Genomic DNA, 57671 nt, shown 5'->3' with positions numbered 1-57671 from the left:
GGATGCGCCGCCTAACGCTTTGCCCAGCGTACCGGTAATAATATCTACGCGGCCCATTACGTCGCAGTATTCATGGGAACCACGACCGTTTTCGCCGACAAAGCCTACCGCGTGAGAATCATCAACCATCACCAGCGCATCGTATTTATCGGCCAGATCACAGACGCCTTTCAGATTGGCGATGACGCCATCCATTGAGAACACGCCGTCGGTGGCGATCAGGACATGACGCGCGCCGGCCTCACGCGCCTCTTTCAGCCGCGCTTCCAGCTCAGCCATATCGTTGTTGGCATAGCGATAACGCTTCGCTTTACACAAACGCACGCCGTCAATGATAGACGCGTGGTTCAGCGCGTCGGAGATAATGGCGTCTTCCGCGCCCAGCAACGTCTCAAACAAGCCGCCGTTAGCGTCGAAACAGGAGGAATACAGAATCGCATCTTCCATGCCGAGGAAGCTTGCCAGCTTTTGCTCCAGCGCTTTGTGGCTATCCTGGGTGCCGCAGATAAAACGCACGGACGCCATACCGAAACCGTGGCTGTCCATACCCGCTTTTGCGGCATTAATCAGCTCAGGGTGATTCGCCAGCCCGAGATAGTTATTGGCGCAAAAGTTAATAACGTGGCTTCCATCCGCCACGGTGATATCCGCCTGCTGCGCAGACGTAATAATGCGCTCTTCTTTAAACAATCCTTCCGCCCGGGCGGTTTCCAGATCGTTGGTTAACTGTTTGTAAAAATCCCCACGCATTGCGATTCTCCAGACTGGGCAAATTTCAGCACATATTACCCAAAGCGATACGTTGATACGAGATGACGCGTCATCACTTCTTTAAAATGCAGCATAAATCACGCGTATCCTCACGGGTTATCAGTGAATGGATGAATAGTGTTATGATAAGAGCATTCATGTCTGAGACAGTCTCTGACACCATAATTCAAAGGTTACAGTTATGATCATCGTTACCGGCGGCGCGGGCTTTATCGGCAGCAATATCGTTAAGGCCCTGAATGATAAAGGTATCACCGATATTCTGGTGGTGGATAACCTGAAAGACGGCACCAAGTTTGTAAACCTGGTGGATCTGAACATTGCTGACTATATGGATAAGGAAGATTTCCTGATCCAGATTATGTCCGGAGAAGAGCTCGGCGATATCGAAGCTATTTTCCATGAAGGCGCCTGCTCTTCCACCACCGAGTGGGACGGCAAGTATATGATGGATAATAACTATCAATACTCCAAAGAGCTGCTGCACTATTGTCTTGAGCGCGAAATCCCGTTCCTCTACGCCTCTTCTGCCGCCACCTATGGCGGTCGCACGTCTGATTTCATCGAATCGCGCGAATACGAAAAACCGCTTAACGTTTACGGCTATTCTAAATTCCTGTTTGATGAATATGTGCGCCAGATCCTGCCAGAAGCGAACTCGCAGATTGTCGGTTTCCGCTATTTCAACGTCTATGGACCACGTGAAGGCCATAAAGGCAGCATGGCAAGCGTGGCATTTCATCTGAATACACAGTTAAACAACGGCGAAAGCCCGAAACTGTTTGAAGGCAGCGAAAACTTCAAACGCGACTTCGTTTACGTGGGCGATGTGGCCGCCGTTAACCTGTGGTTCCTGGAAAGCGGTAAGTCCGGCATCTTTAACCTGGGCACAGGCCGTGCGGAATCTTTCCAGGCCGTCGCCGACGCGACGCTGGCATACCATAAAAAAGGCAGCATTGAATACATTCCGTTCCCGGATAAGCTGAAAGGTCGCTATCAGGCGTTTACGCAGGCGGATTTAACCAATCTACGCAACGCGGGCTATGACAAACCCTTTAAGACCGTCGCCGAAGGCGTCACGGAGTATATGGCCTGGCTGAACCGCGACGCGTAAGTATGAAAATTTTGGTCATTGGCCCCTCCTGGGTGGGCGACATGATGATGTCGCAAAGTCTCTATCGCACGCTTAAAGCGCGCTATCCCCAGGCGATAATCGACGTGATGGCGCCAGCCTGGTGCCGTCCGTTGTTATCGCGTATGCCGGAAGTTAACGAGGCGATACCCATGCCGCTGGGCCACGGCGCGCTGGAAATCGGCGAGCGCCGCAGATTGGGCCATAGCCTGCGAGAGAAGCGCTACGATCGCGCCTGGGTGCTGCCAAATTCGTTTAAATCGGCGCTGATTCCTTTCTTTGCCAATATCCCGCACCGTACCGGCTGGCGCGGCGAAATGCGCTATGGCCTGCTGAACGATGCGCGCGTCCTTGATAAAGACGCCTGGCCACTGATGGTGGAGCGCTACGTGGCGCTGGCCTATGACAAGGGCGTGATGCGCACGGCGAAAGATCTGCCGCAGCCGCTACTCTGGCCACAGCTCCAGGTTAGCGAGGGTGAAAAGTCGTTGATGTGCAGCGACTTTTCACTATCTTCTGAACGTCCTCTGATCGGCTTTTGCCCCGGCGCAGAATTTGGCCCGGCAAAACGTTGGCCGCACTATCACTACGCCGAACTGGCAAAACAGCTCATTAACGAAGGGTATCAGGTCGTACTGTTTGGCTCGGCAAAAGACCATGAAGCCGGAAATGAGATCCTGGCGGCGCTGAATAGCGAGCAGCAGGCATGGTGTCGCAACCTGGCGGGGGAAACCCAGCTGGAACAGGCCGTCATTCTGATAGCCGCCTGTAAAGCCATCGTCACCAACGATTCCGGGCTGATGCACGTCGCGGCGGCGCTCGACCGTCCGCTGGTCGCCTTGTATGGCCCAAGTAGCCCGGATTTCACGCCGCCGCTGTCTCATAAGGCCCGGGTGATTCGTCTCATTACGGGTTATCACAAAGTGCGTAAAGGTGATACGGCGCAAGGCTATCACCAGAGCCTGATCGATATCACGCCGCAGCGGGTTCTGGAAGAGCTTCATTCGCTGTTGTCGGAAGAGGGCGTTTAATGCGGGTTTTGATCGTTAAAACATCATCGATGGGCGACGTATTACATACCCTGCCTGCGCTTACCGACGCGCAACAGGCGATTCCGGGGATTCAATTTGATTGGGTTGTCGAAGAAGGGTTTGCACAAATTCCGTCCTGGCACAGTGCTGTCGATCGCGTGATTCCCGTCGCTATTCGCCGTTGGCGCAAAGCCTGGTTTTCCGCGCCCATTAAAGCGGAACGCACAGCCTTTCATCGGGCGGTATGCGCATACCAATACGACGCTGTGATTGATGCGCAGGGGCTGGTGAAAAGCGCGGCGCTGGTGACGCGTCTGGCGCATGGGATAAAGCACGGTATGGACTGGAGTACCGCCCGCGAACCGCTGGCCAGCCTGTTCTATAACCGTAAACACCATATCGCAAAGCAACAACATGCGGTTGAACGGACGCGCGAGCTGTTCGCCAAAAGCCTGGGATACGATAAACCGCAGTCGCAGGGCGATTATGCCATCGCAAAACATTTTCTGCATTGCCAGCAGGCGGTTAGCGATCCGTATGCGGTGTTTTTACATGCCACGACCCGCGATGATAAACACTGGCCGGAAGCAAACTGGCGCGAGCTTATCGGTATGGTGGGCAACACCGGATTACGGATAAAACTTCCCTGGGGCGCGCCTCATGAGGAGGCCCGGGCTAAACGACTGGCCGAAGGCTTTGACTATGTGGATGTGTTACCGCGCATGAGCCTGGAGGAGGTCGCCAGAGTGCTGGCTGGCGCAAAATTTGTCGTATCGGTTGATACCGGCCTGAGCCATCTCACCGCCGCGCTCGACAGACCGAATATTACGCTATATGGCCCAACGGACCCTGGGTTAATTGGAGGTTATGGGAAGAACCAAATGGCATGCTGCTCACCAGAACAGAACCTGGCGAATTTAGATGCCACAAGCGTATTTGGAAAGATTCATTAAAGAGACTCTGTCTCATCCCAAACCTATTGTGGAGAAAAGATGCTAACCACATCATTAACGTTAAATAAAGAGAAATGGAAACCGATCTGGAATAAAGCGCTGGTTTTTCTTTTTGTTGCCACGTATTTTCTGGATGGTATTACGCGTTATAAACATTTGATAATCATACTTATGGTTATCACCGCGATTTATCAGGTCTCACGCTCACCGAAAAGTTTCCCCCCTCTTTTCAAAAATAGCGTATTTTATAGCGTAGCAGTATTATCATTAATCCTTGTTTATTCCATACTCATATCGCCAGATATGAAAGAAAGTTTCAAGGAATTTGAAAATACGGTACTGGAGGGTTTCTTATTATATACTTTATTAATTCCCGTACTATTAAAAGATGAAACAAAAGAAACGGTTGCGAAAATAGTACTTTTCTCCTTTTTAACAAGTTTAGGGCTTCGCTGCCTTGCAGAGAGTATTCTATATATCGAGGACTATAATAAAGGGATTATGCCATTCATAAGCTATGCGCATCGACATATGTCCGATTCCATGGTTTTCTTATTTCCAGCATTATTGAATATTTGGCTGTTTAGAAAAAATGCAATTAAGTTGGTTTTTTTGGTGCTTAGCGCTATCTACCTTTTCTTTATCCTGGGAACCCTATCGCGAGGGGCATGGTTGGCGGTGCTCATAGTAGGTGTTCTGTGGGCAATACTGAACCGCCAATGGAAGTTAATAGGAGTTGGTGCCATTTTATTAGCCATTATCGGCGCTTTGGTTATCACTCAACATAATAACAAACCAGACCCAGAACATTTACTTTATAAATTACAGCAGACAGATAGCTCATATCGTTATACTAACGGAACCCAGGGCACCGCGTGGATACTAATTCAGGAAAACCCGATCAAGGGCTACGGCTATGGTAATGATGTGTATGATAGTGTTTATAATAAACGCGTTGTCGATTATCCAACGTGGACCTTTAAAGAATCTATCGGTCCGCATAATACCATCCTGTACATCTGGTTTAGTGCTGGCATATTAGGTCTGGCGAGCCTGGTCTATTTATATGGTGCTATCATCAGAGAAACAGCCAGCTCTACCTTCAGGAAAGTAGAGATAAGCCCCTACAATGCTCATCTCTTGCTATTTTTATCTTTCGTCGGTTTTTATATCGTTCGTGGCAATTTTGAACAGGTCGATATTGCTCAAATTGGTATCATTACTGGTTTTCTACTGGCGCTAAGAAATAGATAAAAAACGCGCTGATACTTATTACGGTATCAGCGCGTTTTTCATCATCCGGGCTCAATCACTTATCAAACCAGCTTTTCATTTGTTCCTCGAAACGCTGCGCTACATTTTCCCAACTGTATTTTGAAAACACCAGGGATTTTGCTTTTTCGGCAATCTGGTGGCGTTCCTTATCAGCAAGCGCACGGTTAATATCATTAATTATACTGTCGCTCGACATAGGCTCTGCGAGGTGATAGCCCGTTATGCCATCTAACACAAATTCGCTAATCCCCCCTTTTTTGCTGGCAAGAACCGCTTTTCCTGCTGCCATCGCTTCTACAGCCACCATGCAAAATGCTTCTTCAACCTGAGACGGCACAATAACCAGATCGGCTATATGATAGAAGTTATGCATCTGGTCGGGAGATTGCCCCCCAGCCATAATACAATCCGTTCCAATCTCTTTTGCGGCGTCCAGTACTTTCTTTTGATACTCTGCTTTTTCACCCTTGCGGCTTGCATAAGGATCGCCAACAACGACAAGTTTAATATTACTTCTTAAGGTACGTAATTTTTTGAACGCCTGCAAAAGCAACAAGATGCCTTTATCAGGCGAAATTCTCCCGGCATATAAGAGAACGGTGGCATCTTCCGCAATATTTAATTGCGGACGGAGGTTATTTTGTGGGTTTCTTTTATAAGTCTCAGCACAAAAACCATTAGGCACAATACTAACAGCAGCGGCGGGCAATCTTTCTTCATAAAACGCTTTAAGAAACTGACTGGGCACGATAATTTTTGCATCATTATCAGGAAGTTCTGGTTCAAATGCGTTATGCATGTGCATAACCAGTTTTGCATTCGGATTGCGCTCTCTGATCTGCCGATACAGTTTCATACTATTATGAATAACAATGACGCTATCTTCCTGGGTAGTCACTTTATCTCTAATATTAAGGACGCGCTGGGAATAGGGTAGTGGGTCGAGACGAGTCCATTTCTGAAAAAGACGCTTATAAACTTTACTAAACCCAATGTAATGAATATCACAGTTATCGTTTATTTTATTATATTCAGGATAGCCAGCATTTTTTATACAAGCAATAGCACTCGGTATTGATAGTCGTTTTGCAACCTGGTAAATCCAGGTTTCTACCGCAGCCGCGCCACGAGGAGGAATTGAAAATATAGGAGTAACAGTAAATATGATTTTTTTAATCATAATAGCTATAATCCAGAATAGTTAACTTTATAGAAAAAGAAATGTTATACAAAAAGAAATGCGTGCCGAAGCAACGCAAAATAATGATTTATCTAGTATCTAGACAATTTTATCGTAATATATTTCATCCTCAAGTTCCGAGGCTGTAATATATGGAATAATATCGTAATGAATTGCAGTATCATCTGATAAATTAAAGATATTTAAATCACTCACATTTTTTCTCATAAAAGTAAAAAATGGCAGTATTTTAAACAGATCTTTACTAAGCTCAGATGGCATAGGGCTGGTAGATTCGTCATAGAAACGTGGGCAACTTCCTGTTAAGTCAAGCCCAGAACATATAATACGGCCATACTTGAGGGAATAGGCAACCTGAATAGCGGTATAAGCAATAGTATGGCAAGAGCAATACCCGATGCTGATATCCTTGCAAAATCCAGCCAGTCGCCCTCTTTTCGAAAGAGGAACTGAAATAAGTAATGCTTTATGAACCCGCTTGAGGATATTAAATTTAATTTTCTTTAAAAAGCCCCCTTTTTCTCGGCGATAAAAGGAGCGAATAATTAAACAGTTTTCTTCAATATATTTTTGATCATCCACTGAAGCCTGTTCGTACACATCAAGATTGACGATAGTAAACTGACTGTTACGGCTAAAGTTATAAAAATCTTCGCGCCGACGATGGAGGAAGCGAACATCCGTCAGAAGGTACAAAAATGGCTTGACGTTATTGTTTAGCAAATATTGAACAGAACCATTGACTGCAATGACATCTTTCATTCGTAACAAGGACAGCGGCGTCTTTCTGGACGTAGGACCAGAAAGAAAAATAATACAATCTTCAGCCGTTCTTTTCGCAATAAGTTGCAGAACATCGGCGTGAGTTATGAAGTAAACGCTGCCCATAAAAAACTCGTATGTTTATCATGCAACCTATAAATAAATGTTATATTCAACAACTAATATTACATCTCAAATTCTCTCAAGTATGTCATAACGCTGCAGCAAATAAAAGTCAGTCAGCCCCTTAAATTAAACCAAACGTGCTACATTGATCAGCGCTTTTCCTTACCCTTAATACGACGCAAGAAATTTCGAAGTTTTTTCTTATAAATCAATAAGTAAAATCCGATATCTCTCACATTATTTTTGATACCATAATGTCTTTCTAAATCAATACGATCCTTTGCTTTTCGTTGTCTGGAAGGTCTTTTTCCGGACAAATCGATAATTCTGATCTCATTGCCTTGCAGGATAAAGTTACCTTTATGGGGATCGCCCGAAACCATACCATGCTGATGCAGAGAATATATCGACTGTTTGATTTTCCCTCTCACCTCGTCAGAAATTTCTGGCATATCAACAAGTTCAATACCTTCAATATACTCAATTATCATCACGTATGTTTTTACATAGCGTAATGTTTTAATTTCCGCCAGCAGGTAAAAATCATTAAGCGCCGCAAACCCTTCACGCCGCACACGATCTGTCTGATGAAAAAGCTTTTCGTAGTAATCTCCTTTTACTAACGATTTGAAAAAGCGTTCAGTATTTTTTACTTTTGGACTAAATACTTTGAGAATATATTTTCCGTAGTCTGTATTAATCAATACAACTTTTGTATCTTCTATATTACGAAAGACTTTAATAACCTGATGATTATAAGATAGAAAATCTTTGAATATCTCAATGTATTTTTCACCGTCTTTTTTGACAAAGACGGTATAGTTTTTAATCTTTTTTTCAATAATCATAATGGAGATTTGGGGAGGGGAATTATTTGTGGAAAAGTTTACGATAAAGATATGCGCTTCCAGCCATAAGGCCTTTAAAATAATGACCCTGCACGAGAAGATGTTTATATCGCTTCTTAAATTCGACTATGGTACGCGCATCTTTTGCGGGAAAATCCTTCCAGGGCGAGTTAAGTCGTGCATTTTTATAATAGATAACTGAAGGATAATTTGCCCAGGCATGCCATGGTTTTGTAGCACCCGTATAATGAATTAAAATAGTATTATCATTAATTATATTGCTATATTTTTTATGTGACTTATCTTTCAACTCACTTTTAATAGTATAAATGGTATTATACGGTCGCGGTAGAAAAATGACTTTATCCTGTAGGAGAATATTCAAAACATCCTGATCGGGATATTTAAAAGAGTCAGCCTCTTTACCTGCCAAAAGTAAAAATGCCTTTTTGGTTAAGGCATTCTCTTGCCATAATTTCAGGTTAACAAAAACCACGCCGGAGTTAAAATAACCACCTTGTAAATTAAAAGCGCTTAATCTCTCATTTACCTTATTCTGGATGGAATCAACATCTTTTACGACCGCAGCAATCTTCTCTGTCAGATCAAGCTGTAGAAGATCTTGCAAAGATCCTTTGCATACAACATCGGCATCCAAATAAAGTAAGGTGTTTACCTTCTTGCTGAGATAATCGAAAGCAAATAAACGAAAATACATTGCTCTCGACCATACTTTAGTTTGAGGCAATACCTCAAGGCTTTCTACTTTAATAAGATAAAGAGAAATTTTTATGTGATGCTGTACGGCTAAACGCTCTATATATTTTACAAAACACGGGGAGTATGAATCACAAATAATGTGAAAAGCGAGCGGGATATTATTGTTTAATACAACTGAAGCGATTGATACCCCCACACCATCAAGATAGTTTTCATCAACGCCATAAGAAATGTTTAATACGTTATCATCATTATTATTACTTTCATCAAAAACTTTATATTCAGCTATTTCTATCTCAGGAAATGAATCCATTACATCACCTATGGGTTTTATTCAAGAAGTTTACGTTTAAAGTAGGCTATATAATAATTTACACCCGAAGTATAATGCTTCTGATTAAACATATGCTTTGCCGCATAACGTAACTGATGGCTAGTCACTGGATTTAAAAGTGCACAATGAGACCATGGTGAGTTGCTCTTAGCCTGTAAAAAATATTGTGACACAGGGTAAGCCCCCCAACTATGCCAGGGCTTCGTTGGTCCGATATAATGAACAAATACAGTCTCAGCATCGACTGGATTAATAACTGAATCTTTTAATTCATAGTTAAGACTAAATTGTGTATTAAATTTTTTATCAACAAAACGCGCTTTATTCACTAACAATATATTTAATACATCCTGATCAAGGTGCGTTATGCGCTGTACTACCTCCGGATCTTTTAGCATTTCAATCGCTTTCTTAGAGATATTTTCTGCGGTCCAAAGAGGTATGTTAATTAAAATAAAACCGGCATTAAAATAGCCAGAAACCAGCCCAGGCGTTGCCAGGCTAACCGAGCGCTTAGTCCACCATTCCAACTCGCCTTCAGCAACGACAGCAGCAATCTCATTTTCAGCGAAATTAAGATCAATAAGTTCCTGAATACTCCCCTTACATGCAATATCTGCATCCAGATAAAGTACTCTATCTGTTTTATCTGAAAAATAATCGGCGATAATGAATCTAAAGTATGTTGCATAGGTCCAGTTTTTGGTACTGGGTAGCGATTTTAAGCGCTCACAGTCGATTAGGTAAACAACAATCTGCGTAGCGTACTGTTTTGCTAATGCCTCAAATCGCTGCTGGTCTTCAGAGTCAAAGAAATCGGTAAAAACATGGAAAGCTAACGCCTTCTCTGGGTTAGCAAGGAGAACCGATGCAATAGAGACACCACAGCCAAAAAGAAAGTTTTTATCAATCCCATAAGCTATATTAAATTTATTAGCATCACTATGTTGTGCATAGTTATAATCTAAAGTCTGTTGAATGACTTCTTCTTCAAAATATTTTCTGCTCATAGTGATCACTTTTGTAATTTCGAGAATATCGCATTATTAAAATTTTTAAAATATAGCACATCGTAAAATCTCTCAATCGTGCCGGGAATAATATCATGCTGATATTTTATTTCACCAGAAATAACGCGATTAAGATGCCCTACAAAATCATCTATAGCCCCCGGGGTGTAAAGCTCACCATTCAAGCCGGGTTTAATCATATCGCGCGGACCAGACATACAATCAGAACTAATACACGGAATTCCATATGACATTGCTTCCAGCAGGGTCATAGGAAATCCCTCAAATGCAGAGGTAAGTAGTAACGCGGTGACATTTTTTATTTTTTGCTGTACGACTTGCCACGGCGTGCTTTGCCAACCATACCAGATCACACGCTGCTCAATACCAAGCTCCCGACTATAGGCCTGGCACTTTTCAAAATCTGAGCCATCACCAATAATATGTAGCTGCCATTCCCCTGTCGTACGAGCTAAGCCATCAAATAAATCTTTAACTCTTTTCTGTCCTTCAAATTTAAGACGCCCTACATAGAGAAATACAGCGGGTTTATCGCGCTCAGGCGGCGGCACAATGATTGTTTTAATAGAGACAGGATTATAAACGACGCTAATATTTTGCGCTGAGATACCCCGTGCCATCATCTGTTCTTTAATACCACTACTGATGGCCAGATGATAATCCGCGTACGTTATACATTCTGCATGTTTTTTATGGTCGAGCGAAAAATGCGGCCACGAGAAAATAGTAAACTGTTTACCACTTTTCTTTCGTGCTTTATTGGCATAAAGACATGAGATGACATCAATACATATCACAATATCTGGTGACGTTTCTTTCAACCATTGACTAAAATTATAAACATGCTTAGCTCGACGAAGAAAACTTAATTTTATATTTGAGAATGATTGCGCATATTTAATCTCTTTTAGCCATGCTTTATCCATTTTGTCATTACGACAAAAGAAAAACATTTCACAGTTGATTTTCGGAGAGCTATTTTCAAACGTATGGATAACGTTGCTAATAACGGTTTCCATCCCTCCAAAACCGGATACCGCTTCGCCAATAAAAGCTATTTTCATATATACCCCAGAGTTAAAACCTTAATCTAAAGACTTTAGATATTAAATAGCAAAAATAGTAATATAACCCTATAGAGTAATTTTTACCTGACATCTCTCTTTTGCTTTAAGGCGTAGTCAATATCTTTATTATTTTCGATAATGGAATATATTGCCACACCTGCTGCCATTATAAAACCATGATCAAAGCAAAGAGCAATGTCCAGTCTTCTTCCAAAAAAATCATCATGTTGAATTATGTTTTTTTGGTTTGAAATATAACTTTTAATGTCAGACATTCTGTCTATCCTTGTCTCACTCATAAATTACTCACTGAGTGCATAATTATTATAATTACAGATTTTTTCTTATTGTCCTTTCTTTAATTCGAGCGGCTTTAACATCCGCCTGATGAATCAACCCCGATTCTTTTTGCAAAATCTCTCGTAGGGGGAGAGAGAAATACTCACGCATAAACCGGAATATATCTCGCTGAGTCAGGCCAATATTCATTGAAGAAAAATAAAGCCCAATTAAATCTTTGTCACGCCAGCGAAGGGGAACGTGCTGACGTATCTGCGCGCGATGCAGGTCGATTACGGAGATTTTTAAATCCTCTTCGCGACCAGTGAAAGGTAAATGCAGAAGAAAGTGGCAAATATAACAGTCGCGATGATTAATTCCCCCGGCGTGCATTTTACGTACCATAGTCGCAACACGCTTAATGATCATCCACTTCACCTGCGCGTCCGGTGGATTAACAGCCCAGTCAGCACAGTAGTCTTCAAGGCTAATGGTGGGCGTTAAATCTTCGGTGATAATAAATGATGTTCTGGTTAGCGGGTTTACGCCTTTTTCACCAAAACCAACGCCGTGCATCGTATCAACGCCCAGCTCATGTAGACGATGAATGGCGTGCCATTCTCTGTCAGCGCCCAGAACAGGCATACGTAACGAAATCAGGTTCTTCACAATTTCTTTCAGCGAAGTACCTTTATGCCACTTCAGGAAGTAGCTTTTACCGTCCAGCTCAAACCGCAATGTTCGACGCGTCTCCAGCTCTCTGAACACTTCGCCCTGTAACGTTTTTACTTCCTCAAAAGCATCTTTACCGCGCCATAGTGAGGTTAACGGCGCTTTCAGCTCAACCATTTAAATCACCTGTAATAATATCTGCGGCCTTCTCCGGTAAGCTGTATAAATCCTGGGTATCAGCATAATACCGCGCATTTTCAGCCCAGGCGTTGCGTAAGGAAGGCTGTGTCAGCGCTTTGAGTAAAACCTCATTTAGCGCATCCTGGCGGAATGGTTCAGTCATCGCTTCGCCACAGTTTGCATCCACAATATAATGTGCATAACCGCACACCGCGGTTGTCAGCACCGGCAAACCAGCAGTAATGGCTTCCAGCAAAACAATACCTGCAGCTTCCTGATAGGCTGGATGCAGTAAAAGGTCGGCTGCCGCCATTAACTCCGCGATATCATTACGTCCGGAGAAAAAATGCACATTCGTGCCGACGCCGCTTCTTTCAGCCAGTGCTGCAAACCTCTTCGGCTTATCCTGCCCGACAACATAGAGCACCGTATTTTGCCGTAAAGATTCGGGTAGCGATGCCAGCGCTTCAATAGAGCGATCCACACCTTTACGGGTAAAGTCAGACCCTACTTGCAACAGTAATTTTTGCTGTTCTGAGATACCATTTTTCTGACGATAAATTTGACGACTGTTCGGGATCTGTTGGCTATATTTTCTGTCCGGGTAAATCCCCGGAGGAAGAATATGGAAACGCTCCGCTTCAGTCTGATAATGTTTTTGGAAGTCAGCAATCTGCTTATTCGTCAGCATTAATAGTTGTGTCTGCTTGCCGTGTTCAAACGTGGCGCGTTCAAAAGCAGCATAATGCCGATAGCGTGATGTCAGGCGATAGAAAAATCCTTTTTCCTGGGCGACTTTTTCGGCATAACACACGTCTGCGGCGTAATACACATCAAGGCCCGGCATCTTATTGAATCCAACCACCCGATCGACAGGGTGGTCGCGCAAATGGTGTTGCACCCAGGCATAATATTCTGCGTTACGACCGTGGTTCGTCCGGGATTTAACCGGCACGCGGATTAATTCAAAGTTATCCGGGCATTCCCCTTCCCATGACTGAGTATAAACACGAACCTGATGACCTCGCGCCGCCACGGTTTGGGCAATGCGCATAAAATCACGCTGCAGACCGCCAAAAGGAAAATATTTATATAAGCAAAAGGCAACTCTCATAGCAGGCTGTCCAAATCTATGGTGCGTGCCTCATGCGGCAGCATTTTTTCCGTCGCGGCGATAACATCTTCAGCCGGAATCACAGAAAGGTATTTTTTATTACGATCAAGCTCATGCCGTTCAGGCATCGGCTGATAATTGCCTGCCCAAAACTGAATGATGTCGTCGGTCCAGGGACGCCAGAACACATGATCCGTCGCGCCGAAAAGGCAAATGACCGGCGTTTTGACTGCTGCGGCAATATGACCAGGGGCCGAATCAACGCCGATAAAGAGATCCGCATGGTCAATCAACGCGCCCAATTCAGGAAAGCGAGTTTTACCCGCCAGACCAGTAACCGGTTTTGTCTCACAGCCGCGTGCAATAGCATCCACGCAGGCCATCTCGTCTGCGGCCGGGCCTGACGTCAGTACAACTTGATAACCGCGGCGCTGCACGGCATCAATAACCTGCGAGAATTTATCATTATCCCAGCACTTAAATAGCTGCCGTGCCGTAGGCTGAATAACAACATATTGTCGGGTCACACCAAGTTGTTTGAGCTGTTGTCGCATGTTTTCCCAATGTTCCGGGCGATAGCTCATGGTGGTTTCCGTGACATACTGTTTTAGCGCTAACGGCTTTAGCGCGGATAATGTGCGCTCAACAGCATGTTCTCCCGCATAAGGTACTAAATGCGTAAAGCTTTTTTTCCATAAAGCAGACTGACGATTACCGAAATCCTGCGAGATTTTTATTTTTGCGTTTAAAAAACGCACAATAAGCGCCACGCTCCACTGATCGGTGAGATTGACGACCAGATCATACGAGTTAGCACGCAATTTTTTGATTAACGATAGCGCGTTTTTGATCTTCTCTTTTGTTCCTGCGCCTTTGTTACTGATGCCGTAGAGTGCATTAATCTCCGGATTTTCCGACAATATCGGTATGGTGTTCTGGTAAAGAAGCACATCGATTTTTGCATCGGGATAATTCTGCTTCAGCGTGCTGATGACAGGAGTGGTAAGTAACATGTCTCCATGAAAACGCATTTTTATAATCAGAATTCTTCGAAATGGCTTTTCCACAAGCGACTCTTTGGTTGAAATTGTCCGGATAAATAAGCAGAAAAAAGCACGCTACCGCCCCAGGCTTCACAGCAACCCGATGGCTAATACCGCACTCATTTTAGATGCGCTAGTGTAACACTTCTTTCGCAGCAATCCGATACGAATAATTTTTATACACAATCATTTTTTTAATCATAAATTCAAAGAGATATTAATTTATCCCTCTCTTGTGAATGGTCATTCCCATTGTCTGGGGCGACAAGGGCGGCAAATTTCAATGGATTGCGTAAAAATGCAAAAATAATGGGGTTCAGCGCCTGGAATCCTCGCTTCTGAGCCAATTTGGCGCAAAAATGGGAAAAGTAATGGTAAAGCCCAGGCTAAATACATAGAATCCCCAGCACATCCATAAGTCAGCTATTTACTATGCTCGAATTGCTTTACACCGCTCTTCTCTACCTTATTCAGCCTCTGATCTGGATACGGCTTTGGGTGCGTGGACGTAAAGCGCCAGCCTATCGTAAGCGCTGGGGTGAACGCTACGGATTCTACCGCCGTCCGTTGAAACCGGGCGGAATCATGCTGCATTCCGTCTCGGTGGGCGAAACTCTGGCGGCCATCCCATTGGTCCGCGCTCTACGTCATCGCTATCCCGATCTGCCTATTACCGTAACGACCATGACGCCGACCGGCTCGGAGCGCGTCCAGTCCGCCTTTGGCAACGATGTTCAGCACGTTTACTTGCCTTATGATTTGCCCGATGCGCTCAATCGTTTCCTCAATAAGATTGATCCTAAGCTGGTATTGATCATGGAGACTGAGCTCTGGCCAAATCTGATTGCTGCGCTACACAAACGTCATATTCCGCTGGTTATCGCTAATGCGCGGCTTTCCGCCCGCTCCGCCGCGGGTTATGCGAAGCTTGGCAAGTTTGTCCGTACGCTCCTGCGCCGTATCACTCTGATTGCCGCGCAAAACGAAGAAGATGGCGAACGCTTTGTGGCATTGGGCGCGAAGAACAATCAGGTCACGGTCACCGGCAGTCTGAAATTTGATATTTCAGTTACGCCGCAGTTGGCGGCTAAAGCCGTTACGCTACGCCGCCAGTGGGCGCCGCACCGTCCGGTCTGGATTGCCACCAGCACCCACGATGGCGAAGAGAGTATCGTTATCGCCGCTCACCAGGCGTTATTACATCAATTCCCGAATTTATTACTGATTCTGGTGCCCCGCCATCCGGAGCGTTTCCCGGATGCTATCAATCTTGTGCGTCAGGCAGGGTTAAGCTACATCACTCGCTCTTCGGGCGAAGTGCCGTCCGCCAGCACCCAAGTCGTGGTAGGCGATACCATGGGCGAATTAATGTTGCTCTATGGCATTGCCGATCTCGCCTTTGTTGGTGGTTCGCTGGTTGAACGCGGCGGTCATAACCCGCTGGAGGCCGCCGCTCATGCGATTCCGGTACTGATGGGTCCGCATACCTTTAACTTTAAAGATATTTGCGCCCGTCTGGATCAGGCGAGCGGACTTATCACGATTACCGATGCGGCTACGCTGGCAAAAGAAGTTTCCTCTTTACTGACCGACGCTGATTATCGTAATTTCTACGGACGTCACGCAGTTGAAGTGCTGTATCAAAATCAGGGCGCGCTCCAGCGTCTGCTGCAACTGCTGGAACCTTATCTGCCACCGAAAACGCATTGAGGACTGTCATGCAAAAACGGGCGATTTATCCAGGCACGTTTGATCCGATTACTAACGGTCATCTCGATATTGTGACGCGCGCAACGCAGATGTTCGACCATGTCATTCTGGCCATCGCCGCTAGCCCCGGCAAGAAACCCATGTTCACCCTGGAGGAGCGTGTGGCGCTGGCGCAAAAAGCGACCGCACACCTGGGTAACGTAGAGGTGGTGGGCTTTAGCGACCTGATGGCCAATTTCGCCCGCGACAGACAGGCGAATATCCTGATTCGTGGTCTGCGCGCGGTGGCGGATTTTGAATATGAAATGCAGTTGGCGCATATGAATCGCCATCTGATGCCGCAACTGGAAAGCGTTTTCCTGATGCCGTCCAAAGAGTGGTCGTTTATTTCATCGTCGCTGGTCAAAGAAGTGGCACGCCATCAGGGCGATGTGACCCACTTTCTGCCGGACAATGTGCATCAGGCGCTAATGGATAAGTTGAAATAAGTTTCCTTCCCTGCCGGGCCTGGCGTTTTACTTCTGACAGTGACGGCAATAGAACGTCGCACGCTGTGCGTGTTTCGTTGCGACTATCGGCGTACCGCATACCCGACACGGCTCGCCTTTGCGCCCGTACACCTGCAACTCCTGCGCAAAATAGCCCGGTTTCCCATCGCTTTGCAGAAAATCCTTCAGCGTTGTCCCGCCTTGTTCAATAGAGCGCAGCAAAACGGCTTTAATCACCCGTGCCAGCAGGTCGCACTCCTCTGTCGAGAGTGACGACGCCAGGCGGTCAGGGTGAATACCAGCGGCAAACAGCGACTCGCTGGCGTAGATATTCCCCACGCCGACCACCAGCTTGTTATCCATCAGCCAGGGTTTAATCGCCGTCTTCTTCTTCGCGCATTTCTGCCGCAAATATTCGCCATTAAACTCATCGCTTAGCGGCTCCGGTCCCAGATGCGCCAGTACGTTATGCCCTTCCAGCTCTTTGGTCCATAACCAGGCGCCAAAGCGGCGAGGATCGGTATAACGTAGAATTTTGCCATTGCTCATCACCAAATCGACATGGTCGTGCTTTTCCGCCGGCAGCGCTTCCGACAGTATCCGCAAGCTTCCCGACATCCCCAGGTGAATAATTATCCAGCCGTCAGGCAGCTCCAGCAGTAAATATTTAGCACGACGCTGAACGCTAAGGACGGGTGTATCGCTCAGACGATAAATTTCGTCTGAAACCGGCCAGCGCAGACGGCCGTTACGGATATGGGCGTGCAGGATAGTAGCGCCAACTAAATGGGGTTCAATACCCCGGCGGCTGGTTTCAACTTCGGGTAATTCAGGCATAACGTCTCCGGCTGTGTGGCAGGTCTCATTAATATGGGGACGGCCAGAAAACAAAAAACCCCGCCGAAGCGAGGTTTTTGTTACATCAAAGCGAGAATTATTTGATTTTCGCTTCTTTGTAGATCACGTGCTGACGGACAACTGGATCGAATTTTTTCAGTTCCAGTTTTTCCGGTTTAGTACGTTTGTTCTTCGTAGTGGTATAGAAGTGACCAGTACCAGCAGAAGAAACCAGCTTGATTTTCTCACGAATACCTTTAGCCATGATTTATTTCCTCTTAGTACTTAGTACTTTTCGCCACGGGCACGCAGTTCAGACAGAACTGTTTCGATGCCTTTTTTATCGATGATACGCATACCTTTAGCAGATACACGCAGGGTGACAAAACGCTTCTCGCTCTCAACCCAGAAACGGTGAGAGTGCAGGTTAGGCAGGAAACGGCGTTTAGTCGCGTTCAGTGCGTGGGAACGGTTGTTACCGGTCACCGGACGCTTGCCAGTAACTTGGCAGACTCGGGACATGTCTATTCTCCAAAAATCAAATTAGCTCGAGCTTCGTATGGGGTATCGGCGCCTCGTCAGGCTTTACAGCCTGGTCATCGCGCAGTTCTATTGAACTCTCGATTGCCAGGCCCAAATGCCAAACCCGAGATTCTCAAAGGTGGCGTAGTATACGCTGACCCGGCGATATGCTCAAGTCCCGAACAGACAAAGATCCCGATGGATCGCGCAAAGAATCTTAAATCCAGCCGCGTTCGGCAAAAGAAACGTACTCTCCGCGCCCAATTATCAGGTGATCGAGCACCCGGATATCCATAAACTGGCAACACTTTATCACGCGCTCAGTGATAAGTTTATCTGCTTTACTTGGCTCTGCGCAGCCTGAAGGGTGGTTATGCGCCAGAATGACCGCTGAAGCATTGAGTTTAATCGCTTCCCGAACAATCTCACGCGGATGCACCTCTACGTGGTTAAGCGTGCCGGAAAACAGGCGGCTGTGCTGAAGCACCCGGTGCTGGGCATCGAGGAAGATCACCAGAAAGATCTCACGCTCTTCGCCCGTCAGTTGGCTTTGCAGAAATTCCCGCGTCATTTCCGGACTCAGCAACGCACTTTCCTCATTCATGCGCACGCTGTAATAGCGCCTTGCCAGCTCAGCAATGCCTTTCAACTGCGCGAATTTCGCCAGGCCGATGCCGTTTACGCCGCGAAACTGCGCAAAGTCCGCCGACAGCAGGCCATACAGCGACCCAAAGTGCTGCAATATCTCTTTTGCCAACGTCATAACATCTTTTCCCGGCGTGCCGGTACGTAAAAAAAGCGCCAGCAGTTCCACGTCGCTGAGGGAAGCAATGCCGGATCTGAGCATTTTTTCACGCGGTAATAACTCGTCCAACGTATCCATACGCGCACCTCCTTTTTTAAGGAAGCGGCATAGTGGCACAGCCTTTGGGAGAGATCGACGCCCCGATTTTGTTCTTGCGTAGCGCCTCGCAAAGTGGAGCGCAGGCAAAGACACGACGCCGTAGAGATTGTGATAAAATAGCCGCCTTTCAAAGTCACCCAACAGGAAAGACATGATGAGCCTGGCCGGTAAAAAAATTGTTCTCGGCGTTAGCGGCGGTATCGCTGCGTATAAAACGCCGGAGCTGGTGCGCCGTTTACGTGAGCGCGGCGCTGACGTGCGCGTGGCAATGACCGAGGCGGCAAAAGCCTTTATTACCCCCCTGAGCTTACAGGCAGTGTCGGGCTATCCCGTATCCGACAGTCTGCTTGACCCTGCCGCCGAAGCCGCGATGGGGCATATCGAGTTGGGGAAATGGGCCGACCTGGTGATTCTTGCCCCCGCGACCGCCGATCTGATCGCCCGTGTAGCATCGGGTATGGCTAATGATTTAGTCTCCACCATCTGCCTGGCGACGCCAGCCCCGGTGGCCGTTCTTCCGGCCATGAACCAACAGATGTACCGCGCTGCCGCCACGCAACATAATCTGGAGGTGCTCGCCTCTCGCGGCCTGTTCATTTGGGGGCCGGATAGCGGCAGTCAGGCGTGCGGCGATGTAGGCCCAGGCCGAATGCTGGACCCATTAGTTATCGTTGATAAGGCCGCCGCGCATTTCGCTGCCGTCAACGATCTGCGACATCTTAATATCATGATTACGGCAGGCCCGACGCGCGAACCGCTCGACCCGGTGCGTTATATTTCCAACCACAGCTCAGGTAAAATGGGCTTCGCTATTGCGGCGGCCGCAGCGCGTCGCGGCGCAAATGTCACGCTGGTCTCCGGTCCCGTTTCGTTACCAACGCCGCCTTTTGTAAAACGGGTTGATGTCATAACCGCGCTGGACATGGAAGCCGCTGTTCAGGCCGCCGTTCAACAGCAGCATATTTTCATTAGCTGCGCCGCCGTGGCTGACTATCGCGCAGAGACTATCGCCAGTGAAAAAATCAAAAAACAGGCGGCGCAAGGTGATGAATTACTAATAAAAATGGTCAAAAACCCGGACATTGTCGCCGGGGTGGCCGCACTCAGTGACAATCGACCCTATGTTGTTGGGTTTGCCGCGGAAACGAATAATGTGGAAGAATACGCCCGGCAAAAACGTATCCGTAAAAACCTTGACCTGATTTGTGCAAATGATGTTTCTCTTTCAAATCAGGGATTTAATAGCGATAAAAACGCTTTACACCTTTTCTGGCAGGATGGAGATAAAGTCTTACCGCTTGAGCGGAAAGAACTCCTGGGCCAATTATTACTCGACGAGATCGTGACCCGTTATGATGAAAAAAATCGACGTTAAGATTCTGGACCCGCGTGTTGGTCAGCAGTTTCCGCTGCCGACTTATGCTACTTCTGGTTCTGCCGGGCTTGACCTGCGCGCCTGTCTCGACGACGCCGTAGAACTGGCGCCTGGCGCAACGACGTTGGTGCCTACCGGACTGGCCATTCATATCGCCGATCCATCACTGGCGGCAGTCATGTTGCCGCGTTCTGGCCTGGGCCATAAACATGGTATCGTGCTGGGCAACCTGGTCGGGCTGATTGATTCCGATTATCAGGGGCAACTGATGGTTTCGATCTGGAACCGTGGTCAGGACAGTTTTACCATTGAACCGGGCGAACGTATCGCGCAAATGGTGTTTGTTCCGGTCGTTCAGGCCGAATTTAATCTGGTGGAAGCATTTGACGCCACCGAACGTGGCGAGGGCGGCTTCGGTCATTCTGGCCGTAAGTAAATTTTACGCATCCCCATAACGTCATAATACTGCCGCAAGCGCTGAGTTTGCGGTTATAGCGTGGGTGCTCGCCTGGCAAGTGCTTATTTTCAGGGGTATTTTGTAACATGGCAGAAAAACAAACTGCGAAAAGGAATCGTCGCGAAGAAATACTTCAGTCACTGGCGCTGATGCTTGAATCCAGCGATGGAAGCCAACGCATCACGACGGCAAAACTGGCGGCCTCGGTCGGCGTTTCCGAAGCGGCGCTATACCGCCATTTTCCCAGCAAGACCCGCATGTTCGATAGCCTGATTGAGTTTATCGAAGATAGTCTGATTACCCGTATCAATCTGATTTTAAAAGATGAAAAAAACACCAGCACGCGTTTGCGCCTGATTGTGTTGCTGATTCTGGGTTTTGGCGAACGCAACCCTGGCCTGACGCGCATTCTTACCGGGCACGCGCTGATGTTTGAACAGGATCGCCTGCAGGGGCGCATTAATCAGCTTTTTGAACGCATCGAAGCGCAGCTCCGCCAGGTGCTACGAGAAAAAAGAATGCGTGAAGGCGAAGGCTACACGACGGATGAAAATCTGCTGGCAAGCCAACTGTTAGCCTTCTGTGAAGGTATGCTTTCACGGTTCGTGCGTAGCGAATTTAAATACCGCCCAACGGACGATTTCGACGCCCGCTGGCCGCTCATTGCCGCTCAGCTACAGTAACGCTGACTGGATAGTGGCTCACGCCTTATCCAGGCGACAGAAACATAAGCCCGGTAAAGCGCCACCGGGCAATTCGCTTACACGCCAAATTCTTCCCGGTATGCTCGCACAGCCGCCAGATGCTCAGCCATATCAGGTTTTTCTTCCAGATAGGCAATCAGGTCTTTCAGCGTAATGATGGAGATAACCTTACAACCATAGTCGCGCTCCACTTCCTGAATCGCGGAAATCTCGCCGCGGCCACGTTCCTGACGATCCAGCGAAATCAGTACGCCAGCCAGCGTAGCCCCGTGCGCCTGAATAATCTCCATCGACTCGCGAATCGCCGTACCTGCGGTAATCACGTCATCCACCAGCATCACGCGGCCCTGTAGCGCGCTGCCCACCAGACACCCGCCTTCGCCATGATCTTTTGCCTCTTTGCGGTTAAAGCAGTACGGCAGGTCTTTATCGTGATGTTCCGCCAGCGCAACCGCCGTCGTCGTCGCGATCGGAATACCTTTGTACGCGGGGCCAAACAGCAGATCAAATTCAATACCGGAATCCACCAGCGCTTCGGCATAAAAACGGCCTAACAACGCCAGGTCGCGCCCGGTATTAAACAGCCCGGCGTTGAAGAAATAGGGGCTTTTGCGCCCGGATTTCAGCGTAAACTCGCCAAACTTTAGTACCTGCTTGTTAAGCGCAAACTCAATAAACTGGCGCTGATACGGTTTCATGGATTCGCTCCTTTTCTTACTTTCATCATTTACGAAATTTACGGACAAAAAAAAGGCGACTTTTCAGTCGCCTTAAAATCAATTTTCTAACGCCGCCTTCTGCGTCGCCACAATGGATTCAATTCCCCCTCGGGCCAGCGCCAACAAAGTGAGAAGTTCTTCATGGCTGAACGGCTCGCCTTCCGCGGTACCCTGAACTTCAATAATGCGGCCATCTTCAGTCATCACGACGTTCATGTCGGTTTCTGCGGCGGAATCTTCAACATATTCCAGATCGCAGATCGCTTCGCCGTTAACGATGCCTACGGAAACCGCCGCCACCATGCCTTTCATCGGGTTGGTTTTCAGCTTACCGTTGGCAACCAATTTATTCAGCGCATCCGCCAACGCCACGCAGGCACCGGTAATAGACGCTGTACGCGTACCGCCATCGGCCTGGATTACATCGCAGTCCAGCGTAATGGTAAATTCGCCGAGCGTTTTCAGATCGACCGCCGCACGCAGCGCACGCGCGATCAAACGCTGAATTTCCATAGTACGGCCGCCCTGCTTACCCTTTGCCGCTTCGCGCGCGTTACGGGTATGGGTAGCGCGAGGCAACATGCCATACTCTGCGGTGATCCACCCCTGGCCTTGCCCTTTCAGAAAACGTGGAACGCCTTCTTCAATGGAGGCGGTGCACAACACTTTGGTATCTCCAAATTCGACCAGTACCGAGCCTTCAGCGTGTTTTGTATAGTTACGGGTCAGGGTTACGGGACGCACCTGATTAGCGCTACGGCCTGCTGGACGCATATTGAGATCTCCGGCTTAAAACGAATGTGGCTGCGCATTATACGGACTTCCGATGGTTATTCCTATCCTGACAAGGCCTGGATAGCTATAATCCCCTCATCTCTCCTTTAAAAACGGGAACATCTATGATCCGCAGTATGACCGCCTACGCCCGGCGTGAAATCAAGGGTGAATGGGGTAGCGCGACCTGGGAAATGCGCTCGGTAAACCAGCGTTATCTGGAAACTTACTTTCGTCTGCCGGAACAGTTCCGTAGTCTTGAACCCGTCGTGCGCGAACGCATTCGTACACGCCTGACGCGCGGCAAAGTCGAATGTATGCTGCGTTTTGAACCCGATGCCAGCGCGCAAGGCGAGCTTATTCTGAATGAAAAGCTCGCGAAACAATTAGTTAGCGCCGCAAACTGGGTCAAAATGCAGAGCGACGAAGGGGAAATCAATCCGGTTGATATTTTGCGCTGGCCAGGTGTCATGGCGGCGCAAGAGCAGGATCTGGACGCGATTGCCGCAGAAATTTTAGCCGCGCTGGACGGTACGCTGGATGACTTTATCGTCGCGCGCGAAACGGAAGGCCAGGCGCTGAAAGCGCTGATTGAACAACGGCTGGAAGGCGTCAGCGCCGAAGTAGCGAAAGTCCGCGCGCATATGCCGGAAATCCTGCAATGGCAACGTGAACGTCTGGTCGCGAAGCTGGAAGATGCTCAGGTTCAGTTGGAAAACAACCGTCTGGAGCAAGAGCTGGTGATGATGGCGCAACGCATTGATGTGGCGGAAGAGCTGGATCGTCTGGAAGCGCACGTCAAAGAGACTTACAACATTCTGAAGAAAAAAGAGGCGGTAGGTCGCCGTCTGGACTTCATGATGCAAGAATTTAACCGTGAGTCGAACACCCTGGCCTCCAAATCCATCAACGCTGATGTAACTAACTCCGCTATTGAATTAAAAGTGTTGATCGAGCAAATGCGCGAGCAAATCCAGAATATTGAATAATTCTGGCGCTCAATATGTCACAGAGCCCGCCTTATGCGGGCTCTCGCGTTTATCGGTAGTACGTTTTTAATTTCCGGCGAATAGCGTCGATAAGGCGCCGCTTCCACTCTACCGTTGAAGCCCGATACTGCATAAAAATAGCGCCTTCCGCCTGCTCCCCGGCAAGCGGCAGGACAAAAAGACCGCGCTTATCGGATAAATTTTCATACCAGGGGCGCGGTACAATCGCCATTAGCGGCGCCGACTGGACAGCAGGCGCCAGTTGACTGTAATCATGACAAACAAACGCCAGCGGACGTTCAAACCCGGCACGAGCCTGCTGCCTGTCCAGTTCGTTGTTCTCTTTTGTCCACGGCAAACAGTAAATGTGTTGATAATGCTGTAGATCAGCAAAATTCAACGCTGTGGCATTCTCCAGACGTGAACGCAATGGCGCGCCATAAACCGCGATCAAACGCGTAGTCCCCACCCGCTCGTAATGCAGAGCGCTGACCTGCTTTTGATGGTCGCCAATTGCCAGCACCAAATCAACCGAGCTATCCAACAGTTCATCACGCCAGGGTCGGCGGGCAAAAGGAAGGCACTCGATCACCGCCTGATGAAGATGACCTTTCTCTGCGAGAACGGGCGTAAGCAGCGCGTTCAATGCGGGAGGAAGTACCACCCGAAAACAACGGGAGCCGTTCTCTTTATCGCCAAATAGCTCCTCATTAAGCGAAACAAACACAGGCGCCAATTTGTCACGCAGCGCCTGCGCATAAGGCGTAGCAATCTGGCGGTTCCCTTCCCGTCGAAACAACGGATCGTTTAGCGCATCGCGCAATCTCATTAGCGCATGACTTACCGCAGAAGGCGACAAAGCCAGCTTTTGCGCCGTTTTCCCCGTAGAGCTCGTCTCCAGCAGCACATACAGTACTTTTAACAGGTTCATATCCATTTGCAGCAAGTTCATTAAACGTCTCTCTTATTGAACCTGGCTAAATTACTGCCAGGTATACTGCGGGCGCTTCAATCAGGAGAACATTATGAATCGCTATGCATTATTCATTGTATGTATATTTTCAACATCAGCACTTCCTGCCATGGCGGCATTAGATCCTTCACAACCGTTATCACCCGCGCCTCCGTTATCACTGTTTAAAGCGTGGGCTAAGCCTATAAAGCCGTTTCAAATCACAGAAGGCGTGTGGTATGTCGGCACGGAAAATCTCTCTTCTATTCTGCTGACCACTCCGGCAGGGCATATTCTTATTGATGCGGGGTTGGATGAAAGCGCACCGCAAATTAAAGCGAATATTGAAGCGGCAGGATTCCGCCTCACAGACGTGCGCTATCTGTTGAATAGCCATGCGCGGCTGGATCAAGCGGGGGGCATGGCACGTTTGAAAGCGTGGAGCGGCGCACAATTGGTCGCCAGCCAACCCAACGCCGATCAGATGGCGAGGGGTGGACGAGAGGATTTTGCGCTTGGCGATGCGCTCCCCTTCCCGCCCGTCACCACTGATAAAATTATCCACAACCAGGAAAGCATCAGCCTCGGAGGGATAACCGTGACAGCACTATTCACGCCTGGACATCTGCCCGGCTCAACTTCCTGGCGCGTAACGCTCCGCAACGGCAAGACGCTAATTTACGCTGACAGTCTCGCCACGCCCGACTATCTGCTGATTAACAACAAAAATTACCCTGACCTGGTTACTGATATTCAGGGTAGCTTTAAGACACTGGCCGCCCAGCATGTTGATATCTTTATTGCCAATAAAGGTGACCGCTTCGGGCTACTGGAGAAACGACAGCAACTTCGCAACGGCGATACACAGGCATTCTTTGATTCCAATGGCTTGCAACAGTATGTAGAACGCTCGCGTCAGCGCTTCATCACACAACTTACCGCACAGCAGCCATAATGAAATGATTCACCGGCGGCGCGTCCGGGGCGCCGTTCTTTTAAATTATCTAAGTCAAAACAGAAAAACCTCGCATACAATAAACCACAAAAATGATACTCAATTTATTGATATTTATAATAAATAATTATTAATCATAAATTTAAAATCATTACTAAAATTTATTAATCACGTAATGCCTTAGAAAATCTCAATCGTGATACAGCGCACAAATCGTTAATCTTCGCCCCCAGTAAATTAGGGGGAAATCATGCTGTTGCACGTTCTTTATTTAATTGGCATCACTGCCGAGGCCATGACGGGCGCACTCGCTGCGGGTCGTCGTCGCATGGATACATTCGGCGTAATTATTATTGCTACCGCCACCGCCATTGGTGGAGGCTCGGTTCGCGACATTCTGCTCGGTCACTATCCGCTGGGTTGGGTGAAGCATCCCGAATATGTCATTATTGTGGCGACTGCCGCTGTATTGACCACCATTGTTGCCCCCGTCATGCCCTATTTACGCAAGCTTTTCCTGGTACTTGACGCGCTGGGGTTGGTGGTTTTCTCTATTATTGGCGCTCAGATAGCCCTTGATATGGGCGAAGGGCCAATTATCGCCGTGGTAGCCGCCGTCACTACCGGCGTCTTTGGCGGCGTGCTCCGCGATATGTTCTGCAAACGCATTCCACTGGTGTTTCAAAAAGAGCTATATGCCGGCATTTCGTTCGCCTCGGCGGTGCTCTATATTGCGCTGCAACATTACGTCATGAATCCGGATGTCGTCGTTATCTCTACGTTACTGTTTGGCTTTACAGCAAGGTTATTAGCGCTACGTCTTAAACTTGGCCTGCCGGTATTTTATTACCGCCATGAAGGGCACTAAGACCCAAATCCGGGAATATGCTGAGCAGCCAGCCATCTGCTCAGCGTTTTGATCTGCGGATTATTCCGCCAGTCGATGACTCTCCCGGCACGACGCTCGCCCGTCGCTGGTAACTGCCGCCAGTGTTGCTCTGTTCGCATTAATAACTGCTCCCATGAACGATCGCCGCTGGCCTGTAATGCAGCCTGCGTTAAGGGGATATCCATCGCCATGATCCAGCGGGTAAACGACTGCCGGCGCGCCAGGTTAAATTGCCGCCATATCTGCTCGCTTTTTCCTTTAGCAAAGCCTGGCGTGTTGGCTATTTGCGCTGACGTCAGGGTAAGCCAGGAGAAGATATGCTCAAAGCGATGCGTCTGATGCAAGGCCCGCCAGCTGGCTTCGCCCATTCCGTCCAGACCCAACGCCGACCGTGACCCCAGCCATACCAGCCTGGAGATAAACTGTTCCTGACACGTTGCCGACGCGTAAAAGCAGGTCAGCGAGTTGAAATGGCTATCAGGCGGTACAGGTTTACTCCGCTCACGACTCCGCCAGACGACCTCATCAAGCCGGGGAATGCCTTGCCCGGCCAGACTCACCAGGATCTGATCGCCCGGCGCGATATCCCACGCTTCCCAACGTTTCACAGAGCCGATATTGACCCGCTGAACCCGCTTATCATCCAATATAACGGGGACAAGCGACGCTACTACGGTAATTTTGCCGCTTTTCCCCACCGAGAACTGAATAGCGCTCACTTGCGCGACCTGCGCTACTGGCGGATATTTCCATGCTGCCAGCCAGTCGCCCTGCCCGGGTCGCCAGTATTGTGACGCGGGCTCTTTAGCCATGCGTATCACTACGCCATCCGTCACAAAGGGCAACGCTGACGTCAGCCATGACTGGCGCGCCCGCTCGACCTCGCTGGCATCTTTTACCACCAGGGAATATTTCTTCGTCAGACTGAATCCAGCCTTAGCAAGTTGGCTTAATCTTTCGGGCATATTTGCCGGACCGTCCGGCCACGCCCAAATAAAAATACCCAACGAATTTAGCGCGGAGGCGTTATCCTGGCGCATTAACATTCCTGCGACTTTCGAGCGCGCATTCATCCCGCCCATCCGTTGCTGGATATGCCCCTCGCGCTGTAGAAAGATTTCGCCCTGCAACACCGCGTTAGCTAGCGCGCCTTGTGTTGTCTGCGGTATAGAGGGGATCAGGCGAATTTTTGGCGTCCAGTCCTCGCCTTGTAGTCCGTTACCCCGGCTAATAGCCCTGGTCAGTTTACCGTTTTGATAAACCAGCGTTACCGCTACGCCATCCACTTTTGGCTGTACCCAAAGCTCGCTGCGCCCGCGCATCCACTGTTCTACCGCCTGTCGGTCCGCGAGTTTGCGTACGCCCGTATGCGCAACAGGATGCATTGTTGTACCGTTTAACGGCGGTGAAACCGGAGTAGATGAAACATCCTGACCAACACAGCGTTGCCACTGAACCAGTCTTGCGCTGAGTTGGTCGTACACACTATCGTCAACCGCGCTAACCCCTTGTTTCCAGTAGATGTCATTCCAGTCAGCGAGCTGTTGCTGTAAACGGGCGATTTCTTCAGCGGCCCTTGCTGGCGGCCAGGCCGGGCAAAGCGCCCCACTCTGCGAATGCCACAATAAAATTCCCCACGCCATACTTTTCCATAATCTCATCACGACCTCCTGCGCACATTGCCCGGCAGGTATAGCGCTTTAGTGAATAAAAACCGACAGGTAAAAATGCATCATCCGAGCCGCTTTCCAGATTTTTTGGTGGGTTGCTGCAACGACGCGATAAAAGCGGAAAAAGGGACGCAAAATGCAATAATCTGGCGCAAAAAGTGTGACAAAGACTACGTCGCATAACGGCGATGTGTATAATAAGCCCGTATCAAGGCTCTATTTCGATAATCACAGACGTAAGATACTCATGGCTCAAGGTACGCTTTATATTGTTTCTGCCCCCAGTGGCGCGGGTAAATCCAGCCTGATTCAGGCTTTATTAAAAACCCAACCGTTGTATGACACTCAGGTTTCCGTTTCACATACCACGCGCGCGCCGCGTCCTGGTGAAGTGCACGGTGAGCACTATTTCTTTGTAAATCATGATGAGTTTAAAACCATGATTGGCAGGGAGGCGTTTCTGGAGCACGCGGAAGTGTTTGGCAATTACTACGGCACTTCGCGCGAAACCATTGAGCAAGTGCTGGCAACCGGCGTTGATGTTTTTCTCGATATCGACTGGCAGGGCGCCCAGCAAATTCGCGAAAAGATGCCGCAAGCACGCAGCATTTTTATTTTGCCGCCGTCAAAGATCGAATTGGATCGCCGTTTACGCGGCCGCGGGCAAGATAGCGAAGAAGTCATTGCCAAACGAATGGCGCAAGCGGTTGCAGAAATGAGCCATTACGCCGAATATGATTATCTTATTGTGAATGACGACTTTGATACCGCGTTAAGCGACTTGAAAACCATCATTCGCGCTGAACGTCTGCGTATGAGCCGCCAAAAGCAGCGTCATGACGCTTTAATCAGCAAATTGTTGGCAGACTGAACCCACTTTCAGTATCATGCCCAGTCATTTCTTCACCTGTGGAGCATTTTAAGTATGGCACGCGTAACTGTTCAGGACGCTGTAGAGAAAATTGGTAACCGTTTTGACCTGGTACTGGTCGCCGCGCGTCGCGCTCGTCAGATGCAGGTAGGCGGAAAGGATCCGCTGGTACCGGAAGAAAACGATAAAACTACCGTTATCGCGCTGCGCGAAATCGAAGAAGGTCTGATTAACAACCAGATCCTTGACGTCCGCGAGCGCCAGGAACAGCAAGAGCAGGAAGCCGCTGAATTACAAGCCGTTACCGCTATTGCTGAAGGTCGTCGTTAATCACAAAGCGGGTCGCCCTTGTATCTGTTTGAAAGCCTGAATCAACTGATTCAAACCTACCTGCCGGAAGACCAGATTAAGCGTCTTCGGCAGGCGTATCTCGTTGCACGTGACGCTCACGAGGGCCAGACACGTTCAAGCGGTGAACCCTATATCACGCACCCGGTAGCGGTGGCCTGTATTCTGGCCGAGATGAAACTCGACTACGAAACGCTGATGGCCGCTCTGCTGCATGACGTGATTGAAGATACCCCCGCCACCTATCAGGACATGGAACAGCTTTTCGGTAAAAGCGTTGCCGAGCTGGTAGAGGGGGTGTCGAAACTTGATAAGCTCAAGTTCCGCGATAAGAAAGAGGCGCAGGCCGAAAACTTTCGCAAAATGATTATGGCGATGGTGCAGGATATCCGCGTCATTCTCATTAAGCTTGCTGACCGTACCCATAACATGCGCACGCTGGGCTCGTTACGCCCGGATAAACGTCGTCGTATTGCCCGTGAAACGCTGGAAATCTACAGTCCTCTGGCGCACCGTTTAGGTATTCATCACATCAAAACCGAGCTGGAAGAGCTGGGCTTTGAAGCGCTGTATCCCAATCGTTACCGCGTCATCAAAGAAGTGGTAAAAGCGGCGCGCGGCAACCGTAAAGAGATGATCCAAAAAATCCTCTCTGAAATCGAAGGACGTTTGCAAGAGGCGGGAATTCCGTGTCGCGTTAGCGGTCGCGAAAAACATCTTTACTCGATCTACTGCAAAATGGTGCTCAAAGAGCAGCGTTTTCACTCGATCATGGACATTTACGCTTTCCGCGTCATCGTTCATGACTCCGATACCTGCTATCGCGTACTCGGCCAGATGCACAGTCTCTATAAGCCGCGTCCGGGACGGGTGAAAGACTATATTGCCATTCCCAAAGCGAACGGCTATCAGTCTTTGCACACCTCAATGATCGGCCCGCACGGCGTTCCTGTTGAAGTCCAGATCCGTACCGAAGATATGGATCAGATGGCGGAAATGGGGGTCGCGGCGCACTGGGCGTATAAAGAACACGGTGAGACCAGCACCACGGCGCAGATCCGCGCCCAGCGCTGGATGCAGAGCCTGCTGGAGCTACAACAGAGCGCCGGTAGTTCGTTTGAATTTATCGAAAGCGTAAAATCCGATCTCTTCCCGGATGAGATTTACGTTTTCACCCCGGAAGGGCGCATTGTCGAACTGCCCGCTGGCGCTACGCCGGTGGATTTTGCCTATGCAGTGCATACCGACATCGGCCACGCCTGCGTCGGCGCGCGTGTTGACCGGCAGCCTTATCCGCTGTCGCAGCCGCTTAGTAGCGGTCAGACCGTCGAAATTATTACCGCGCCGGGCGCGCGTCCCAACGCCGCCTGGCTGAACTTTGTCGTCAGCTCTAAAGCGCGCGCTAAAATTCGTCAGTTGCTGAAAAACCTCAAACGTGATGACTCCGTAAGCCTGGGCCGTCGTCTGCTTAACCATGCTTTAGGCGGCAGTCGTAAGCTGGCGGAAATTCCGCAGGAAAATATTCAGCGCGAATTGGATCGTATGAAGCTGGCAACGCTTGACGATCTGCTGGCGGAAATCGGTCTCGGCAACGCGATGAGCGTAGTGGTCGCGAAAAATCTGCAGCAAGGCGAAGCCGTGGTGCCGACCGTTGCGCAATCGAATCACGGCCACCTGCCGATTAAAGGCGCGGATGGCGTGCTTATCACCTTTGCGAAGTGTTGTCGTCCGATCCCAGGCGACCCGATCATCGCTCACGTAAGCCCAGGTAAAGGACTGGTGATCCACCATGAATCCTGCCGTAATATCCGTGGATACCAGAAAGAGCCAGAGAAATTTATGGCGGTCGAATGGGACAAAGAGACGGAGCAGGAATTCATTACCGAAATCAAGGTGGAAATGTTTAACCATCAGGGCGCGCTGGCTAACCTGACGGCGGCGATTAATACCACCACCTCCAATATTCAAAGCCTGAATACTGAAGAGAAAGATGGTCGCGTCTATAGTACCTTTATTCGCCTTACCGCACGCGATCGCGTACATCTGGCGAATATCATGCGCAAAATCCGCGTGATGCCAGACGTTATTAAAGTCACCCGTAACCGAAACTAGCGCTATGAATCCAAAACGTTATGCGCGTATATGCGAAATGCTCGCCAGGCGTCAGCCTGATCTCACGGTCTGCATGGAGCAAGTCCACAAACCTCATAACGTTTCTGCAATCATTCGTACCGCAGATGCCGTTGGCGTCCATGAAGTCCATGCCATCTGGCCTGGTAGCCGGATGCGCACCATGGCTTCCGCGGCGGCGGGCAGCAACAGTTGGGTACAGGTGAAAACTCACCGTACCATTGGCGATGCGGTAGCCCATTTGAAAGGACGGGGAATGCAGATTCTGGCAACCCATCTTTCTGATAAAGCCGTAGACTTTCGCGAGATTGATTACACGCGCCCGACCTGTATTCTGATGGGTCAGGAGAAAACCGGTATTACTCAGGAAGCATTAGCCCTGGCGGATCGGGACATCATCATTCCGATGATCGGCATGGTACAGTCGCTGAACGTTTCCGTCGCCTCCGCGCTCATTCTTTATGAAGCCCAGCGCCAGCGTCAGAACGCGGGCATGTATCTGCGTGAAAATAGCATGTTGCCGGAAGATGAACAGCAGCGCCTGCTGTTTGAGGGTGGTTATCCGGTGCTGGCGAAAGTCGCTAAACGTAAAGGTCTGCCTTATCCTCGCGTCAATCAGCAGGGCGAAATAGACGCCGATGCTGACTGGTGGGCGACGATGCAGGCGGCAGGGTAATCACCATGTCAGGCCGCTTGTTAGACACTGTTCCGCTCAATTCCCTGACAGGCGTCGGCGCAGCGCAAAGCAGTAAACTGGCGAAAATTGGCCTGCATACCGTGCAGGACCTCCTGCTCCACCTCCCTCTGCGTTACGAAGACCGTACCCATCTCTACCCCATTGGCGAACTGCTGCCTGGCATCTACGCCACCGTTGAAGGTGAAGTGCTGAACTGCAATATCACTTTCGGCGGTCGTCGGATGATGACCTGCCAGATTAGCGACGGTTCCGGCATTCTTACCATGCGCTTTTTCAATTTTAACGCGGCGATGAAAAACAGCCTGGCGACGGGACGACGTGTGCTGGCCTACGGGGAAGCGAAGCGCGGCAAGTATGGCGCAGAGATGATCCATCCGGAATATCGCCTGCAGGGCGATCTCAGCACGCCGGAACTTCAGGAAACGCTCACCCCCGTCTATCCGACCACCGAGGGCGTGAAGCAAGCGACACTGCGCAAGCTTACCGATCAGGCACTGGAGTTGCTCGACACCTGCGCCATTGCCGAACTACTGCCGCCGGAACTGGCGCAGGGTATGATGAGCCTGCCGGAGGCGCTACGTACCTTGCATCGCCCGCCGCCGACGCTCCAGCTCGCCGATTTAGAAACCGGCAAACACCCGGCACAGCGGCGGCTTATTCTTGAAGAGCTACTGGCGCATAATCTCAGTATGCTGGCGCTTCGCGCAGGCGCGCAGCGCTATCACGCTCAGCCGCTAAGTACCAACAACATATTGAAAGACAAGCTGCTGGCGTCGTTGCCGTTTACACCCACCAGCGCGCAGGCGCGGGTGGTGGCAGAGATCGAACGTGATATGGCGCTGGATGTGCCGATGATGCGTCTGGTTCAGGGCGACGTCGGTTCAGGGAAAACGCTGGTTGCCGCCCTGGCGGCGCTACGCGCCATCGCTCATGGTAAGCAGGTGGCGCTGATGGCGCCGACCGAATTGCTGGCTGAACAGCACGCAAATAATTTCCGCAACTGGTTCGAACCGTTGGGCGTTGAAGTGGGTTGGCTGGCAGGTAAGCAAAAAGGTAAAGCGCGTCAGGCGCAGCAAGAGGCTATTGCCAGCGGTCAGGTGCAGATGATTGTCGGCACCCACGCTATCTTTCAGGAACAGGTGCAGTTTAACGGGCTGGCGCTGGTCATTATCGATGAGCAGCACCGCTTTGGCGTCCACCAGCGGCTGGCATTGTGGGAAAAAGGCCAGCAGCAGGGCTTTCATCCGCATCAGTTGATTATGACCGCAACGCCCATTCCGCGCACCCTGGCGATGACTGCCTACGCCGATCTCGATACCTCGGTGATTGACGAGCTACCACCGGGCCGTACCCCTGTCACTACCGTTGCGATTCCGGATACCCGTCGCCATGAAATCATTGATCGTGTGCGCAACGCCTGCACAACCGAAGGCCGTCAGGCCTACTGGGTCTGTACGCTGATTGAAGAGTCCGACCTGCTGGAAGCGCAGGCGGCGGAAGCCACCTGGGAGGAGCTCAAGCTGGCGTTACCGGAGTTGAATATCGGCCTGGTACACGGCCGCATGAAGCCCGCCGAAAAACAGGCGGTGATGCAGGCCTTTAAGCAGGGTGAACTGCATCTGCTGGTCGCCACTACGGTGATTGAGGTGGGGGTCGATGTTCCTAACTCCAGCCTGATGATTATTGAAAACCCGGAGCGACTGGGCCTGGCGCAATTACACCAGCTCAGAGGACGCGTTGGCCGTGGCGCGGTCGCGTCGCACTGCGTGCTGCTCTATAAATCGCCGTTGTCGAAAACGGCGCAGAAGCGTTTACAGGTATTGCGCGACAGCAACGACGGCTTTGTGATTGCACAAAAAGATTTAGAGATTCGCGGCCCGGGGGAATTACTGGGCACGCGCCAGACGGGTAACGCCGAATTTAAAGTAGCTGATTTGCTGCGCGATCAAGCCATGATCCCCGAAGTTCAGCGTATTGCCCGTCATATTCACGAACGTTATCCACAGCAGGCACAAGCGCTGATTGAGCGCTGGATGCCGGAAACCGAACGTTATTCCAACGCCTAATCCTATTCGCCGCGCGACAGAGCCGACAGAAGATCCTCAATCTGGATAGCGATAACGTCCTGGGCTGCCAGGGCATCGCGCGAGATACGCGTTGCCATCGCACTCTCCGGCTCGTCCCGCAGCATTGCCGCCGCCTTCTGCACCCCGTCGAGGATCATCTCCGACGTTAACTGCCGGGTTAAAAACGCCAGATTATTTTCCAACCACGGTTCTTTCGTCGCACCTAATGGCGGTTGCCACTGCCACGAGCCCTCTGGCCAAAGCGGGTTAACCTCTACCGGATAAATTAAATGTGCGGCGTACTGCAACGCGCATACCGCTTTACCCGGCGTATCCAGTAACCACCACTGATTCCAGAGCGAACGGATAAACGGCGCAATGCCGCCGAGAGCATTGAAGGTATCCAGCCAGGTCAGCGGAGAGTTGAAACCGCGCTCGTGATTGATTCGCACCAGCATGGTCTCCAGCAAAAAATGCCGTACCTGCTGACGCTGAACGGCATCCATCATTTCCCGCCAGAGATAAGGCCGCCGTAACGCGCGCAGGAAAGACTCCTCGAAGTGATCGCCATAGCCATGGGTTAACAGCGTTTCGCGCCAACAGGCAAGGCACAGCGGAAACAGATAACGAAACAATTCCGGCTGCATCGGCTCGTGATAAACCAGATTCAGCACATAATAAACGCTCAGATGCCAATCGGTAATCTGCCGCCAGTCCGTCGCCGCCAGCGCCTGCAACTCAGCATCGGCATAGTCAAACTCCGCTTCCCACACGTTAAGAACCGGCGGCTCATCGCCAAAAATATGACGGCAGCGTTTTTTCATCTTTATCCGGCAAACATTGGCAGCATCAGGTACAGCTTGATCACTAACGCATTGACGATATCGATAAAGAACGCGCCGACCATCGGCACCACCAGGAACGCCATATGCGAGGGGCCAAAACGGTCGGTAATCGCCTGCATATTAGCAATGGCGGTCGGCGTTGCGCCAAGGCCAAAACCGCAGTGACCCGCCGCCAGCACCGCCGCATCATAGTTTTTCCCCATCATGCGCCAGGTGACGAAGATCGCGTACAGCGCCATGAAGATGGTCTGTACCACCAGAATCGCCAGCATCGGCAGCGCCAGCGACGCCAGTTCCCACAGCTTCAGGCTCATCAGCGCCATTGCCAGGAACAGTGACAAACTCACGTTCCCCAGCACCGAAACAGCACGCTCAAATACGCGATAAAAACCCACCAGCGCCAGGCCATTGCTGAGGATCACCCCAACAAATAGCACACAAACGAAGACCGGCAGTTCAAGCACCGTTCCCGCCAGTAGCTGCGCTACGATTTTGCCCACGGTCAGACAGATAGCAATCAGGGCGATAGTTTCGATTAGCACCAGAGAGGTGATCATACGACCCACATCCGGCTTTTCAAAGGCTGTCGGCACGGCCTGATCGTCAGGCATTCCATCCGGCGTGGTGGAGTGTTTCACCAGATAACGCGCTACCGGGCCGCCAATCAACCCGCCCAGCACCAGGCCAAAGGTTGCACATGCCATCGCAACTTCGGTGGCACTGGCAAAACCATAACGTTCGACAAACAGTTTACTCCACGCCGCGCCGGTACCGTGTCCACCGGACAGCGTAATTGACCCGGCAATCAGCCCCATTAACGGGTCCAGCCCCAACAGACTCGCCATGCCGATACCGATGGCATTCTGCATCAGCAGTAATCCGACCACGACGACCAGGAAGACGCCAACAACGCGTCCCCCCTTGCGCAGGCTGGCAAGGTTAGCGTTAAGGCCGATCGTCGCGAAAAACGCCAGCATCAACGGATCGCGCAGGGTCATATCAAAGTTGACCTCCCAACCGACGCTTTTTTTCAGTACCAGCAGAGCAACCGCGACCAGTAACCCCCCCGCCACCGGCTCCGGAATCGTATATTTCTTCAGTAAGGAGACAGACTGGACCAGCTTGCGACCCAGTAGCAGCACCAGCGTGGCGGCGACAAGGGTCGATAAGGTATCGAGTTCAAACATTTAAAGCTCCTGTAGTGCGCTGTGACACGTGCGCACAAATCATTTCCTGAGTCAGTTTTTTAGCTCTTTGCGAGTCTTCGGCATGGATTTTAAGCAGAAAAAGGCAAAAAGTTATATAAAAAGGTGCATTTATCTTTTTTAAATATTAAGAATATTCGCTCGCAATCGTTTGCTTTTACCATCTGGTCAGATAAAATCACCGCTTTTCCACCACGAGAATGTCCCTGATGTCCGTTAACGCCATCGAGCCGGCAGATGCGCAACCGGTTGCGCAGACGCAAAACAGCGAATTAATTTACCGTCTTGAAGATCGCCCGCCGCTCCCTCAAACCCTTTTTGCCGCTTGTCAGCATCTGCTGGCCATGTTTGTCGCGGTAATCACGCCAGCGCTGTTAATCTGCCAGGCGTTGGGTTTACCGGCGCAGGATACGCAGCACATTATCAGCATGTCGCTGTTCGCCTCCGGCGTAGCCTCTATTATTCAAATCAAAGCGTGGGGGCCGGTAGGATCGGGGCTGTTATCCATCCAGGGAACCAGTTTTAACTTTGTCGCCCCGCTGATTATGGGCGGTACCGCGCTGAAAACCGGCGGCGCGGACGTCCCGACGATGATGGCGGCGCTGTTCGGCACGCTGATGCTGGCAAGCTGCACCGAGATGGTGCTTTCTCGCATTCTACATCTGGCGCGCCGGATTATCACGCCGTTAGTCTCCGGCGTCGTGGTGATGATTATTGGCCTGTCGCTGATTCAGGTGGGGCTAACTTCCATCGGCGGCGGCTATGCCGCCATGAGCGACAACACCTTTGGCGCACCGAAAAACCTGTTACTGGCCGGCGTCGTCCTGGCCATTATCATCCTGCTGAATCGGCAACGTAATCCCTACCTGCGCGTGGCTTCTTTGGTTATTGCCATGGCGGCAGGCTATCTTTTGGCCTGGTTTATGGGCATGTTGCCTGAGAATAACGCGCCGGTCTCGCAGGACATCCTGATGGTGCCGACCCCGCTGTATTATGGTCTGGGCATTGACTGGAACCTGTTACTGCCGTTGATGCTGGTCTTTATGATTACGTCGCTGGAGACCATCGGAGACATCACCGCCACCTCTGATGTCTCCGAGCAGCCGGTATCCGGCCCCTTGTACATGAAACGGCTAAAGGGCGGCGTACTGGCTAACGGCCTGAACTCATTTGTTTCAGCGGTATTTAATACGTTCCCGAATTCCTGTTTCGGTCAGAACAACGGCGTAATTCAGTTGACTGGCGTCGCCAGTCGCTATGTGGGATTTGTCGTCGCGCTGATGCTGATTGTGCTCGGCCTGTTCCCGGCGGTAAGCGGTTTTGTGCAGCATATCCCGGAACCGGTGCTCGGCGGCGCCACGTTGGTGATGTTCGGCACCATTGCCGCCTCCGGGGTGCGTATTGTCTCGCGTGAGCCGCTGAACCGCCGCGCGATTCTGATTATCGCCCTGTCGCTGGCCGTGGGTCTTGGCGTCTCGCAACAGCCGCAGATCCTGCAGTTCGCGCCGGAATGGGTGAAAAATCTGCTCTCATCCGGAATTGCCGCTGGCGGCATCACGGCTATCGTGCTGAACCTGATTCTCCCGCCGGAAAAACCGTAAAAACCCTGCGGCGGCGACACGATTCGCCGCTGCTGTAACGCTCTTTCACCATTCCTGTCTTGAGGATTGCACGCAAATCGTGCATAAATCCCCTATGTGCATTTCACGGGATGGAAGACCATGAAATTGATTGGGAGGTTGCTTCTCTACGTGCTGATCGCCTGTGTAGTGGTGATTTTCGGCTTTTATTTTCTGCTGCAAACGCGCTGGGGCGCAGATCATGTCAGCAACTGGGTATCAGAGAACAGCGGTTATCACCTCACATTCGACGTGATGGATCATCGTTTTTCCGCCCCATCCCATCTTTTACTGGAGAATGTGACCTTTGGTCGTGATGGTCAGCCTGCTACCCTGGTCGCGAAAACCGTAGATATCGGTCTGAGCATTCGCCAGTTAACCGCGCCGCTGCATGTCGACACGATCCTGTTACAGGACGGCACGCTGAATATTTCAGTGCAAACCGCCCCTTTCCCGTTTGAGGCCGACCGCCTGCAACTTCGCAATATGGCGCTCAATAGTCCCGGCAGCGAATGGCGGTTGAGCGCCCAGCGCGTTAACGGCGGCGTTATGCCCTGGCGCCCCGAAGCCGGTCGGGTATTAGGCAATAAAGCCCAGATCCAACTGAGCGCCGGTTCGCTGACGTTAAACGACGTTCCCGCCACTAATGTGCTTATTGAAGGCAGTATCGACCATAATCAGGTGATGTTAAACACCGTCGGCGCCGATATGGCGCGCGGAGCGTTAACCGGCGTCGCCCGACGTAACGCTGATGGTAGTTGGGTCGTTGAAAATCTGCGGCTGAATGATATTCGGTTACAAAGCGATAAATCCCTGAGCGAGTTTTTCGCGCCGCTGACTACGGTTCCATCTTTGCAGATTGGTCGTCTTGAAGTGACGGACTCCAGCCTGCAAGGACCAGACTGGGCAGTCACCGATCTTGACCTGAGTTTGCGCAATCTGACTCTGCGCAAAGAAGACTGGCAAAGTCAGGAAGGTAAATTATCGATGAACGCCAGCGAGTTTATTTACGGCTCGCTGCACTTGCTCGATCCAATCCTGAACGCCGAATTTTCACCACAGGGCGTTGCGCTACGCCAGTTCACCACCCGCTGGGAAGGCGGTATGGTCAGAACCTCCGGCGCCTGGTTACGCGAAGGCAAAGCGCTTATTCTGGACGATACCGCTATCGCCGGGCTGGAGTATACGCTGCCGGAAAACTGGAAGCAGTTATGGATGAAGCCGCTGCCCGACTGGTTGAACAGCCTGACGCTGAAAAAATTCAGCGCCAGCCGCAATCTGGTGATCGATATCGACCCGGCCTTCCCGTGGCAAATCACCGCCCTGGACGGCTACGGCGCAAACCTGGAGCTGGTACAACATCATCAATGGGGCGTCTGGAGCGGCAATGCGACCCTCAACGCCGCAGCGGCAACCTTTAACCGTGTGGACGTGCGCCGCCCGTCGCTGTCGTTGACGGCTAATGCCAGCACGGTCAACATCAGCGATCTGAGCGCGTTTACTGGAAAAGGGATACTGGAAGCCACTGCCAGCGTATCGCAACTGCCGCAGCGTCAGACGCAAATCAGCCTGAACGGACGCGGCGTACCAATGGATGTGCTACAGCAGTGGGGCTGGCCGGCATTACCGATTGCTGGCGATGGCAATATTCAGCTCACGGCCAGCGGCAATATTCAGGCCGATGCGCCGTTGAAACCGACGGTAAACGGGCAATTACACGCGGTCAACGCACAAAAGCAGCAGATAACACAGACGATGCAAGCGGGCGTGGTGTCCGGCGGGGAAGTTACGTCAACGGAGCCAGCGCTGTAATTGAGGGCTTGCCCGGTGGCGATGGCGCTTACCGGGCTTACGGTTCTTGCTCATTTGTAGGCCGGATAAGCGCAGCTCACGGCGCCATCCGGCGATTCAGATTTAAAGCGTAATTACCACTTCATTTCCCTGCGGGGTGACCACTACGCCCAGTTCACTTCCCGCATATGAACCGCATTTGGTACCGCTAATCTGCGTAATATTACGCAGACACAGCGTCCAGTTGCGCGCCTCGCCTTCGCCGCTCACCGTAATGGTATTGCCTGTGCGTTTCGCCTGCAGCGTAAAGATTGTCGAACCATCCGTAGCAGGGACTTCGCAGACCGCTTCGCAGCCGTCATCCAGATGGAATAACTGGAAGGCCGTACCCTCATGCCAGGCGTAATCGGGCTTCTGGCTATTGTTGCCCAGCGCCAGTAGTGTATTGTCACGCACGTACACTGGCAGGCTCAGGAAGTCATGCTGCTGTTTATGCCAGCGGCTGCCCTGCACTTCATCGTTGCGCCACAGGTGCGTCCAGCGGCCTTCTGGCAGGTAGAACTCAACGTCGCCCGCTTCACTAAATACCGGCGCTACCATGACCGCATCTCCCAGCATGTACTGGCGATCAAGATAATCACACGCCGGATCGTCCGGGAACTCCAGCATCATCGCCCGCATCATTGGCGTACCGGCTTCGTTGGCGCGCGCCGCTTCCCGATACAGATATGGCATCATCCGGCACTTCTGTTCGGTGAAGAAGCGCACCACGTCACAGGACTCGTCGTCATAGGCCCACGGAACCCGGTAGGATTTGCTACCGTGCAGGCGGCTGTGGCTGGAGAGCAAGCCGAATGCGCACCAACGCTTGTAGACATGCGCCGGCGCGGTATTCTCGAATCCGCCAATATCATGGCTCCAGAAACCAAACCCTGACAGGCCGATGGACAGCCCGCCGCGCAGGCTTTCCGCCATCGATTCGTAGTTGGCGTAGCAGTCGCCGCCCCAGTGCACCGGGAACTGTTGCGCGCCCACCGAGGCGGAACGGGCGAACAGCACCGCCTCTTCAACGCCGACGCTCTCTTTCAGCACGTTCCACACCAGTTCGTTGTAGATGTAGGCATAATGGTTGTGCATTTTCTGTGGATCTGAACCATCAAACCACTGCACATCCGTTGGAATGCGTTCGCCGAAGTCAGTTTTGAAGCAGTCCACTCCCATCTCCACCAGGCCCTTCAGCTTGTCGGCATACCATTCGCAGGCTTGCGGGTTGGTGAAGTCGTAAATCGCCAGTCCCGGCTGCCATTTATCCCACTGCCACAAGGAGCCGTCCGGGCGTTTAAGCAAATATCCTTTCTCTTTCAGCCCCTGGAAGACCGGGGATTTCTGGCCGATGTAGGGGTTAATCCACACGCAGACTTTCAGCCCTTTCGCTTTCAGGCGGCGAATCATCCCTTTCGGATCGGGGAAAGTCACCGGGTCCCATTCAAAATCGCACCACTGAAAAGCTTTCATCCAGAAACAGTCGAAGTGGAAGACGTGCAGCGGCAGATTGCGCTCGGCCATACCGTCGATAAAACTGTTAACGGTCGCTTCGTCGTAGTTGGTGGTGAATGAGGTGGTCAGCCACAGGCCAAACGACCAGGCGGGCGGCAGCGCCGGACGACCCGTAAATTGGGTATAGCGGTTCAGCACGTCTTTCGGGGTCGGGCCGTCGATGACGAAGTATTCCAGATACTCGCTCTCAACACTGAACTGAACTTTGGAGACTTTCTCGGAGCCAATTTCAAACGACACGCACTGCGGATGATTCACCAGTACACCGTAGCCACGGTTGGTGATATAGAACGGGATATTCTTGTACGATTGCTCGGTGCTGGTGCCGCCGTCGCGGTTCCAGGTCTCCACCGTCTGACCGTTGCGCACCAGTGCGGTAAAACGCTCGCCAAGCCCGTAGACGGTTTCGCCCACGCCGAGATCCAGACGCTCGAACATGTAGTTGCGCCCGCTGTTGGTGTCCTGCACATAGCCGTTATTTTTCAACTGGCTACCGGTGATACGTACACCGTTACGCAGAAAATCCAGTGACCAGAGCTCGCCTTTGGTGACGCGCACGCTCAGGCTGCCGCTCTTGAGTTCGGCAAATTCAGCGTTGTTCTGCATCTCTACGTTGATATCTTGCAAGACATTGAGCGGATAATGTGGGCCGTTATCCAAAGCGCCCTGGAAGTGTTCCATCCGTACACCTATCACTCCTTCCTGCGGCGAGAAAAAGCGCAGGGTAAACAACGGGGTATCCAGTTGCCAGGTTCGTTCGCGGACATCACGCGGCGCGGCATAGATCACCATCTCATTCCCGTGCTGTTCAACGTCGAACACCTGAACCGGGTGAATCAAATTAAGGCCAGGCTGGATCAGCCAGTTTCCGTCGCTAATTTTCATAGTCTGTTCCTTTAGTTTTGCAATTCTTTATGGGTAAATTCTTGTTCGTTGCGGTGTGCGCCCTGCGCCAGTTGTTCCAGAATGGTTTTCAGGAACGGGCTTTTCAGGGTGTAGTAGCGTTTAGCGATCGCGGCGCTCAGCAGATAACAGATGGCCGGAACGATAGTGAACAGAGCGATGATGATGCTGATCGTGGCGCTGTTTTGCGTTTTCGCCGCCGCGTCGTAACCGCCGCCTGCCAGCATCCAGCCAATCAGCGCCCCGCCGAGGGCAAGACCCAGTTTCAGCACGAACAACGTGCCGGCAAAACTGATCCCCGTCAGGCGTTTGCCGTTACACCATTCGCCGTAGTCGACGGTGTCAGACATCATCACCCACTGGATAGGCGTGACTAACTGGTGCAATACGCCAATCACAAAGATAAAGACGAACATAGCGATCGTGGCGTGCATCGGTACGAAGAACATCGCCACGCTGATTACTGCGAGTAAAGCATTGGTCCACCAGAAAACGCTCACTTTGCATTTCCAGTCGGTCAACGGTTTTGCCAGCGCCGAGCCAATCAGGTTGCCGACGCAATAGGTGGTGAGGAAGGCGACAAACACGCCTGGTTTGCCCAATATCCAGGTGACGTAATACATCATCGCCCCGCCGCGCACGCATACCGCCAGAATATTCAGGATGGTGAGCAGGCCGACTATGCGCCACTGGTCGTTGTGCCAGATATCACGCAGGTCTTCACGCATGGAGGTATGGGTGGCAGGCGCTTCAACGCGCTCTTTGGTGGTAAAGAAGCAGAACGCCAGCATCAGGAACGCCACCACCGAGAGCGCCGCGATACCCCCCTGGAAGCCCAGCGCCTTATTCTCGCCGCCAATCAGTTTCACCAGAGGCATCATCAGTACGGTAGAAAGCATTCCGCCCGCCGTTGCCAGCACAAAGCGCCAGGATTGCAGGGAGATACGCTGCGTTGGGTCATTGGTTATTACACCCCCCAACGCGCAGTAAGGGATGTTGACCACAGTGTACAGAAGGGTGAGCAACGTGTAGGTGATGGCGGCATAAATCATTTTGCCGTTCAGACTGAGATCCGGCGTGCTATAAGCCAGCACACAAACGATACCAAACGGCAACGCGCCAAACAGCACCCAGGGTCGGAATTTGCCCCAGCGAGAGCGGGTACGGTCGGCCAGCAGGCCCATGCAAGGGTCGGAGATGGCATCAAGCGCACGCGCCAGTAAAAACATGGTGCCAACAAAACCAGCGGGAATGCCGAAAATATCGGTATAGAAGAACATCATATATAACATGACGTTATCAAAGATGATGTGGCTCGCGGCATCGCCCATACCATAGCCAATCTTCTCCTTAACGGAGAGAATCTCACTTTTCATTACGCATCCTTAACGCTTACAACGCTCACTGATACCGGTTACAGTTTTTGTAAACCTTCCCTGCGAGCGTGAATATTCCGTTATTTGGTTATCAAATTACGATTCTTGTTTTCTGTGATCAGGGTAGCGCCAAAAAGTGTGATGAAATGTAACTAATGGATTTTATGGGGGTTTATATGAAACCGATCATGGCAGAAGGAAAGGGAAGTTAAAAAAGCACGGGAGGGGATGTGGAAACGTCAGGAAGTAGCTATAATGCGCGCGCCTCCATGTAGCAATCGAGGCGCGGAAGATCGTCGTCTCCGGTGAGGCGGCTGGACTTCAAATCCAGTTGGGGCCGCCAGCGGTCCCGGGCAGGTTCGACTCCTGTGATCTTCCGCCAATTAACCTCTACTGAACGCTCCTGAAGTCAATAAAACTCCTTCTAATCCCTTATATATCAAGCCTTACATGTATTCTGAGGTCAACCGGAGTCTATTGGTATCAATATGCCTTTGGGGGCACAATTGGGCATACCAACTATTGGAGGTAAAATGACATGCCACCAAAAGAAAAAATCATTAATAATCAAATAATAATATCACTTTGAAACCGTAGTAAACCTTACAAATTTTCTATCGGCAGGGGCTCTTTTTGCTGGTGAATCCAACGGGGTCAACGTGCTGGCGGAGGAAGTACCGAATAGAGGGGAAGGAGAAAAGCCCCACATCTGGAACATGGCCGGATGTGGCTATTAACGAAGCCATCAAGCCAGGGTGTGTCCCGTAACTATTTTTATACAATCTGACGCATGATTTGATTACAAAGCGTCACTGAATTTGGCTCGTTACGATTTCCCTGAAGAAGCGTGGGCGCTCATTTCCCTTATGTTGCCACCTGAAAGGGGCTCTTCCAGAGGTGGACGTCCTTACTTTACTCATCGACATGTTATGAATGGCATATTTTGGGTGCTTTGTTCAGGCGCTCCATGGCGGGATTTACCTGCGCGCCTCAGCGACACGTTCAGAGAAAACGGCAAGAAACTACTAGTGCATGTTAAAGCCGGGAGCCATCAGATTGTTTTTGAGGCGATTGTTAGGTTAAGGACACACCCTAATGCTCCATTTGTTTCTGCTATCCTCAAACAACGATTTATTGCACCAATATCATGCCAATGAAGTCAATCTGCTGGCTCACAATTCAATAACCTCTGAGCACGATAAATTGAAATATACTCTAAAGGCGGTATATTATTTAACTTCTATATACTTCTTTCTATTTTACTCATGATATTCCAACGCACGCTTATCAGGCTGATTGAACCATTGACGTCAATAACCATATGATATTATTTTTGGTTTGTAGCAATCCGGTTATTGACATAGCCATTATTTGTTATAAGCCAACCTATTGTGGTGCCTACATGCATATACATGTCAATCGTGACAAAGAATTTTCCCCATAGCGACATGGAATTTATATACAATAAAGAGGTCATTCATACCGAACGACCATCTTTATGAAAAAGATCTAACACCGGGCTCTATCGAATATGTTTCCTGCCCCAGTAGTAGATCTACAGGTAAAGATATTATGGATAGTTGATGGTAAATCTACCCGTAGCTTTAAATTCACCTGCATTGATAACATTACTGCCATCCTGTTTTAAGGTAGCCCGAAAATTCATTGTTTGGGTACTATTTCCAATATCGCTGTTGGTATAATCAGGTGTATTGGTAAATTTATAAACTGAAGTACTGTCTCTGGGCTTGAGCAATGTCCAGTCGCTGGTGCTGAGTGGGTTCTTCTCCCCCTCAATCATTACACCAATCCCACTGGCAGCACTACTCGTCAATGTATTACTTAGTAAAGTTTTATCTGTTGTACCAATATTGGTAGAATCCAGCGTCACATTCAGGTTTTTAACATACTTACAGTTACTGAGTTCAATAGAAAATGTTTTCTGCATCGTCGTGCTTCCATTAACAATATCTTCAGCAGAAACACGTCCAAACGGCACGGTAGCATTACTAACGCCCTCACCGGTAACGGCACTGGCTGTGCAGGTTGGATAATTGATATTCAGTGTACCACTATTGAACACGTAGCTCACAGAATGCTGCGCAGCATCTGAGGTGTACGGTGTATTAAATTTAAGATCATATATACTACTTTTCAGAAAAGTGATGGGGAGGGATGTTGCGCCATTAGGATTAAATTTATCATCAATATAAATATGATATTTAATCCATAAAACAATGCCACCATAGGCATAATACTTCCAGTTGGTAGCCCTATCGCACATTCCATTTTTTGTACGCTGATCGGCCCCCATTATAGTATGCATATTAAAGGATTTAGCTGCACTATCACCGCTGGCCCAGTTGACCCAAAATTGCTCACTGTAATATTGACCACCAAAGTTAATACTAGTAAATTCAAGAGCAAAATAGAGCCCGGTAATATTTGTCTTCCAGAGCTTATTGCCATTATAAGTTAATCCAGAATCGATATACCCATGATGCAAATCAGCCTGACCTTCGTTACCATCCTTATTACAACTCAGGCCGGTATGAGGATCAAGATCTCTTGCAGCATCCGTCACAGCAATTTCCCGTAAACCGTTTCCTTCATGCATTGCCAGAGGTTTTACAAAAGTTGTCGGGTTGAAATCTACAGTGATATCACTGATGCTGCTTGAAATATTACTACTATTTACGTTGCCATAATCTCCAACAAAAACAGACCATCCATAGGAGGCTTGTGAAAATAAAGAAAGAGTCGACAACAACAGACATAACATGCGAAATTTAATCGTCATTATTTTATCATCCTTGTTTTTATTTACTGGTAAGATATATTCACCAGCACTCTGGCAGTTACCAGCCCTGATGACACATCTTCCATGCTGACAATTTTTTGCATCCGGGCGTAGAATGTCCACTGTGAATTACTGTAATTGCTATCCGGCAAGCTATAGATAGCTTTTGACATCCCATTGACATCCAGCACATTAAAACGTGTAGCGTTGCTCTGAGCGGAAAAAATTACCACGCCAACATTTTTCGCACCATCGTTATTTTGCGCCAACTCATTAGCAAATACCTGTAAGTTATCCGCAGGCAAGGCCCCCTGTTGCGGGGAAAAGGTAAATAACACCTGAGAAATCTTATCATCGCTGACCGGACAATCAACCAGACGCAGAGTAAAGTTTTGCCCCCCGGCATAATCAGTTTCAGCTGTAATCTCATTCGAGAAATAGTCCAGCTTAACGGTGGGCAGTCGCACCACACCGTTATCATTGACTTCCAACCGACAGGTATTATTAATCACCGTTGCAGTCACATCGACGTTATGGTCGGCGTATCCCGGTCGCGATAAAAAGGCCGTTGCCAGCCCTGAACAAAATAGAAAATAACACTGTCTGCGCGTCAGCATGGCTATTCCAGAGCCTTAGTTATAAGAGATAATAAAGGTGGTTTCACCAAGAAATGACCCCGCCTGAATATCAGCCAGGGATTTACCCGACGGCATGGCTAACCTGGCGCTCATATCATAATCAACCGTAGTAGAACCTGTTGCTGCTGAGACATTAATCTCCTGTGTGGTGGTGTCCGGCGTGTAGCAGTGGAACTGCGTTCCCTGACCTGCCGAGCTACCCGTCCATAGCTCCAGGGCCGTAGCCGTAGCGCCACCACTTGCAGCGGCTGTACTATTGGCAAAACCAGCCTGGTTTGAGTTGCCCCCTGCACAGCCATTGGCCCGCTTAACAATTTTCAGATTAGCCTTGCCGTTTGGCAAACCAGAACAATCAGAAAAACGTATTTTAAAAGCTTTGCCTGCATTACTTTGATAGTTCACTACCTGTGAAACTGGCACGTTACCCAGTGCGATAGTGTTGGTTTGAGTGGTACCGTCGTAGATAGCCGCAGTACAGGTACCTACTTCGATAGTACTTTTTACTTTGAGATCAAGGGTTGAGGTTCCGGCCCAGGCTGGAGAAGCAACTCCTGTGCTTAATAAACTACCAAAAACCATCCCGGCGAGTAATTTCCTGTTCATTATCATCATCCTTGTTAGTTATAGGTGAAGTTGAAGGTGGCGGTAGACTCAAACTCACCGGTAGACGTTGTACCACTGCTGTTAACGATGCGCAGGGCAACGGTCAAGGGTAAACCTGCCGACCTTTCATCAGAACTCCATGTGATAGTCGTGGCGTTATCCGGAGTAATAAAGTTATTACCGCTATCGCTCTGGCGTTTAAAACCCATGCCGATATTAGTTGCCGCAGTACTGTTTGACAGACTGTTGTTAATCAGGTTGCCAGTGCGTCCTGCGGAACTGGTGATTTTTGTGCTAATGGCAGAAATCCCGGGGCTGCAACTATCAGTTTTCAATGTAAAATTAGACTGCGCCGCAGGGTCTTCGCTAATGATTTTATCCAAAGAAACATTAGGTATAGTCAATGTATACTGACTATTACGCGTATTTTCCTTAACAGCCGGGCTGACGGCAGTATCAATAATAAAATTACAGGTGGTCTCAATCACCGTTGCGGTAAAATCAACATTAATTTCGGTAGGGGCCGCTGCCCCCTGGCTGGCTAGTGGTAATATCAGCCCCAATAATGGTGCGGTAAGTACAGATTTATTCCGTTTCATGATCTATTCCATCTTAGTTACGGTTGGAGATACGGCAGATGACATTACTCAACACCAATGTCTGACTCCCCGGTAGAGTGGCTGGCTGAGCCGGGAATTGATAGGCTGCGCGACAGGACTGCGGCCGACCCTCTTCATACCAACGAACGATGAGTTCACCAGCATCGTTAATACCACGCACAAATGCCTGACCATCCTGGCCCATATTGCCAATTGGCGCATCACCTTCATAAACCTCAGCAGCAAACGGCAATGTCTTATTATCGCTGCGGCTCATATTTATGATGGCTGAACGCCCCTGGTCGGTTTCGAAGTTGGCGAAGAGAATCGCGCCATCGCGCGGTACGGCAATGGTACTGGTACTTTTCAGTTCCACGTCACCATCCATGTCCTCAATATCCAGTGAAATGGTATTTTCACGGTATGGTGACAGCGAAGAGGTTACACCGTAGCCCCAACGGTCTACGCTACTGCCGCTACTGTTAATACGTGCACCTTTGGCCCCTGGCGCTTTCACCAGCACTATGGTGTCGCTGGAGCTAAAACTGTCATTACTGAAGGTCAGACCACCGCTATGCAGCACAAAACCACCATCTGTACTCAGTGAATATTGTCGACTCTTATCAGTATCAAATGAGCTGGATGCAGACCAACTGCCCCATTGTGAATCATAGCTGGCATAACCGCCTACTGAGGCAAGATCGCTACCGGTCTTATTCATCGTATAACCGGTGTTAACACTGTAATTCAGCAAATTATCTTCGCTATTACCGCTTGAGTTCATATTCACCATATGGGTGCCGTTAAAATCAGTATTAATATTGGCGTTAAGGCTGGTAAAACCTGAACGGCGGTAAGTACCACCAAAAAGATTACTCAATGGAATGCTAAAGTTAATATACATCGCATCGTCTTTATCACCATATTCGTTCCATGTACGCTGAACGGTAATACCCGCACTCCCCCAACTGAACCCTTTGCTATAGCCGACGTTGTACTCACTGCGACTATGCTCACCCGCCCAATAATCACTCCAGGATCCGGAAAGATAGAATGAACCGTAATCCTCTTTCTCAAATTGCAACGGCTGGCTGATACTGACGGTAAACTGATTTTTGAGTCGCTCGTAAGTATTCATTTTCGTACTCACCACGCCATGTGCCGCATCATCAATCAGGCGTTGTGCATCGCTCAGCCCAAGATATTTTCGGGTAGAATAGCGATAAGCAGCAACGTTGATCGAGGTCTCTGTCGGCTCCAGCAGTTTGTTCCACGTCAGGCGGTAACTCTGTCCGGCATAAGACTCATCATCGGTGATTTCCGCCTGCGATTGGGTGACATCCACTGCAATGGCGCCAAATGGTGTGTTAATCCCCACACCTAATAACCCAGCTGAGTAATCATTATCGGTGACTTGCAGGCCTGCATAACCAGTCACATAGTTGTTGATACCGTAGTAAAACGATCCCTGAATCAAATTAGGTTCATGACGCAGGCTGTCGTCTTTCATCTGCCCAATACTAAAATCCCAGCGGGCGACGCCAGGTCGCTGCATCTGCATCACTGAAGAAAACGGCTGGCTAAAGGTTCGCCTGGAGCCGTCAGCCTCTTCAATAGTAACGATCAAATCGCTACCGAAACCGGATGGGCTAAGATCGTCAATGATAAAGGCTCCTGGCGGTACGGTAGTTTCATAGATTTTGTACCCCCCCTGGGTAATAGTGACCCTGGCGTTGCTGTTAGCAACTCCTCGAATAATAGGCGCATAGCTAGCCTGCGAGGATGGCAACATTCGGCTGTCACTATAGAGGCGAGCACCGCGAATATTAACCGAGTCAAAGGTTTCGCCCGTCGTATAGGCCTCACCCATAATGAGCTGAGATCGCAATGCGGTAATATCACGCTGAACGTAGCGGTTCTGAAAATCGAGGTTACTACCACCATTTTTGGCCCAGTTATAGTTACCGGTGGCACGAAAGCGCCAACCCGCAAGGTTAACACCGCTGTTAAATGCACCATAAAAGGTGTCATTATTTCCATTGTCATATTCACTGTGATAGGCATTGAGTGAATAAGATAAAGTGGCGGCATTAATCCCATTGTCCCACAATGAAGGGTCGACATAACCTTGATAGCTACGATTCTGCCAGGCTTGCGGTACAGTAATGTATAAACGTTGATCGCTGCTATCGTAGCTAATATTCGAATTGTCTATTAGCGTTGTCAGATTCAGGCAATCGCTATTTTCATCCTCTTTCTTTAGCAAAATATCGCTATTTTTTATCTTCTCAGGCTGATTAATATGCAACTGCGCAAGATTTTTTTTGCTGATACAGGCTTCAGCATCATTTTTTCCGACATCAATAAACGGAATTTCCAGATTAGTTGTGATTTTATCATTAACAAAAACGCTGACATTGTATACCCCCGGCGGTGTAGGGTTACCGTCGGCATAGCGGCTAATATCAATAGACGACTTACCATCACCCATTAGAAAAGTTTCATCAAACTCAATGCTTTCCGCAGCATAGCCCCTATTAACAGCACACAATGCCAGGCAGATAGCAATGGTAGTGCGCGATAAGGGATGAGGGCAATTGATAAAGGTGTACAACGTTATAATCCTTCTTATTTTTATTGTAGAGAGGCTGTAGCGTTGATAATTCCGCCAAAATCATTGATAAAACTGTAGTTAATTTTGCCACTGCTGATCGTAGTCGCGGTTTTGAGAGTAAAACTGGTCTCAGTTAGCGGAGCAGCCATTTGACCGTCGACGATATATTTTTTACCAGTCGACTCCAGTTCAATACTATTAAACGAGACAAAATAGGGCGTTGGATTATTAACGGTCACAACGGACTTGCCCTGTTCATGCTTCATTCTCCAGGTTAACTTTGCCGGAGCCTCACCCGCCAGATCGCCCAATCCTTGAGGGCGGTAAAACAGTTTAATGCGCGTGCGAAACGCTAACTGCAGCGTGTTCTGCGCAGCTGAATTCTCATTTTTATTAGCTTTTGGCGGCACTTCCAGTACGTTGAACCAGAATACACTTTCCCGGTCACTGGGAAGAGTTTGACTACCGGTATACATAATTTTTATCGTCTGGCCTTTTTTGGGATCGATACGAGAAACCGGCGGAGTGGCGTTAAATGGTACCTTAATTGCACCAGGTTCCGTATTATCATTACCGGTATCCAACCAAGTTTGTACCAGCAATGGCCGCGAGCCTTTATTCTCCAGGCGCACGTTAACATCTTTTTGTGCGCCACGATAAACGATACGCGTACCTGAAATAACAATATCAGCCCAGGCGACATTACTTAGTAACGTGCCGGTAAGCGTGATGACCGTAAATGCAGTTCTCAGATGACATAACATAAGCATTCCTTGCGTGCTTAAATATCGCCATTAATCCATCGCGGTATGGGCAGGATATTTTATTGATAATAAGCGTACCGAAAAATATCGGCACGCATGCTCGCATGACAATTCGCTAAATAATCTTCACGGGTAGGTGTAGATTAATTATAAACGATAGAGTAAATAGAGTTAGTGGTGACCGCGCCGGAGGTCACTGCATCGCTGGTGACACCAGGAGCCATAACGTAGGAAGCGCGCAGATTATAGGTACCGGCGCGGGTAGTATCATCCAGTGCCAGTTCGTGTTTGTCAGAGTGGTTAACCATATTCACCAGAGTCAGACCGCCGGCAGCTTCAACTTCGTGTACTGCGATACTTACGCCATTGGCCATTTTAATGCCTGAGCCCAGGGTAATATTGGTATTGTTAGCCAGAGTACCGTCGCTGTTGGCGAAGTCTGCAGAACTCATATACAGAGCTACGTTTTTCAGATCAGCATCAGCGCCAGTGCAGTCCACGGTGATAGAGAAATCTTTAGGATTCAAACCAGTGGTGTTTTGTGCAACGGTTGCGGCAGCTTTCATATCTGCCAGAGTGACGGTTTTCAGTGTAACAGTACCGTCAGAACCGATACTGGTTTTACCGCCGTCAACAACTTTAGCGATACAGGTCGCTGGATCGACCTGGCCATTGAACGTGATCTGGCCAGCTGCTACTGGATCGGCAGCCATTGCAGAACCCGCGCCCATCGCCATAACCATAACTGCTAACGATAATGTTTTTTTCATTATTACATACATCCTTAATGTGAATAAAAATTGTCATCTATGATTAAATGAGGGCGCAGTATGAGCGAGGGAAATATAATATGTAAAATAAAACACATGTATTATCATTTAGAAACAATTCACGTTAACTATAAATAAGGATATCCGTATAAAATATATTGAAAATAAATATATGTATGATTAAATATTATACTTTTAGGTATAAAATTAGTTCATTCAAATCATGTAGCTGATTACAAGAATAATTTTTTTATATTTTCTTAAAAGTGAAATTAAAAAAACTAAATAGATTTATTTATTTCATAAAATAATATTAAAAAGAAATAAATGTCAATGACTGCATTATGGTGTATTACCAAGAACGCTATTGTTGTGTCCGCTCATTCATTGAGCGCTGATGGCAAAAATCGCCGGGAGCATGTTTTACCAGCTCACGTAATAACGTGCAGATATGCTTAAAAGGCCAGCGACGGGTTCGTCCGGCAGGTAATGATTTCAGTCCTGCAACACTCGACTGCGTGAACCAGTTAATCCAGCGTCCGACGGAGGAACTGGCACAGCAGAGCGTTCTGGCAACATCGCTGACGCGGTCACCCTGATGCAACATCAGCATGGCCGTCAGCCTGCGGATGCGTTTTATGGATTACTTACTGCATCAGGCGTCGTTCGTCACGGGGAATGGGTGCTATGATCGGCATCGCTTAGTCCGGTTGGTGATTTGTTTTGATTTGGCGATTGATCAGATCGCACCATCCGGACTGGGTTCCCTCAAAGGGATTTACTATTCCGCGTAGCTATTTAGAAAAAATTTTTGATGCAAACATAGGAAACAGAATGGCTGCGCTCAGTAATCTGTTCTACCGCTTTAATTTTAAACGCTTCGGGATAACATTTACCGCTCATGGGCTCCTCTCTTTAAGTCATCTTAAATGACTCAGCGGTGTCTGTTAAACCTGTGGCGATTCCCTCCTCCGTTTTATCCAGACGAAATTATCCTGATAATGCGCTGTAGCGGCTGAATGACTTAATATCACATCAACCTAAACACTGAATAGTTTCTCAATTACCTGATTTTTCATTGTTATCTATTAGATACTGCAAGCATTTTATCTTTATACCCTTTCTCTCCCATACGTCCTGTTTATTCATAACCCCTCCCATTATTATATTTCAGCAGTAAAATATCCGTATACATTCTTATACCATGTGCTCATATTACTCCACATAATCGTGCTATTCACATTTAGAGATCACGTCATCGATCTGCTGACGAAGGAATCTCTATGCGTAAAGCCCGTCTCACTGAGCATCAGAACATCGCCGTAATTAAGTTGGTCGAAGCTGGACGAACGCTTAAAGATATCTGCCAGGAGGCGGATATTTGTGAAGTGACTGACAACATCTATGGACATTAGGTTTGACCACATCCTGTTTCTCACTAATGTGCTCCGGGAAAGAGTTTTCATCAGATGAGCAATTGAAAAAAGAAGCCAGAAGCTGAAGTTGCTTCGACCGATAAGTCTGTCGGTTGCTCAGACTGTCACGATCAGAATTAAGTCAGAGCAACTTATTGGCAAGGTATGACTCCCAGCGTTAAGTTACAAGATTTTCTCATGGCATTAGCATTACACCTCCTTAAAGTTTACATGCGTCTCTATAAAAGAGTCTTAAATTTGTATATAAGAAGTTGATGAGAGCACAAATGTCACCATTAAGTCATTGAATAACAATGCAATAAAAGAAAAAATCTTAAATTAGGTTTTAATAATAAGAATTCATTACAGGTTTACAGGAATTACTTTTATATTTCATCACATCACCCCGATAGTGACGAGGACAGCAGACAGATGGTATTGAGAACCGTTATTTATCACCCTCATGATTTAGCAAATAGTGCTGTTTTAAGATTTTTTCTGATATTGGAGATTATGTATAAAAATCCCAATGGGTGAAATACAAATCCGAAATGATGTATTACGACTGTCGGATCTGTCATGGTTTTTTAAAGCTATATTTTAGTGCTTTCCAGGAGTTTATGACACTGACAATATTTCGCGACCTTTGACAGCCGTAGCACGATATATTATCTGGATTGACACATTTATTTACCAATGAAATATTAATAGAAACATCGACGGGAGTCGTTCAGGATGATGAGAAAGCCTTCACAAATTGTCCATTGCATTAGTTGCGATTTATCCTGTCAATTATTCCCTGACAGCGCAGTACGGGTGCAATACTGTCATAATGCGGCATTTTCCATCTGGCCAGATGGTAATGCTTTCCTGAAAAAAGGGTTTATTGAAAAGTTATTGCTTGATAGACACAACCATTTATCCAGCGGTTTTATCTTTGTTGATTTTTCTTTCCCGAATCTTCGACGATTTACCGATTTGCAATGGGCTGACAGTCTGGCAGACAGTGGCATGCATATTGTCCTGATTTCTGACAGAAGTTTAACTCCGCTGGCCAATTACTGGATTTTGAAAAGCAATAAAATACAAGGAATTATTTATTCCGATGACGATGATATTGTGCAACAGCAAAAGATGCACCGCTTGTTTACCGGTCGGCTCGCCAACAGTAAACGTGGACGAACGCTTAACTATACGGAATTTATATTACTGAAGCGCTTTGTATCAGGAATAAGTATTCAGCAGATTGTAAATATTGACAATATTGATATTAAGAAACTTTATGTGCATAAGCTGCGGCTTGAAAATAAGCTAGGGCATAGCATTCACAAAATAATATCAAATATTTTATAGATCCGTTTCCATTTTTATTATTTCCATATTATTGCGATGTGGAAGACGCTTTACGCCATAATGCAGGAGGCAGAATGCCAACTCCCCAAAATTACTCATTCATCGCCATAGCGGTATCAGCAGCGTTAGCCTCTATGGTATTTCCCTCCCAGGCGGCCTGGGTTGACGTTGATAGTCTGCCATCCAGTGGGCTGGTCAGCCAGTTGCCGCCGGAATTACAGGCTATTATTCCCGCTCAGGCCAGTACCGGTTTCACCAAAGTCGGTACTATGCCCAACTACGTTTATCAGTGGAACACCGGCACCATCCCGGTTTATGGCAATGGCCTCACGCTTAATGGGCCGGGTGCGGAGGCGTTTGAACACACTGTCACGGTTATTCAAAACAGCGGGACGGGAAGTCCGGGCGTGATTTTTGGCAACGACCTGACCATTCGGACGCAGTCGGCGAATGCCGCGAATAATGGTAGAGACGTCGATGGCATCCGTACTCACGGCGCAAATACTCCGGATAACCCGGTATTTATTATTACCGGTGACCGTACCAACATCTACGTGGATGGTCAGGATGGTGACGGTATTAACGCCGGATATAACTCACTGGGCCAGGGTTGGACCGGATCGGCCAATATTTACGTCGGCGACGATCTGTATATCAAAACAACAGGTAGCCAGGGACGTGGAATTACAGCCAACGCCATGCGGGATGCGTCACGTGCCAAAAATACGATTGTCGTCGGCAATCGTGCACATATTGTTACTACCGGCGACAGTTCGGAGGGGCTGCGTACCGGACAAAGCGGTTCGTTGATTCGTCTGGGTGACGATGCAACCATCGAAACCTCCGGCGCATCCTCAACGGGGATTTACGCAGCATCCTCCTCCAGAACCGAGCTTGGCAACAACGCTACTATTACGGTGAACGGTGCCAGCGCACACGCGGTATATGCAACTAACGCTACCGTTAATTTGGGAGAGAATGCCACTATTAGCGTTAACAGCGCCAGTAAGGCTGCATCCTATAGTAAAGCCCCTGCCGGTTTATACGCCCTCTCCCGAGGCGCCATTAATCTGGCAGGCGGTGCGGCTATTACTATGGCGGGCGATAACAGTAGCGAAAGTTACGCCATCAGCACGGAAACTGGCGGCATTGTTGACGGTTCTTCAGGAGGTCGTTTCGTCATCGACGGTGATATTCGTGCTGCTGGCGCCACCGCTGCCAGCGGTACGCTACCGCAGCAGAACAGTACGATTAAGCTCAATATGACGGACAACTCGCGATGGGACGGGGCGTCGTACATCACCAGCGCTACGGCGGGCACAGGCGTTATCTCTGTACAAATGAGCGATGCGACCTGGAATATGACCAGCAGCTCAACGCTCACTGACCTGACGCTGAATAGTGGCGCAACCATTAACTTCAGCCATGAAGATGGCGAGCCATGGCAAACGCTCACCATCAATGAAGATTATGTAGGCAACGGCGGTAAGCTGGTCTTTAATACTGTGCTCAACGATGATGATTCCGAAACGGACAGGCTGCAGGTTCTCGGCAATACTTCAGGCAACACATTTGTTGCAGTAAATAATATTGGAGGAGCCGGGGCGCAAACCATTGAAGGTATTGAAATTGTTAACGTTGCTGGTAATTCTAACGGTACTTTCGAAAAAGCAAGCCGTATTGTTGCCGGAGCCTATGACTACAACGTGGTGCAGAAAGGTAAAAACTGGTATCTGACCAGCTACATTGAGCCGGACGAACCGATTATTCCTGATCCGGTAGACCCTGTTATCCCTGACCCTGTCGTTCCCGATCCGGTGGACCCTGATCCAGTAGACCCGGTTATCCCTGACCCTGTTATTCCCGATCCGGTGGACCCTGATCCTGTAGACCCTGAGCCAGTAGACCCGGTCATCCCTGATCCGACAATTCCTGACATAGGGCAATCTGACACACCGCCGATAACAGAACATCAGTTCCGTCCGGAAGTGGGCAGCTATCTTGCCAACAACTATGCGGCAAATACGCTGTTCATGACGCGTCTCCATGACCGTCTGGGTGAAACCCAGTACACCGACATGCTGACGGGTGAGAAGAAGGTCACCAGCCTGTGGATGCGTAACGTCGGCGCCCATACTCGCTTCAACGATGGCAGCGGGCAGCTAAAAACCCGCATCAACAGCTATGTGTTACAAGTGGGAGGCGATCTGGCACAGTGGAGCA

General features: G+C 49.3%; 52 protein-coding genes, 1 tRNA gene and 4 pseudogenes (2 of these 57 cut by a window edge). 25 read left to right on the top strand and 32 right to left on the bottom strand.

The features are described 5' to 3' along the window. Positions 1-750 carry the 5' portion of a glycine C-acetyltransferase gene (gene kbl / locus ACH0WD_RS11590; protein ID WP_001213790.1) on the bottom strand. The gene continues 447 nt to the left of window position 1, outside the view, so 750 of the gene's 1197 nt are visible here — the first part of the coding sequence; the start codon lies at positions 748-750; its stop codon lies off the left edge, out of view. Positions 751-952: 202 nt separating this feature from the next. On the opposite strand from kbl, the gene rfaD reads away from it, so the two are divergent. Genes rfaD through rfaL form a run of 4 tightly spaced genes read left to right on the top strand, consistent with a single transcriptional unit; the run spans position 953 to position 5141 of the window. Beyond that, a complete protein-coding gene (gene rfaD / locus ACH0WD_RS11585; RefSeq protein WP_000587771.1) occupies positions 953-1885 on the top strand; it encodes an ADP-glyceromanno-heptose 6-epimerase in 933 nt (310 codons plus the stop codon). A gap of 2 nt (positions 1886-1887) precedes the next feature. Next, positions 1888-2934 carry an ADP-heptose--LPS heptosyltransferase RfaF gene (gene rfaF / locus ACH0WD_RS11580; RefSeq protein ID WP_000699196.1) on the top strand — a complete coding sequence of 349 codons (1047 nt, stop codon included), beginning with the start codon at positions 1888-1890 and terminating at the stop codon, positions 2932-2934. Continuing rightward, a complete protein-coding gene (gene rfaC / locus ACH0WD_RS11575) occupies positions 2934-3887 on the top strand; it encodes a lipopolysaccharide heptosyltransferase RfaC (protein WP_001264617.1) in 954 nt (317 codons plus the stop codon). The genes rfaF and rfaC overlap by 1 nt, the downstream gene beginning before the upstream one ends. 39 nt (positions 3888-3926) lie before the next feature. Then, positions 3927-5141, top strand: a complete 1215-nt coding sequence (rfaL, locus tag ACH0WD_RS11570; RefSeq protein WP_000958462.1) for an O-antigen ligase RfaL — start codon at positions 3927-3929, stop codon at positions 5139-5141. Between the two features lie 55 nt (positions 5142-5196). Here the strand turns inward: rfaL and ACH0WD_RS11565 are convergent, their stop codons facing one another. From ACH0WD_RS11565 to rfaQ, 10 genes are all read right to left on the bottom strand, one after another. Then, positions 5197-6342: a lipopolysaccharide N-acetylglucosaminyltransferase gene (locus ACH0WD_RS11565; protein WP_000591833.1), complete on the bottom strand. Its 1146-nt coding sequence runs from the start codon at positions 6340-6342 to the stop codon at positions 5197-5199. A gap of 99 nt (positions 6343-6441) precedes the next feature. Continuing rightward, the gene (gene waaZ, locus ACH0WD_RS11560) at positions 6442-7251 is read right to left on the bottom strand and encodes a 3-deoxy-D-manno-oct-2-ulosonate III transferase WaaZ (protein ID WP_172480757.1); all 810 of its coding nucleotides are present in this window, start codon (positions 7249-7251) and stop codon (positions 6442-6444) included. A 149-nt stretch (positions 7252-7400) separates the two neighbouring features. Beyond that, complete coding sequence (gene rfaY / locus ACH0WD_RS11555; RefSeq protein WP_000582809.1) at positions 7401-8099, bottom strand: lipopolysaccharide core heptose(II) kinase RfaY; 699 nt, start codon at positions 8097-8099, stop codon at positions 7401-7403. Between the two features lie 22 nt (positions 8100-8121). Continuing rightward, entirely contained in the window at positions 8122-9132 is a 1011-nt protein-coding gene (rfaJ, locus tag ACH0WD_RS11550; protein ID WP_000376867.1) for a lipopolysaccharide 1,2-glucosyltransferase RfaJ, read from the bottom strand. Between the two features lie 17 nt (positions 9133-9149). Then, positions 9150-10163, bottom strand: a complete 1014-nt coding sequence (waaO, locus tag ACH0WD_RS11545; RefSeq protein ID WP_000088492.1) for a lipopolysaccharide 3-alpha-galactosyltransferase — start codon at positions 10161-10163, stop codon at positions 9150-9152. 5 nt (positions 10164-10168) lie between these two features. Beyond that, positions 10169-11248 (bottom strand): lipopolysaccharide 1,6-galactosyltransferase, encoded by a 1080-nt coding sequence (gene waaB / locus ACH0WD_RS11540; RefSeq protein ID WP_000683986.1) that lies wholly within the window; start codon positions 11246-11248, stop codon positions 10169-10171. Between the two features lie 83 nt (positions 11249-11331). Further along, the gene (locus tag ACH0WD_RS11535) at positions 11332-11526 is read right to left on the bottom strand and encodes a hypothetical protein (protein WP_001747758.1); all 195 of its coding nucleotides are present in this window, start codon (positions 11524-11526) and stop codon (positions 11332-11334) included. 55 nt (positions 11527-11581) lie between these two features. After that, positions 11582-12379, bottom strand: a complete 798-nt coding sequence (gene rfaP / locus ACH0WD_RS11530) for a lipopolysaccharide core heptose(I) kinase RfaP (protein WP_000229814.1) — start codon at positions 12377-12379, stop codon at positions 11582-11584. After that, complete coding sequence (locus ACH0WD_RS11525) at positions 12372-13496, bottom strand: glycosyltransferase family 4 protein (protein WP_001261584.1); 1125 nt, start codon at positions 13494-13496, stop codon at positions 12372-12374. Before ACH0WD_RS11525 ends, rfaP begins: the two co-directional genes overlap by 8 nt. Beyond that, positions 13493-14563, bottom strand: coding sequence for a lipopolysaccharide core heptosyltransferase RfaQ (rfaQ, locus tag ACH0WD_RS11520; RefSeq protein ID WP_001526672.1), 1071 nt, complete (start codon positions 14561-14563; stop codon positions 13493-13495). The genes ACH0WD_RS11525 and rfaQ overlap by 4 nt, the downstream gene beginning before the upstream one ends. A gap of 408 nt (positions 14564-14971) precedes the next feature. Between rfaQ and waaA the strand changes: the two genes are divergently transcribed. Beyond that, a complete protein-coding gene (waaA, locus tag ACH0WD_RS11515) occupies positions 14972-16249 on the top strand; it encodes a lipid IV(A) 3-deoxy-D-manno-octulosonic acid transferase (protein WP_000891582.1) in 1278 nt (425 codons plus the stop codon). A gap of 8 nt (positions 16250-16257) precedes the next feature. Beyond that, complete coding sequence (coaD, locus tag ACH0WD_RS11510; protein WP_001171887.1) at positions 16258-16737, top strand: pantetheine-phosphate adenylyltransferase; 480 nt, start codon at positions 16258-16260, stop codon at positions 16735-16737. Between the two features lie 27 nt (positions 16738-16764). On the opposite strand, the gene mutM is transcribed toward coaD, so the two are convergent. The 4 genes from mutM to radC form a co-directional block, all read right to left on the bottom strand. After that, a complete protein-coding gene (gene mutM, locus ACH0WD_RS11505) occupies positions 16765-17574 on the bottom strand; it encodes a bifunctional DNA-formamidopyrimidine glycosylase/DNA-(apurinic or apyrimidinic site) lyase (protein ID WP_001114516.1) in 810 nt (269 codons plus the stop codon). 97 nt (positions 17575-17671) lie between these two features. After that, on the bottom strand, positions 17672-17839 hold the full coding sequence (rpmG, locus tag ACH0WD_RS11500) for a 50S ribosomal protein L33 (protein ID WP_001051798.1): 168 nt from the start codon (positions 17837-17839) through the stop codon (positions 17672-17674). A 20-nt stretch (positions 17840-17859) separates the two neighbouring features. Beyond that, the gene (gene rpmB, locus ACH0WD_RS11495; RefSeq protein ID WP_001519051.1) at positions 17860-18096 is read right to left on the bottom strand and encodes a 50S ribosomal protein L28; all 237 of its coding nucleotides are present in this window, start codon (positions 18094-18096) and stop codon (positions 17860-17862) included. Between the two features lie 217 nt (positions 18097-18313). Further along, positions 18314-18979: a DNA repair protein RadC gene (gene radC, locus ACH0WD_RS11490; RefSeq protein WP_000380129.1), complete on the bottom strand. Its 666-nt coding sequence runs from the start codon at positions 18977-18979 to the stop codon at positions 18314-18316. A 175-nt stretch (positions 18980-19154) separates the two neighbouring features. Between radC and coaBC the strand changes: the two genes are divergently transcribed. The 3 genes from coaBC to slmA all read left to right on the top strand — a co-directional run bounded on the left by coaBC (position 19155) and on the right by slmA (position 21515). After that, on the top strand, positions 19155-20375 hold the full coding sequence (gene coaBC, locus ACH0WD_RS11485) for a bifunctional phosphopantothenoylcysteine decarboxylase/phosphopantothenate--cysteine ligase CoaBC (protein ID WP_000050176.1): 1221 nt from the start codon (positions 19155-19157) through the stop codon (positions 20373-20375). Beyond that, a complete protein-coding gene (dut, locus tag ACH0WD_RS11480) occupies positions 20353-20811 on the top strand; it encodes a dUTP diphosphatase (RefSeq protein ID WP_000976078.1) in 459 nt (152 codons plus the stop codon). The genes coaBC and dut overlap by 23 nt, the downstream gene beginning before the upstream one ends. 107 nt (positions 20812-20918) lie before the next feature. After that, on the top strand, positions 20919-21515 hold the full coding sequence (gene slmA / locus ACH0WD_RS11475) for a nucleoid occlusion factor SlmA (RefSeq protein ID WP_000818607.1): 597 nt from the start codon (positions 20919-20921) through the stop codon (positions 21513-21515). A gap of 77 nt (positions 21516-21592) precedes the next feature. On the opposite strand, the gene pyrE is transcribed toward slmA, so the two are convergent. Continuing rightward, positions 21593-22234 carry an orotate phosphoribosyltransferase gene (gene pyrE / locus ACH0WD_RS11470; protein WP_000806165.1) on the bottom strand — a complete coding sequence of 214 codons (642 nt, stop codon included), beginning with the start codon at positions 22232-22234 and terminating at the stop codon, positions 21593-21595. Positions 22235-22312: 78 nt separating this feature from the next. Beyond that, complete coding sequence (gene rph / locus ACH0WD_RS11465) at positions 22313-23029, bottom strand: ribonuclease PH (RefSeq protein ID WP_001247078.1); 717 nt, start codon at positions 23027-23029, stop codon at positions 22313-22315. Between the two features lie 125 nt (positions 23030-23154). Here rph and ACH0WD_RS11460 point away from each other — a divergent pair, with 125 nt between their 5' ends. After that, positions 23155-24018 (top strand): YicC/YloC family endoribonuclease, encoded by an 864-nt coding sequence (locus ACH0WD_RS11460; protein ID WP_000621352.1) that lies wholly within the window; start codon positions 23155-23157, stop codon positions 24016-24018. Between the two features lie 49 nt (positions 24019-24067). Here the strand turns inward: ACH0WD_RS11460 and ACH0WD_RS11455 are convergent, their stop codons facing one another. Then, entirely contained in the window at positions 24068-24970 is a 903-nt protein-coding gene (locus tag ACH0WD_RS11455) for a LysR family transcriptional regulator (protein WP_001050866.1), read from the bottom strand. A 73-nt stretch (positions 24971-25043) separates the two neighbouring features. On the opposite strand from ACH0WD_RS11455, the gene ACH0WD_RS11450 reads away from it, so the two are divergent. Then, entirely contained in the window at positions 25044-25925 is an 882-nt protein-coding gene (locus ACH0WD_RS11450) for an HARLDQ motif MBL-fold protein (RefSeq protein ID WP_001082977.1), read from the top strand. Between the two features lie 250 nt (positions 25926-26175). Next, positions 26176-26793, top strand: a complete 618-nt coding sequence (locus ACH0WD_RS11445) for a trimeric intracellular cation channel family protein (protein WP_000924334.1) — start codon at positions 26176-26178, stop codon at positions 26791-26793. Here the strand turns inward: ACH0WD_RS11445 and ligB are convergent. Continuing rightward, complete coding sequence (gene ligB, locus ACH0WD_RS11440) at positions 26790-28475, bottom strand: NAD-dependent DNA ligase LigB (RefSeq protein WP_001241833.1); 1686 nt, start codon at positions 28473-28475, stop codon at positions 26790-26792. The genes ACH0WD_RS11445 and ligB overlap by 4 nt on opposite strands. A 256-nt stretch (positions 28476-28731) precedes the next feature. On the opposite strand from ligB, the gene gmk reads away from it, so the two are divergent. Genes gmk through recG form a run of 5 tightly spaced genes read left to right on the top strand, consistent with a single transcriptional unit; the run spans position 28732 to position 34596 of the window. Beyond that, on the top strand, positions 28732-29355 hold the full coding sequence (gene gmk, locus ACH0WD_RS11435) for a guanylate kinase (protein WP_000046966.1): 624 nt from the start codon (positions 28732-28734) through the stop codon (positions 29353-29355). A 54-nt stretch (positions 29356-29409) separates the two neighbouring features. Then, positions 29410-29685 (top strand): DNA-directed RNA polymerase subunit omega, encoded by a 276-nt coding sequence (rpoZ, locus tag ACH0WD_RS11430; protein ID WP_000135058.1) that lies wholly within the window; start codon positions 29410-29412, stop codon positions 29683-29685. 18 nt (positions 29686-29703) lie between these two features. Continuing rightward, complete coding sequence (gene spoT, locus ACH0WD_RS11425) at positions 29704-31815, top strand: bifunctional GTP diphosphokinase/guanosine-3',5'-bis pyrophosphate 3'-pyrophosphohydrolase (protein ID WP_000280481.1); 2112 nt, start codon at positions 29704-29706, stop codon at positions 31813-31815. A 4-nt stretch (positions 31816-31819) separates the two neighbouring features. After that, the gene (gene trmH / locus ACH0WD_RS11420) at positions 31820-32509 is read left to right on the top strand and encodes a tRNA (guanosine(18)-2'-O)-methyltransferase TrmH (protein WP_001068433.1); all 690 of its coding nucleotides are present in this window, start codon (positions 31820-31822) and stop codon (positions 32507-32509) included. Positions 32510-32514: 5 nt separating this feature from the next. Continuing rightward, positions 32515-34596: an ATP-dependent DNA helicase RecG gene (gene recG / locus ACH0WD_RS11415; RefSeq protein ID WP_001747763.1), complete on the top strand. Its 2082-nt coding sequence runs from the start codon at positions 32515-32517 to the stop codon at positions 34594-34596. Between the two features lie 2 nt (positions 34597-34598). Here recG and ACH0WD_RS11410 read toward each other — a convergent pair whose 3' ends face one another. After that, positions 34599-35420: a hypothetical protein gene (locus ACH0WD_RS11410; protein WP_000745461.1), complete on the bottom strand. Its 822-nt coding sequence runs from the start codon at positions 35418-35420 to the stop codon at positions 34599-34601. 2 nt (positions 35421-35422) lie between these two features. Continuing rightward, complete coding sequence (gene gltS / locus ACH0WD_RS11405; RefSeq protein WP_000462256.1) at positions 35423-36628, bottom strand: sodium/glutamate symporter; 1206 nt, start codon at positions 36626-36628, stop codon at positions 35423-35425. 227 nt (positions 36629-36855) lie between these two features. On the opposite strand from gltS, the gene xanP reads away from it, so the two are divergent. Together xanP and ACH0WD_RS11395 are read left to right on the top strand one after the other, a co-directional pair. Next, positions 36856-38247 carry a xanthine/proton symporter XanP gene (xanP, locus tag ACH0WD_RS11400; RefSeq protein ID WP_000115428.1) on the top strand — a complete coding sequence of 464 codons (1392 nt, stop codon included), beginning with the start codon at positions 36856-36858 and terminating at the stop codon, positions 38245-38247. A 120-nt stretch (positions 38248-38367) separates the two neighbouring features. Then, entirely contained in the window at positions 38368-40077 is a 1710-nt protein-coding gene (locus ACH0WD_RS11395; protein ID WP_000766673.1) for an AsmA family protein, read from the top strand. A gap of 102 nt (positions 40078-40179) precedes the next feature. On the opposite strand, the gene yicI is transcribed toward ACH0WD_RS11395, so the two are convergent. Together yicI and ACH0WD_RS11385 are read right to left on the bottom strand one after the other, a co-directional pair. Continuing rightward, positions 40180-42498, bottom strand: a complete 2319-nt coding sequence (gene yicI / locus ACH0WD_RS11390) for an alpha-xylosidase (RefSeq protein WP_000702996.1) — start codon at positions 42496-42498, stop codon at positions 40180-40182. An 11-nt stretch (positions 42499-42509) separates the two neighbouring features. Further along, positions 42510-43892 (bottom strand): glycoside-pentoside-hexuronide family transporter, encoded by a 1383-nt coding sequence (locus ACH0WD_RS11385; protein WP_000834259.1) that lies wholly within the window; start codon positions 43890-43892, stop codon positions 42510-42512. A gap of 287 nt (positions 43893-44179) precedes the next feature. Between ACH0WD_RS11385 and ACH0WD_RS11380 the strand changes: the two genes are divergently transcribed. The 3 genes and pseudogenes from ACH0WD_RS11380 to ACH0WD_RS11370 form a co-directional block, all read left to right on the top strand. Then, positions 44180-44274, top strand: a tRNA-Sec gene (locus ACH0WD_RS11380). 227 nt (positions 44275-44501) lie between these two features. Further along, on the top strand, positions 44502-44660 hold the full coding sequence (locus ACH0WD_RS11375) for an Arm DNA-binding domain-containing protein (protein ID WP_342365454.1): 159 nt from the start codon (positions 44502-44504) through the stop codon (positions 44658-44660). Between the two features lie 50 nt (positions 44661-44710). Next, positions 44711-44881: pseudogene (locus tag ACH0WD_RS11370) on the top strand (transposase); the annotation flags it as partial. A gap of 104 nt (positions 44882-44985) precedes the next feature. Here ACH0WD_RS11370 and ACH0WD_RS11365 read toward each other — a convergent pair. The 9 genes and pseudogenes from ACH0WD_RS11365 to ACH0WD_RS11325 all read right to left on the bottom strand — a co-directional run. Beyond that, positions 44986-45120 (bottom strand): annotated as a pseudogene (locus ACH0WD_RS11365) (hypothetical protein); the annotation flags it as partial. A 342-nt stretch (positions 45121-45462) separates the two neighbouring features. Continuing rightward, positions 45463-46692 (bottom strand): fimbrial-like adhesin, encoded by a 1230-nt coding sequence (locus tag ACH0WD_RS11360; RefSeq protein WP_000152783.1) that lies wholly within the window; start codon positions 46690-46692, stop codon positions 45463-45465. A gap of 23 nt (positions 46693-46715) precedes the next feature. Then, positions 46716-47309: a fimbrial-like protein gene (locus tag ACH0WD_RS11355; RefSeq protein ID WP_000957977.1), complete on the bottom strand. Its 594-nt coding sequence runs from the start codon at positions 47307-47309 to the stop codon at positions 46716-46718. A gap of 15 nt (positions 47310-47324) precedes the next feature. Continuing rightward, positions 47325-47933, bottom strand: a complete 609-nt coding sequence (locus ACH0WD_RS11350; protein WP_001080417.1) for a fimbrial protein — start codon at positions 47931-47933, stop codon at positions 47325-47327. Between the two features lie 14 nt (positions 47934-47947). Next, positions 47948-48532, bottom strand: a complete 585-nt coding sequence (locus tag ACH0WD_RS11345; RefSeq protein ID WP_000827922.1) for a fimbrial protein — start codon at positions 48530-48532, stop codon at positions 47948-47950. A gap of 13 nt (positions 48533-48545) precedes the next feature. Next, positions 48546-51146, bottom strand: a complete 2601-nt coding sequence (locus ACH0WD_RS11340) for an outer membrane usher protein (RefSeq protein ID WP_001747525.1) — start codon at positions 51144-51146, stop codon at positions 48546-48548. Positions 51147-51166: 20 nt separating this feature from the next. Continuing rightward, the gene (locus ACH0WD_RS11335) at positions 51167-51910 is read right to left on the bottom strand and encodes a fimbrial chaperone (RefSeq protein WP_000882257.1); all 744 of its coding nucleotides are present in this window, start codon (positions 51908-51910) and stop codon (positions 51167-51169) included. Positions 51911-52053: 143 nt separating this feature from the next. Continuing rightward, the gene (locus ACH0WD_RS11330) at positions 52054-52680 is read right to left on the bottom strand and encodes a fimbrial protein (protein ID WP_000753270.1); all 627 of its coding nucleotides are present in this window, start codon (positions 52678-52680) and stop codon (positions 52054-52056) included. A gap of 388 nt (positions 52681-53068) precedes the next feature. Then, a pseudogene (locus ACH0WD_RS11325) lies at positions 53069-53324 on the bottom strand (helix-turn-helix domain-containing protein); the annotation flags it as partial. A gap of 639 nt (positions 53325-53963) precedes the next feature. Here ACH0WD_RS11325 and ACH0WD_RS11320 point away from each other — a divergent pair. The 3 genes and pseudogenes from ACH0WD_RS11320 to misL all read left to right on the top strand — a co-directional run. Beyond that, positions 53964-54074: pseudogene (locus tag ACH0WD_RS11320) on the top strand (transposase); the annotation flags it as partial. Positions 54075-54830: 756 nt separating this feature from the next. Continuing rightward, positions 54831-55448, top strand: coding sequence for a helix-turn-helix transcriptional regulator (locus tag ACH0WD_RS11315; protein WP_000984806.1), 618 nt, complete (start codon positions 54831-54833; stop codon positions 55446-55448). A 74-nt stretch (positions 55449-55522) separates the two neighbouring features. After that, on the top strand, positions 55523-57671 hold the 5' portion of the coding sequence (gene misL, locus ACH0WD_RS11310; RefSeq protein ID WP_001143046.1) for an intestinal colonization autotransporter adhesin MisL. 719 nt of this gene lie beyond the right edge of the window; the window shows 2149 of its 2868 coding nt (coding positions 1-2149); it begins with the start codon at positions 55523-55525; its stop codon lies beyond the right edge, outside the window.

The organism is Salmonella sp. 2020_1395 (assembly GCF_043848115.1).
Classification (GTDB): domain Bacteria; phylum Pseudomonadota; class Gammaproteobacteria; order Enterobacterales; family Enterobacteriaceae; genus Salmonella; species Salmonella enterica.
This window is presented reverse-complemented; position numbering and strand designations above follow the sequence as displayed.

Coding starts and splice junctions, on each gene's coding strand:
- rfaD (WP_000587771.1), top strand. CDS start 953: ATGATCATCGTTACCGGCGGCGCGGGCTTTATCGGCAGCAATATCGTT.
- rfaF (WP_000699196.1), top strand. CDS start 1,888: ATGAAAATTTTGGTCATTGGCCCCTCCTGGGTGGGCGACATGATGATG.
- rfaC (WP_001264617.1), top strand. CDS start 2,934: ATGCGGGTTTTGATCGTTAAAACATCATCGATGGGCGACGTATTACAT.
- rfaL (WP_000958462.1), top strand. CDS start 3,927: ATGCTAACCACATCATTAACGTTAAATAAAGAGAAATGGAAACCGATC.
- ACH0WD_RS11565 (WP_000591833.1), bottom strand. CDS start 6,342: ATGATTAAAAAAATCATATTTACTGTTACTCCTATATTTTCAATTCCT.
- waaZ (WP_172480757.1), bottom strand. CDS start 7,251: ATGGGCAGCGTTTACTTCATAACTCACGCCGATGTTCTGCAACTTATT.
- rfaY (WP_000582809.1), bottom strand. CDS start 8,099: ATGATTATTGAAAAAAAGATTAAAAACTATACCGTCTTTGTCAAAAAA.
- rfaJ (WP_000376867.1), bottom strand. CDS start 9,132: ATGGATTCATTTCCTGAGATAGAAATAGCTGAATATAAAGTTTTTGAT.
- waaO (WP_000088492.1), bottom strand. CDS start 10,163: ATGAGCAGAAAATATTTTGAAGAAGAAGTCATTCAACAGACTTTAGAT.
- waaB (WP_000683986.1), bottom strand. CDS start 11,248: ATGAAAATAGCTTTTATTGGCGAAGCGGTATCCGGTTTTGGAGGGATG.
- ACH0WD_RS11535 (WP_001747758.1), bottom strand. CDS start 11,526: ATGTCTGACATTAAAAGTTATATTTCAAACCAAAAAAACATAATTCAA.
- rfaP (WP_000229814.1), bottom strand. CDS start 12,379: ATGGTTGAGCTGAAAGCGCCGTTAACCTCACTATGGCGCGGTAAAGAT.
- ACH0WD_RS11525 (WP_001261584.1), bottom strand. CDS start 13,496: ATGAGAGTTGCCTTTTGCTTATATAAATATTTTCCTTTTGGCGGTCTG.
- waaA (WP_000891582.1), top strand. CDS start 14,972: ATGCTCGAATTGCTTTACACCGCTCTTCTCTACCTTATTCAGCCTCTG.
- coaD (WP_001171887.1), top strand. CDS start 16,258: ATGCAAAAACGGGCGATTTATCCAGGCACGTTTGATCCGATTACTAAC.
- mutM (WP_001114516.1), bottom strand. CDS start 17,574: ATGCCTGAATTACCCGAAGTTGAAACCAGCCGCCGGGGTATTGAACCC.
- rpmG (WP_001051798.1), bottom strand. CDS start 17,839: ATGGCTAAAGGTATTCGTGAGAAAATCAAGCTGGTTTCTTCTGCTGGT.
- rpmB (WP_001519051.1), bottom strand. CDS start 18,096: ATGTCCCGAGTCTGCCAAGTTACTGGCAAGCGTCCGGTGACCGGTAAC.
- radC (WP_000380129.1), bottom strand. CDS start 18,979: ATGGATACGTTGGACGAGTTATTACCGCGTGAAAAAATGCTCAGATCC.
- coaBC (WP_000050176.1), top strand. CDS start 19,155: ATGAGCCTGGCCGGTAAAAAAATTGTTCTCGGCGTTAGCGGCGGTATC.
- dut (WP_000976078.1), top strand. CDS start 20,353: ATGATGAAAAAAATCGACGTTAAGATTCTGGACCCGCGTGTTGGTCAG.
- slmA (WP_000818607.1), top strand. CDS start 20,919: ATGGCAGAAAAACAAACTGCGAAAAGGAATCGTCGCGAAGAAATACTT.
- pyrE (WP_000806165.1), bottom strand. CDS start 22,234: ATGAAACCGTATCAGCGCCAGTTTATTGAGTTTGCGCTTAACAAGCAG.
- rph (WP_001247078.1), bottom strand. CDS start 23,029: ATGCGTCCAGCAGGCCGTAGCGCTAATCAGGTGCGTCCCGTAACCCTG.
- ACH0WD_RS11460 (WP_000621352.1), top strand. CDS start 23,155: ATGATCCGCAGTATGACCGCCTACGCCCGGCGTGAAATCAAGGGTGAA.
- ACH0WD_RS11455 (WP_001050866.1), bottom strand. CDS start 24,970: ATGAACTTGCTGCAAATGGATATGAACCTGTTAAAAGTACTGTATGTG.
- ACH0WD_RS11450 (WP_001082977.1), top strand. CDS start 25,044: ATGAATCGCTATGCATTATTCATTGTATGTATATTTTCAACATCAGCA.
- ACH0WD_RS11445 (WP_000924334.1), top strand. CDS start 26,176: ATGCTGTTGCACGTTCTTTATTTAATTGGCATCACTGCCGAGGCCATG.
- ligB (WP_001241833.1), bottom strand. CDS start 28,475: ATGAGATTATGGAAAAGTATGGCGTGGGGAATTTTATTGTGGCATTCG.
- gmk (WP_000046966.1), top strand. CDS start 28,732: ATGGCTCAAGGTACGCTTTATATTGTTTCTGCCCCCAGTGGCGCGGGT.
- rpoZ (WP_000135058.1), top strand. CDS start 29,410: ATGGCACGCGTAACTGTTCAGGACGCTGTAGAGAAAATTGGTAACCGT.
- trmH (WP_001068433.1), top strand. CDS start 31,820: ATGAATCCAAAACGTTATGCGCGTATATGCGAAATGCTCGCCAGGCGT.
- recG (WP_001747763.1), top strand. CDS start 32,515: ATGTCAGGCCGCTTGTTAGACACTGTTCCGCTCAATTCCCTGACAGGC.
- ACH0WD_RS11410 (WP_000745461.1), bottom strand. CDS start 35,420: ATGAAAAAACGCTGCCGTCATATTTTTGGCGATGAGCCGCCGGTTCTT.
- gltS (WP_000462256.1), bottom strand. CDS start 36,628: ATGTTTGAACTCGATACCTTATCGACCCTTGTCGCCGCCACGCTGGTG.
- xanP (WP_000115428.1), top strand. CDS start 36,856: ATGTCCGTTAACGCCATCGAGCCGGCAGATGCGCAACCGGTTGCGCAG.
- ACH0WD_RS11395 (WP_000766673.1), top strand. CDS start 38,368: ATGAAATTGATTGGGAGGTTGCTTCTCTACGTGCTGATCGCCTGTGTA.
- yicI (WP_000702996.1), bottom strand. CDS start 42,498: ATGAAAATTAGCGACGGAAACTGGCTGATCCAGCCTGGCCTTAATTTG.
- ACH0WD_RS11385 (WP_000834259.1), bottom strand. CDS start 43,892: ATGAAAAGTGAGATTCTCTCCGTTAAGGAGAAGATTGGCTATGGTATG.
- ACH0WD_RS11360 (WP_000152783.1), bottom strand. CDS start 46,692: ATGACGATTAAATTTCGCATGTTATGTCTGTTGTTGTCGACTCTTTCT.
- ACH0WD_RS11355 (WP_000957977.1), bottom strand. CDS start 47,309: ATGCTGACGCGCAGACAGTGTTATTTTCTATTTTGTTCAGGGCTGGCA.
- ACH0WD_RS11350 (WP_001080417.1), bottom strand. CDS start 47,933: ATGAACAGGAAATTACTCGCCGGGATGGTTTTTGGTAGTTTATTAAGC.
- ACH0WD_RS11345 (WP_000827922.1), bottom strand. CDS start 48,532: ATGAAACGGAATAAATCTGTACTTACCGCACCATTATTGGGGCTGATA.
- ACH0WD_RS11335 (WP_000882257.1), bottom strand. CDS start 51,910: ATGTTATGTCATCTGAGAACTGCATTTACGGTCATCACGCTTACCGGC.
- ACH0WD_RS11330 (WP_000753270.1), bottom strand. CDS start 52,680: ATGAAAAAAACATTATCGTTAGCAGTTATGGTTATGGCGATGGGCGCG.
- ACH0WD_RS11315 (WP_000984806.1), top strand. CDS start 54,831: ATGATGAGAAAGCCTTCACAAATTGTCCATTGCATTAGTTGCGATTTA.